Raw genomic sequence first — 57,671 nt, forward strand, 5'->3', positions numbered from 1 at the left:
TTAATTTGCTCGCGCCAAGAGCAACCCCTTGCGCATGATTTCCAGCAGATGAGGCGATTACACCTTTGGCTTTCTGCTCATCGCTCATTGAGCTCATTTTTTGATAAGCGCCACGAAGTTTAAATGAGTGAATAATCTGGTCATCTTCGCGCTTTAAGTAAACTTGGTTAGCAAATTTTTTACTCAATTGCGTTGCAATTGATAGAGGCGACACTTTGGCAACTTCATATACAGAACTGTTGTCAGCCAACTTAACGATTGCACTCATAGAGCTCCTTTATATAATCTACGCTTACCAATGTATGAGTGGTTGGCGTTCCATTTACTATCTAAAAGGTTGATCGTCTTCACCTAAATGGTCAAGAACAACTAAAGCACCCTTAAAGTTTTTCGTATTAGTATACTCGCTAAGAGTAATTACTGTCTTTAGACCTGCAGAAGTTGCTGACTGAAAACCAATTTCTGAGTCCTCAATAACAACACATTCACTGCATTCTAAATTCATTTTATCAAGAACATAATCATAAATATCAGAAGCTGGCTTTTTTTTATCAACAATATCGCCAGCTGCTTCAACTTCAAAATTTTCTAACGCACCCTTTCCAAGAGTTGACTCAAGAATCGCCTTAACATTATTAAATGAGGTTGTAGTTGCTATTGCTAACTTCAAGTTATGGTTAAGAGCATCGTTAATAAGCCTTTCAACGCCAATACGCAGTGAAATAAAACCTGCAGATATTTTGTTAATAAAAATCTCAGTTTTTTTATTATGGATATTAACGATATCACTCTCGCTTAATGGCCATTTTAGTTTTGGATTATAGTTATTAATATAGAAAGATAATCTTTCTTTACCTCCACTTACTGATAACAGTATCCCGTATAAAGCGCTACCCCAATACCAATCTAGCTCATGCAAAATCAAAAGCCTCATTAAACGCTTTAAGGTGACCATCATGCTCTGTATTAGCAATCGTTCCATCCAAATCAAATATTATTGCTTTAAGTGTCATAATAAATATAATTAAATAGGCCAATTTGAAAAAAATCATTGCTATTTTAAGCAATTTTTGGTAAAAACTACCTTTTTTTACACAACTAACTCAAATGACTTCTGAACCAAACTTTGATGAAATCCCATCTTACATTCCAAAAAAGAGTGAAGACTTTATGTCAACCGGTCAGCTTAAGCATTTTATCCATAAGCTTAATGTCTGGAGAGAGCAATTAGTTTTCGAGGCCGAAACGACTATTAATCACATCCAAGAAGACTCCACTCCAGTTGCTGATATTAATGACAGAGCTACTATTGAAGAAGAGTTTGCGCTTGAGTTAAGAACTAGGATCGTGAAAGAAAACTTATCAATAAAATTGATAAGACACTTCATTTGATAGATACTGGTGACTATGGATATTGCAAAACTTGTGGTATCGAAATTGCCCTCAATCGCTTAGAGGCTCGCCCAACTGCTGATCAATGTATTGACTGTAAGACGGTAGAAGAAAGAAAAGAAATTTAGTAAATCTTTAGAAGTGCTGATATGATTTGCCCTGGCCATCATAGCCTTTAATTTTTAGTTTCTTTGAGTCATTAATAACCCCTATGTTTGTAACTCTTATTTTACAAATTTCAGCTATTTTCATTATTTCTGAATTTAAACTTTCTGGCGCTGTAAAGCATAATTCATAGTCATCACCTCCACAAACTGCTAATGACCAATCATCATTATCTGCGATATAATTAGCCATTGATTGGCTTAAGGGGAGTTTTTGAACATCAATCATTGCCCCAACTCTTGAAGCTTTTATGATATGAGATAAATCTTGCTCAAGCCCATCAGATATATCGACACATGAGCTTGCTATTCCCTTTATAGCGATACCAAGTTCAAGTCTTGGCATTGGTTTATTAAGCCTTATCATTTCTGCTTTATGGGGCTTTTCACCCTCATTAATTTTTTTTAGACAGAGCGCAGCATCACCAATCTCACCTGAGAGATATATGTTGTCACCACTCATAGCACCTGATCTCTTAATCGCTTTTGATTTTTCAACAACCCCCATCATAGTAATAGTTATATTAAGAGCACCTCTAGTAGTATCACCTCCAATTAAGCTCACATTATATTTTTTAGATGCCTCTTTGAGAGACTTAGAAAAATGCTCCAACCAAGTCTCATCTAATTTAGGAAGAGTTATTGCAAGTGTGAAGTATTTTGCTGTCGCGCCCATTGCTGCAATATCACTTAAATTAACTGCTAACGATTTATAAGCTATATCTTCAGGAGAGGTATCTTTAAAAAAGTGAACGCCTTCTGAAAGTGTATCTGTTGTGATAACTAATTGATAGCCTGAATCAAGATCAAAAATAGCAGCATCATCACCAACGCCTAATTCAATACTAGAGTCAGATAATGGCCAATTAAAGTAATTTTGTATTAATTCAAACTCATTCATATCTTTAATTACTTAGAGCCTCTAAGTGGGCTTCAATGGATTCTGAAAGCGCCTGAAGATCATAACCACCTTCAAGAAAAGAAATGACTCTTCCATCACTATGTCGTTTGGCAATTTCTACAATATTTTGCGTCAAAGTGTAATAATCTTCAGACTCTAGATTGATGCTCGCTAAAGGATCTCTTGTGTGGGCATCAAAGCCAGCAGAAATGAGTATTACTTCTGGCTCAAATAAGTCAACATTTTTTAAAATTTTCATTTCAAATATTTCCATAAACTTATCTCTAGTAGTATCTGAAGATATTGGCGCATTAAATATATTACCTACTCCAGTCTCAGCCTCTACCCCTGTTCCAGGAAATAAAGGATGCTGATGAATTGAGCCATAAAAAACACTTTTATCATTATAAAAAATTTCCTGTGTGCCGTTTCCATGGTGCACATCAAAATCAATAATCGCTATTTTATTGATATTAAATTTACTCTGTAAATACCTAGCAGTAACAGCGGCGTTGTTTATAAAGCAGAATCCGTTTGCTCTTGATGTTTCTGCGTGATGACCAGGCGGACGAACTGCACAAAAGAGTCTTTTTGTTAATCCACTCATCAATTCATTAGCTGACTCAATGCCTGCTCCACAAGCTCTTAATATTGCCTCTTTACTTTGAGGACAAAGAATAGTATCAGCATAAGGCTCTTTTTCTACACCAACAAGCCCAGAGATTGGAATCATTGAAAGCAAGTCGTCAATATAAGATTGGGGGTGAACAAGATTTATAGTTTTAAAGTCTGCCAATGGCGAGTCTTTAAAAGATATATTAAGCTGACTAATACCTTTAATTGAATCAAGTATTACTTCTAAGCGTTCTTTTCTCTCAGGATGGTTTTCACCATTATTTTTTTCTATACAGTCTAAATGCGAGAAAACAGTTATATCTTCCATTCAAGAGTTACATATATGCATTTTCTTTATGAGAGTGATCCGTTGCATCAAGAACAGCAGATATTTCTGGATATAAGCCCTTAAGTTGTTTTTCAACCCCATCTTTAAGTGTCATGTTTACTGAACTACATCCTTGACAACCACCTCCAAAATTTAAAATCACTTCTTTTTTCTCAGTGACTTCAACAAGGTCAACAAAACCTCCATGTGATGCTAAGCTTGGATTTACTTCAGTCACGATAGTAAACAGAACCTTTTCCTCAAGAGGAGCATCATCTTTAGGCGCTTCACCTTTGGCATTAGGAGCAGTGATAGTAAGTTTTTTATTCGTACCATCTAACTTCAATGCAACATGGGAGTCACTTAAAAATTGGTTATTAGATTCATCAATAAAAGCACTAAAACCCACAAAAGGAAATTCATTATAAGTATCAGGGAGATCGCTCTTGATACAGAAGTTAAATGTTACCGTTGCAACCGGAGTACCAGCTTTTTCAACGTCAACTTTTAAGCCAAGATCTTTTTCATCTTGTTGCTCAAAAAGGTCTGCAACATAAATTTCTGCTTCTTCAGTAATACTAAACATTTGGCCTCCTAAAGACAATATTATCGATTAGTCGAGTTTCACCCAACCTTATAGCGGATATTATAATAATTTCTGAAGTGTTAGTCGCGATTTGTGTAAGGTTATTCGCATTTAGAATTTCAAGATATTCTACTTCAAAGTTAACTCTTAACTCAGATAGAGTTTTTTCCATAACAAATTCAGTAGAATCTCCCTGCTCTATAGCCGTTTTTGCATTACTAAGTTGCTGATAAAAAAAGGGCGCCTTCTGTCGGTCCTTGTTACCTAGATATTTATTTCTTGTGCTCATTGCCAGGCCATCAATCTCTCTTTGAGTAGAAACTGACTCTATCAAGACATTTAAATTATTATTTTCAACAAGAGATTTAATAATTAAGAGCTGTTGATAATCTTTTTCGCCAAAAACCGAATAATTAGGATTTACAATATCAAATAATCGATTTACGACTTGTGCCACTCCATTGAAATGCGTTGGTCTAGAAGCGCCACAGAGCAATCCTCCCATTTCACCCACATCATAATTTGACAAGGTTCCATTTGGATATATTTCATTTTTTGAGGGAATAAATAAGGCGTCTACACTCTGACCCTCTAAAAGAATCTTGTCATCAGAAAAAGTCTTGGGATATGAGTCAAAATCTTCATCTTTAGCAAACTGAGTGGGATTGACAAAAACACTTACAACAACAACATCTGCCAAAGATTGGGCTTTTTCTACTAGCCTCAAGTGCCCATCATGAAGACCTCCCATAGTTGGGACTAGGGCAATTTTTTTATTACTACTTCTGTGGGTATCTAAAAAAACCTGAAGATCACCTGACCTTTCAAACATTTTCATTAATAACTCTCACTTTTATTAGGAAAACTTCCTTCTTTTACCTCCGAAATAAAGGCTTTAATCGCTGAAGAGATACTGCTTTCTGAGCTTAAAAAATTACGAACAAATCTTGGCTGCCTACCAAGTGTTATGCCTAACATATCATAACTAACCAAAACCTGGCCATCGCAATCCTTTCCAGCTCCAATTCCAATTGTAGGTATTTTTAGCTTTTTAGTTATTAACTTTGCTAAATTACTTGGAATGCACTCAAGCACTAAAATACTTATGCCTATAGATTCGAGCAACTTTGCATTATCTAGAATTGATTTAGCATCAGCCTCATCTCGACCTTGAACTTTATACCCACTTGAATCGACAACTAATTGTGGCTGAAGGCCAAGATGGCCACAGACTCTAATATTATTGGAAACTAAGGCATTAATGACATTTGTATTTTCAACTCCGCCCTCTAATTTGACCATATGTGCACCATTATCAATCAATTCTTTTGCGTTGACTAAGGCAGTTTTCGGATTGTCATAACTATGAAAAGGCATATCTGCGATGACTAAAGATTGATTACAAGCTTTTGCAACAATTGCAGAATGGTACAGCATGTCATTCATAGAAACTGAGCGCGTATTTTCAGAGCCCTGAATAACCATTCCAAGTGAGTCGCCAATTAAAATAATATCAACGCCTGCACTATCAATAAGCTTAGCCATAGAAGCATCATATGCTGTTAGGCATGTAATTTTTTGACCATTGTCTTTGAATATACTTAACTCAGAATGTTTCATAGTTTTTTCACATCTAACTTATTAATTCTATCGAGTAGACTTATTATTGGCCCTAATAAAGGAATTTTAATTTTAGGCTCTATTTCAAATAAAGGCATTAAAACAAAGGCCCTATGTATTGCTTCTGGATGGGGTATAGACAACCTTTTGTTTGAAATAACCTGCTCTCCATAAAGAAGTATATCTAAATCAATCGTTCTTGATCCCCATTTTAACTCTCTTACTCTTTGCTGATTATCTTCAATTTCTTGGCAAAGATTTAATAAATTAATAGCACTCAGTTTTGTTTCAATCTTACATACTGCATTGATATAGTTTGGGCCAGGAATATCTAAAAGAGGCTTGGATTCATAAAAACTTGATGCATTAATAAGTTCAGTCTTATTATCATCATTCAGAGAATCAAGGGCTCTTTTTATTTGAACTTTTGGATCCTTTAAATTTGAACCTAAGCCGATATAAGCTAACAATGAATTAGAGTCCCTATATTTTCTCCTTGGTATATTCTTGTTAAAACGCTCTCTTCTCTTCCCCAAGCTATATTAGAAAATGTTTTAGATTTTGCGGCTTGCTTTGCAGCCATAACTTTTGAATACATTCCTCCAGAACCTAAAATACCCCCAGTTTTTCCAGCAACTCGCTCTAATTTTTCATCATCAAAATGAATCTCTTTTATTAAGCTGGCATTCTTATTTACTCGAGGATCGTCATCGAAAACACCATGCTGATCTGTCAATATAATTAATCTTTCGGCATTTAAAAAATTTGCTACAAGGGCAGCCAACGTATCATTATCACCAAATTTTATTTCTTCGGTTGCAACTGTATCGTTTTCATTGATTACTGGTACTGCGCCAAACTCAAGCAAATTCTCTAGAGTTGCTGAGATATTTTCGAAATGTTTGGTATTAGTTAGGTTATCTTGAGTCAAGAGTACCTGAGCTGTCTGGACTTTATGTTTTGCAAATAGATATTCATAAGCCTGGACTAACCCCATTTGACCAACAGCGGCAGCTGCCTGAAGTTTATGAATATCAGTTGGTTTGTCTTTCCAGCCAAGTCGTTTCATACCTTCAACAATTGAGCCACTAGAAACCAAAACAACATCAATGTTATGAGATTGCAGTTCAACAATTTGCTCAACCCATTCAGAGATTAGGTCTTTATCAATCCCTTTTCCATTATTAGTTAAGAGGGCAGATCCAATCTTTACGATCCAGCATTTATTCTTCTTCATCTTTCTCTTCAATAAGGTCATACAAACCAAAAACTAAGGACTTGCAGCCCATACCATTTAAAGCAGATATGTTAAACACATTACCTTTATATTTGACTGTATTAAGAAAATCTTTAATTATCTTATCTCTTTTATCTTCTTGAATAAGGTCAATTTTATTAATAGCTAATAACCTTGGTTTTTCAAAAAGCTCGTCATCAAATTTTTTTAACTCAGCCTCAATAGTTAAATAGTTACTAGCAGGATCCGAGCCATCTGCTGGCAAGATATCAATCACGTGAAGAAGCGCTTTTGCTCTTGAAAGATGTTTAAGAAATTCAAACCCAAGACCAACACCTTCGCTTGCTTTTTCAAGTAAGCCAGGTATATCGGCCATAACAAAGTGATTATTGCCAGCCTTTACAACACCAAGATTTGGGTGGAGGGTTGTAAAAGGATAATCAGCTACCTTTGGTCGAGCCCCAGAAATTTGCCTGATTAAGCTCGATTTTCCAGCATTTGGCATACCCAAAAGCCCAACATCTGCCATTACATTAAGTTCTAATCCAATCTCTCTCACCTCTCCAGGCGTTCCTGGTGAAGTTTGTCTTGGTGCACGATTAATTGAAGATTTAAAACGAGCATTACCTAGTCCATGAAAGCCTCCTTTTGCAACCAAAAGATCTTGCTTATGAAGTGTAATTTCGCCGATTACTTCATCCGTTGAAAGGTCAATTATTTTAGTTCCAAGTGGGACTTCGACATACATATCAATAGCTGACTTCCCTCTTCGATCACTTCCTTCTCCAGGTAGGCCATTTTTAGCTCTATATAAACGGTTATAACGAAACTCGCTTAATGTATTAAGTCCCTCTTGACCACGGAAAAAAATACTACCGCCATCACCGCCATCACCGCCATCTGGACCACCATCTGGAATATATTTTTCACGGCGAAAGCTGAGGCAACCTCTACCACCTTTACCAGCTTCAACCATCACACTTGCAGAGTCAACAAATCTCATAATTTATACGATTAATAATTTAATTAATAGCTTGCATCGAAATATGAATCAATCTAAAACAAAATAGATGCAATAGAAGTTAAGTGATAAAGCTATAATATCAGTCAATTATTATACCTTTTTTCTTATCTAAAGCCCTCTTCAAGATAAGCAAAAGTATTCCATTTGAATTATTTAATCATAGACTTTGGCTTAGTGTTATTTATGAAAATAAAAGCTCAATTAAAAAAATATAATGAAATAGTGAAATGAATAGATTTATATATACAGTTTTAATTATTCTAAGTTTGCCATTTGCTCTTTTAAGGATCCTATTAAGAGATGCTAAAAACTCTAATTGGATCCGTAAACTAAAAAATCAATTAGGTTTTGTGCCTACAATTTCAGGCAAGGTTATATGGTTACATTGCGTATCTGTTGGAGAGTTTAATGCAGCCAAACCTCTAATCGACAAGATATTTATTAAATTTCCTCTTCATAAAATTGTTATCTCAACCACAACTATTACAGGATCGGAAGCTGTTGAAAAGCACTATAAAAGCCAAGTCATTCATTGTTTTTTTCCTTTTGATATCCCTTTTATAGTTAGTTCATTCCTAAAAAAAATCAAGCCTGTTGCTTGTATTCTTTTAGAAACAGAAATATGGCCAAATTTAATTACTAAACTTAAACATAAAAATATTCCAGTAATGCTTGTTAATGCAAGATTATCAAAAAAGTCTTTTAAAAAATATAACAAATTCTCCCCTAAGTTAGTTAGTTCGACTCTAAATAGCTTGAGCATAATATGTTCTCAGAATGAAAGCTCATCAAAACGCTTCATCTCACTTGGTGCTAATAATAATATTATTACTACCGGAAGCTTAAAGTTTGATTCCAATGAACCTAGTAATTCAAAAACTATTCAAACATTAAAAAATATAACTGGAGATCGAAGAATTGTTGTTTTTGCCAGTACAAGGAAAGGTGAAGAGTTACAAATAATCAAAAGCTATCTCGCCCTTAAAAGCAAATTCAATGCACTTCTTTTAATGGTACCAAGGCACCCAGAAAGATTTAATGAAGTTTTTAATATGGTTAACGAAACTGTTCTTAATGTTAAAAGAAGATCATTAGCTGGTCATTGTGAGCAAGATACAGACATACTAATTGGAGATAGTATGGGTGAAATGATGTCTTATTTAAACATAAGTGACATAGCATTTATTGGTGGAAGCCTGACAAATAATGGTGGTCAAAATATGCTTGAAGCTGCATCACTTTCAAAACCTATTATTTTTGGTCCAAGCGTATTTAACTTTGAAGAAATCTCGAAGAGGCTTTTAGATGATGGATCTGCTATACAAGTAAGTAACGCTGAAGAGTTAATGAAAACTATTTCTGAACTGCTTTTAGATGATGAAAAGAGAAAACTAATTGGAGAAAGTGCTAAAACTACTTTTGAAAATAATCGCGGCGCAACGACTAAGATATTTAAAGCAATCGCACCACTCATTAAAGATATTTAAAGAAGACTCTTAAGCACCCTCTTTCATATAGATTTCACTATCATTATCTAAGAATTCTTCAGACTTTTTATCCATTTCGATTTGAATTTCCTGAATTTTTTTAACTTCTTTGGCATCTAAACCTTTAATGTCTTGAGAAATCTTCATAGAACAAAACTTAGGTCCACACATCGAACAAAAGTGCGCAGTTTTTGCAGCTTGTTTTGGAAGGGTTTCATCATGAAAACTTCGAGCAGTATCAGGATCTAAACCAAGATTAAACTGATCTTCCCACCTAAATTCAAAACGAGCTTTTGAAAGAGCATTATCTCTGATTTGAGCCCCAGGATGCCCTTTGGCTAAATCAGCAGCATGCGCTGCAATTTTATAAGTAATAATTCCTGTTTTAACATCATCCTGATTTGGTAGCCCTAAGTGCTCTTTAGGAGTTACATAACAAAGCATTGCACAGCCATACCAGCCAATTTGAGCCGCTCCAATCGCTGAAGTAATATGATCGTAGCCAGGAGCTATATCAGTGGTGAGTGGGCCAAGTGTGTAGAAAGGCGCTTCTCCACACTCTTCCAACTGCTTTTCCATATTGTCTTTAATCATATGCATTGGCACATGACCAGGACCCTCAATAAAAGTTTGAACATCATGCTTCCAAGCTATTTTTGTTAATTCACCTAAGGTCTCAAGCTCACCAAACTGGGCATCATCATTAGCATCTGCAATCGAGCCAGGCCTTAGGCCATCGCCTAAAGAAAAGGTCACGTCATATGCCTTCATGATTTCACAGATATCTTCAAAATGCGTATAAAGAAAACTCTCAGTATGATGCGCAAGACACCACTTAGCCATAATTGATCCACCTCTTGATACAATCCCCGTAACTCTATTCATAGTTAGAGGGACATACTTAAGACGAACGCCAGCATGGATAGTAAAGTAGTCAACCCCTTGCTCTGCTTGCTCAATTAAGGTATCTCTAAACACTTCCCAAGTTAAGTCTTCAGCAACTCCTTTAACTTTTTCAAGAGCCTGATAGATAGGAACAGTTCCAACAGGAACAGGGGAATTGCGAATAATCCACTCGCGAGTTTCATGAATATTTTTTCCAGTAGAAAGATCCATAATAGTGTCAGAGCCCCATCGAACTCCCCAAACCATCTTTCCTACCTCTTCATCAATTGAAGAGCCTAGAGCTGAATTACCAATGTTTCCATTAATCTTAACTAGAAAGTTTCTACCAACAATCATGGGCTCCGTTTCTGGATGATTAATATTATTAGGAATAATTGCACGGCCCCTAGCAACCTCATCTCTTACAAATTCAGGGGTAATTATTTTAGGAGTTGCAGCTCCAAAGCTTTCGCCTTTGTGTTGTCCAACTTGATCTTTATACTCCTGCCAAAGACAATTTTCTCGAATAGCAATATATTCCATTTCTGGGGTAATAATGCCTTTCCTAGCATAGTGCATCTGAGTAACATTTTTACCTTTCTTTGCCTTTCTTGGGGCTTTTAAATGTTCAAATCGAAGCTCATCAAGTTTTTTATTACCAAGTCTCTCGTTTGCAAATTTCGAGCTAACACCATCAAGAATCTCGGTGTCATCACGCTCTTCTATCCATTTCGAACGGAGTGACTCAAGCCCCTCTCGATAACTGATCGTTTTACTAGGGTCTGTATAAGGTCCAGAAGTATCATAAACGTGAACTGGATCATTTTTTTCTGCAAGATCACCAATGGTGTCGGTGAGTTTGATTTGCCTCATTGGGACTCTAATATCGTCACGTGAACCCTTGACGTAAACCTTGGTTGAGTTAGGAAAAGGCTTAATAAAGGCCTCGTTAATACTTGATAGACTAGTAAGTGTTTCGGATGATTGCTTCATTATTGTATAATTTGGTTAATGTAACTTGAGAAAAGAAAATGTCCATTTTAACTCATCGACCAAGAAGAATGAGGAAACACGAATTTAATCGTTCATTAATTCGCGAGAACTCACTAAGTGTAAGCGATCTCATATATCCTTTATTCATTATTGAGGGTGAAAATAAAAAAGAAAAAATTGATTCAATGCCTGGAATTGAACGACTTAGTATTGATCAATTATTGATTGAGGTCAAGGAAATTGTTGATTTAAAAATTCAAGCGATTGCTTTATTTCCAGTAATTTCTCCTGATAAAAAGACGCTCGAAGCTGAAGAATCTTATAACCCTGATGGACTTATTCAAAAGGCGGTTAGGGCACTTAAAAGAAACTTTCCAGATCTTGCAGTTATTACAGATGTGGCACTAGATCCTTTTACGAGTCATGGCCTAGATGGGGTTATTGATAGTAATGGATACGTTCTTAATGATGAAACTGTGAACATTTTAGTTAAACAAGCGCTGTCCCATGCTAAAGCTGGAGCAGATATTGTTGCCCCTTCTGACATGATGGATGGGAGAATTGGAGCGATTCGTTATGCGCTAGAAGAGCAAGGTTATATTCACACAAATATACTTGCGTACTCTGCCAAATATGCCTCTTCTTTTTATGGTCCATTTAGGGATGCTGTAGGCTCATCAAAAAGTCTAGGTAAGTCTGATAAAAAAACTTTCCAGATGGATCCTGGAAATTCTGACGAAGCAATTCGTGAGGTAGAGCTTGATATTTTAGAAGGTGCTGACATGGTTATGATTAAGCCAGGTTTGCCTTATCTTGATATAGTAGCTAAAGTAAAACAGACCTTTGGTGTACCAACTTTCGCTTATCATGTTAGTGGCGAGTATGCAATGCTTAAAGCGGCTAGTCAAAATAAATGGATTGACGAAAAATCAACAGTACTTGAAACCCTTCTTTGCTTTAAAAGAGCTGGAGCAGATGCTGTTCTAACCTACTATGCCAAAGATGCAGCTAAATGGATGCAAGATTAGTAATCAATGTTTAATATAGAAACTTTATAGATTCTCAAGCTTAATGAAATAGAAGATACAAATGAACCAAAAAATAGCCTTTTACTTGCTTTCAATTATCGCAATATTTTTTATTGGTTATAACTACTCACAGTTCAATATAGTGCCAGTAAAGCCTGAAATTATTACTATCAATAATAATGATGAGATTGAAGAATATAAATTAGATAATTTAAACCTTCAGCAACAACTAGAAGAACTTAATAATCAACTTATACTTGCACTTGACGAACTCCAATCCACCTCTCAAAAACTCAATCTTTCTGCCAGTAAAATTCAAGTTCTTGAAAAAGAGTTGAGCTCAATTCAAAATGCATTCAACCTAAGTGACTCATCACTTAAAAAGAGTAACGCAAAGCTTTTAGAAAATGAAAAAACTTTAAAAGACTTAGAAAAAGCATTATCAGATGCCGAGCTGGATATTGAACTAATTAAATTTGATCTTGAAATTGCGGAAGCCAATCTTCGAGCTAACTAAGAAACTAATTTATATTTTTAAAAGTAATATTTAGCTATTTGAGATAGATCTTCACGAGGAGTTCTATAGCTATTTATTACCTGGGCTTTATCTTCATAGCCAATCGCCATTCCGCAAAGAACAATTTTATCTTTATAGTGTGGAAATTCCTCTCTAACAATCTCAGGATACTCGCCAAGAGCTGCTTGTGGACAAGTAGCTAATCCATGCTCGACCGCTGAAAGCATAATAGACTGGATAAACATACCATAATCCATATAAGAGCCCTTCTCCATCGACTTATCAATAAAAAAGAGTAGGATAACAGGCGCGTTGAATGCTTGATAATTTAACGCCCATTGATCGAGCTGTTTTTGCTTATCCTCTCTCTTAATACCTAATGTTGAATACATTAATAAACCGCACTCTTTTCTTCTTTGCTTGAACTCACCCAACCATTCAACAGGATAGTACTTATAATCCATAGTCCCTTTATTACCATCTCGAAAGGCTTTTTCAAGCTTACTACATAAGCCATCCTTACTTTCTCCAGTTACAACAGCGACCTGCCATGGCTGGGTATTTACTCCAGAAGGAGCTGTTTTTGCTTGATTAATAATTTCATTAATAACACTAATAGAGACATCTTTGTCTAAAAATGCTCTTGTTGATTTTCTTTCAGCTAAAGCGGTTTTTACATCCATCATTCATTCCATTATGTGAGATATAAGTATCAAATCCAAAAATTTAAATAAATTTACCCTAAATACTTCTAGGCTTGGCATAAAGAACTATTATATTTCCAAATATTATTAATATAACGCCAATTAATCCCGTCCAGCTCCAAACATAATCTTCAAATAAAGTTGATAGAAGCAAAGCAATCGTTGGGGTAAAAATATTGACGTATGAAGCTTTATCAGCACCAATATTCCCTACAAGTTTAAGATAGACACCAAACCCAATTGCTGAGGCCACTACAGATAAATAAATTAGGGATGTTACATAGCTATAGCCTGTACTAAAACTGAAACTTATATCACTAAAAGATATATAAGTAACAAGGATAAGTGATCCATATAGCATACTGAAAGCATTACTTTGGATTAGGGGAATTTTTCTGGCTTGCATTTGACCAGAGAGCAGCATCCCAATTGACGCAAAGAAAGTTGCAAGTAGCATCCAAAGAAAACCCTTTACAATTCCTGAATCTAATGACCACTCAGTGCTACTTATCTCATTTGAAAATATAATTGATAACCCTGCAATACCAACTATTGCTCCAAATAATATGGGTAATCTTATGGGCTTTTTAAAAAAAATAAAACCATTAAAAACAGTAAATAAAGTAAGTGTTGAAAAAATAAGGCAAACCACTCCAGTTGTTAAATAGGAGGTGCCAAAGTAGGCACAAATATAATTAATACAAAATAGAAAAAATCCTAATAAAAGCCAGTTTACGTGTTCTCGCCAAGGATAAGAAAGCTTTAGACCTCGAGCGAAGCACCAAATAAATAGCAAAAGGGATGCAAGCAAAAAACGCCATACTATTGAAACCTGTGGAGCCACATCACCCAACTGAAAACTTATAGCAAACCAGGATGAGCCCCATGCAAGGAGAACTATAATGTATAGGAATGCATTCATGTTTTATCGATTTATAGCTAGGTATGAAAAGACTATTGGACTCTATTTTTAATCAAATCATCGACAACACTGGGTTCAGATAATGTTGATGTATCTCCGAGCTCTGCATAGTCATCTTCTGCAATTTTCCTCAGGATACGTCTCATAATTTTTCCAGACCTTGTCTTTGGAAGGCCCTGTGCAAATTGAATTTTATCTACCGTTGCGATTGGGCCTATTTCTTTTCTAACTAAAGCTACTAGATCTTTTTTAAGCTCCTCAGTACCAATAACGCCAGTCATTAAAGAGACATAAGCATAAATGCCTTGGCCTTTTATATCATGGGGCATACCAACAACTGCGGACTCACTTACATCGCTATGAAGAACTAAGGCAGATTCAATTTCAGCCGTACCTAGTCGGTGTCCAGATATATTTAAAACATCATCAACTCTTCCAGTAATCCAATAATAGCCATCAGCGTCTCGCTTTACTCCATCTCCTGCAAAATATTTACCTGGGTATGTCGTAAAGTAAGCCTCCATAAATCGCTCATGATTGTTATATAAAGTCCTCATTTGACCTGGCCAAGATCTTGCTATAACAAGAACACCTGATGCCTCACCCTCTAAAAGCTCTCCACTTTCACTAAGAACTTGTGGCTCTACGCCAAAGAACGGCATAGTTGCAGAGCCAGGTTTTAGGGCTGTTGCAAAAGGCATAGGTGTAATCATGTGGCCACCTGTTTCTGTCTGCCACCAGGTATCCACAACTGGACATCTCTCCTCGCCAACAATATTGTAATACCACTCCCAAGCTTCAGGATTAATTGGTTCTCCAACAGTTCCTAAAATTTTTAAACTAGCCCTAGATGTTTTTTGCACATGCTCATTTCCAGCACCCATCAAAGCCCTAATAGCAGTAGGCGCTGTGTAAAAAATATTCACTTTATGTTTATCAATTACCTGCCAAAATCTTGAGGCATCTGGGTAATTAGGAACGCCCTCAAACATCAAAGTAGTTGCTCCATTAGCCAGTGGCCCATAGACTATATATGAGTGGCCAGTAACCCATCCAACATCAGCAGTACACCAGTAAATATCGCCTTCTTGATAATCAAAAGTATATTTATGAGTCATTGCAGCATATAACAAATATCCTCCTGAGGTATGAAGAACACCCTTTGGTTTTCCAGTTGAACCAGAAGTATAAAGAATAAATAAAGGGGTTTCAGCATCAAACATCTCGCAAGGAAAGTCTGGTGAAGCATTTTTAACTAACTCGTGATACCATACATCTCTATCACCCCAATTAACTTCTCCACCTGTCCTCTTTACAACAACAATATGTTCAACACAGTCACATTCTTTAGTTGCAATATCCACATTGGCTTTTAAAGGAATTGATTTGCCGCCACGAACCCCTTCATCAGAAGTAATTACTAGCTTGCACTCACTATCAAGAATTCGATCTCTCAAAGCATCTGGTGAAAATCCTCCAAAAACTACTGAATGAATCGCGCCAAGCCTTGCACATGCAAGCATGGCAACTGTGGCTTCAACGATCATAGGCATATACAAACAAATACGATCGCCTTTTACAACACCTAAATCCTTCATTCCATTGGCAAATTTACAAACTTTTTCGTGTAGATCTTTATAGGTTATTGATTCACTTAAATTAGGATCATCTCCCTCCCAAATAATTGCAACCTGTTCAGCACGTTCGGGCAGATGACGATCTAAACAGTTATATGACACATTTAAAGTTGCACCCTCAAACCAAGCAATTTTTCCTTTAGAAAAATCAACATCTGAGACTCTTTCCCATTTCTTTTCCCAGTCAATAAATTTATCAGCCTGTTCAGCCCAAAACTCATCTGGATTTAAAATAGAATAATCATACATAGACTGATAACTTTCAGCATTGATTAATGGCTTTCTATTGCTTTGCATAATAGGATATTGCATTGAATTTCCTCAATATTGAATTTGTTAAAAAAACCATGTTACCAAAGTCAATGATTATAAAAATAGTTAAATATATTGAATTGGGCAAAAAAAAATGACGCAGTGCGTCATTTTTTATTAACTCTTAGAAGTCTTATTTATTCATCAACCTCTTTAACTGCTAGATCATCAGATTCAGCTTCTGAATCTAACTTTACATCTGAAAGCTCTGCTGCGACTTCGTTTGCTTTGGCTTCTTGAGCAAGTCTATCATGAGCATTAAGCTCTTCTTCCATTGCATATTCTTCAGTCAAAATTGAGGCATCAATCAAACCAGCTTCAATTTCTCTAAGAGCTACTACTGTAGGCTTATCTTTACCAACATCTAAAGTTGATCTAAACCCACCAGAGTTTAACTGGTGCGCTCGCTTTGCAGCAACTAAAACTAATTCAAATCTATTCTCTACCTTATCTAAACATTCCTCTACTGTTACTCTTGCCATAATCTTAGTTAACCTATTTTGATCAGATGATAAAATAAAGCAATTTTACTTTAATATGCCTAACATGGAAAGACTTATTGTACTTGATACTGAGACAACTGGAATTCGACCAGAAGAGGGGCATCGCATCATTGAAGTCGGAGCAGTACAAATATTAAATAGAGAAATAACAAACACTGAATTTCATAAATATGTTCAACCTAATAAGCCAGTTGGAGAATCAGTTAATATCCATGGCATTACAGATAAATTCTTAATAAATAAACCGCAATTTAATAAAATTTCTAATGACTTACTATCTTTTATTAAAGGGGCAACTTTAATCATTCATAACGCGCCATTTGATCTAGGATTTTTGAATAATGAATTAAAAATAAATGGTATTGACAAAAAAATAGAAGATATTTGTCAAATCATAGATACCCTAGAACTATCTAAAGAGCAGCGTCCAGGCACTATGCACAATCTAGATGCATTATGTAGACGTTTCGGAGTTGATACAAGTGCTAGAACAAGACATGGAGCTTTACTAGATGCACAGATTCTCGCTCAAGTCTATCTTGCAATGACTGGAGGGCAATCAATATTGTTTCAAGAAAGCTCAAACATTGAATCCCAGATAAGTGATCCAGCAATTATCAAAAATAATATTGCTAATAAAGACAATATCAAAGTTATCTACGCAAATAAAAAGGAAACTGACCTTCATGATAACTACTTTAAATAGCAAGTAAATAGTGCAAATAAAATAGATTAAATATGTCTCAAAATAGGCGTTGACTAACAATCCTATCACAGTATAATTACTCACCTTCGGAGTGTGGCGCAGTCTGGTAGCGTATCTGGTTTGGGACCAGGTGGTCAGAGGTTCGAATCCTCTCACTCCGACCAAATTTATAATTAAAGTGCAAGCCTAGACTTTATTAAAGTAAAGTTATTGCGCCCATAGCTCAGCTGGATAGAGCAACGGCCTTCTAAGCCGTAGGTCATACGTTCGAATCGTATTGGGCGCACCACTTTTTAAATATTATGGCGGGAATAGCTCAGTTGGTAGAGCCCCGGATTGTGATTCCGGTTGTCGCGGGTTCGAGCCCCGTTTCTCGCCCCACTTCCTATTAGGGATTCAGCCTCATACTCAACTAAAAAAGTTTAAAAAATAAATTTATAATAGCTCTTTTTGGGTCTTTTTAAATTCTTATACAAAGTGTAGACTCAATTTTTTTTTGAAACTACTGAAAGGTATTTCTTCTTATACTAAATTGAAATCTAAATGTTTAAAGCAATAAACATAAAACTATTTAAGACAAACATTAACTCAATATTATTAATATTAATTATTTGCTCATTAATTTTATCTTTTATTTCAGCAACCAAACTTTCAAAAATAAATATAACGACTTTGGATATAATAAATTTTGATCCAAAATCTGTTCACAGTCTGAGTTTAGATATACAGAGCTTTAATCCAAAATCTTTGCATATGCAGGGCTTAGATATAAAGAATCTGGATATAGAGAGCCAAAATATAAAGGTTTCTGATATAGAGAGCCAAAATACAAAGGTTTCTGATATAGAGAGCCTGAATACAGAAACTTTGGATATAGAAGATGCTGATCTAAAAAGAAGTTATTTGCGAAGTATTGACTTATACAAATCTGACATAAACGCTGATTCAAATATTCCTGATTTAAATATAGATAATTACAATATTAATTTATATAATCTTTTAAGTGAGCTAATAGGTAGTCGCTCAATAAGTTCTGATGATTTAAAGAAAATTGCTTTAGCAGGGTTCTTTGAAACAACTCTTGGTAAGACTCATCTTGAAAGGTTTAAAACTGCCGATAATGGCTCTCTCTTTGAACAATATAAAATAATTATTGGGAAAAAACCGATTTATACAACTACAGAGGGTTTTGATGTTTTAGTAAATCCAATTGGATGCATCAATAATAGTTGCGACAAATCTATAAAATTTATTAAGTTTTATTAATATTAGATTAGACTAAAAGCACTATAATTAAACTTGGATTGAGTAACCCTGGTGTAACTCAAATTGAAAAGATTACTAGTTTCGTCCCCCTTCCAGCTTTAGCTGGATGCAAGCAACGTAGTTGCGGAGGGATTGTGATTCCGGTTGTCGCGGGTTCGAGCCCCGTTTCTCGCCCCACTTCCTATTAGGGATTCAGCCTAATACTCAACTAAAAAGAAGTCAAAAGTCCTTTTCTGTGACCTTTTGCGTACGTCCTATTAAGGTATAGTAGTTTTATGAAGAAACTATTCCTACTTTTAATACTACCCTTCTTCTCAGCCCAAAGTTTAGCGGGCTCGTGTCCTGATGGCAGTGAGCCAGTACAGAGTGTTTCTGAGGATGGTTCTTATTACATCTACAACTGTAGCAATGCCATTAATGAGCAATCATCTTTTTCTAGTTCAAACACAAAAGCAGTAGCGGGTATTGATATTGTGAATGACCCCAATATTGACTTTTTCAAGCCACCACAAAAGCCATATCCAACAGGTAAATTATATTGGTTTGGACGGATGTGGCAAATGGCAGATTTTAATAAGGATGGATATAGTGATGTTCTTTACATAGGCACTATGAATCCAAATAATGTTGAATGGACTGGGGAGGATACTGGTGGGCTTTGTGGTGGTGGAGCTTGTAAAGGAAATAAACCATTACCATCATTGTTTTTGGGTGATGCTAAAGGCAAACTTACTTACGCACCTCAGCTACTAATTGATAAACGTGAAGATAGTGGAATGTCACTAGGAAGGCAGATCCTTGTTGCTGATTATAATAATGACAGTATTCTTGATTTTTATATCGCTGATACTGCAGTTGGAACCCATAACGGTTTTAGGGATAGCTATTTTTTAAGCCAATCCAATGGCACTTGGCTGGAATCATCAAAAACACACCTAAGCCACTCTAATTTTGAAGTATTTGACCACGGCGCTGCAACGGGTGATATTGATAGTGATGGCGATATGGACATTGTTATTACTGAGACTAACTGGAAAACAGGAACAGCTTTATGGTGTTTAATAAATGATGGAAAAGGTTATCTAAATAAACGTAAGTGCGGAGGTATTTTTTCTTTTGCCTTAGAGCTTGCTGATATCGATGGTGATGGTGATTTAGACGTATTACTGGGAGCACACGAATTTGAGAAGAGTATAGACTTCACTGGTATTGTTTGGAATGATGGTAGGGGTAATTTTAACAAGCATAACAATATCCGCTTACCTCAACATAAAAAGAAATGGGGCTCAGTGCCTGAAGTTTCAGCGGCGGATTTGGATAATGATGGTGACCTAGATATTGTATATAGCAGAGCCGGTGTTTTATATGTAGGCACAGCAATACAAGTCATAGAAAACTTAGGTAATAAGAAGTTTAAAGACCACGGAATATTTCCTTTAGTTAAGGCACCAGATGACTTCATACCAATCCATGAAGGAAATGAATGGAATGATTTTATTGAGGATATTCGATTTAGAGACCTAGATAAAGATGGAGATATCGATTTATATTTATCGAGCTCTATGTCACTTAAGACTGACGGTATGGTTTTACTAAATCAGGGTGATTTTGCTTTTGAGTTATTACTCCCTAACGTTGCTAAAAAGTATGTAACAATTGACTACAAAGCTCCCACACCTGTCAGCGAAGAAGAAAAGGCAGAAGAGCAGGCAGTGTTAGAAGAAATTGCGGCATTTGAAGCAGAACTGTCAGCTGAGCTTGATGAGTAATTACCCTCCCTCACACACCAATCAAAATTGAACTTTGGTTAGATTGAGTAACCTCACTCCATGTTTTAAGAGACTTTCAAGATATAAATCTTTCCATCAATCCAATTATTTCCTTCTTTCCTTAATTTCACGTTTTGAGAATCAACTAGTTCAAAACCATTAGAAGCAACTTCTAAAATATAACTATCTGAGTGAGCATAACGTGAACTTTTTAAAAGGGAATAACCTTCACCTAGATGTGTTTCAATTGAAAAGATAAAAAAAGAATTTTTATTAGCGCACTTTTTTACTGCATTAAACATTGATGTTATCTCACCAATATATATAAATACATCAAGAGCAATAAATAAGTCATATTTTTCTTTTGATAAGTTAAGTTTTTCAACAATGTCTCCAGCAATTAAACTATCATAAATATTCAGTTCATTTGCTTTGGATATCATATTTTCTGAGATATCAATTCCAGTAAGATTATTGCTAATGCTTTGCAAATCTTCTCCTGATAAACCCGTTCCACATCCCAAATCAATTACTTTATCAAATTTAGCTTTTGCAGGATCAATCTTTAGGATTATTTCTTTAATAAGAAATGGCAGCTTATATTGAAGTTGGTTTAATAAAGACTCATCAAATCTTTCTGCATAATCATCAAATAGGTTTTTAACATATTCCTTTGGAGGTCCCTTACTTGTATTTCCTTGTAATGAATTAAGCATATGTTGAGGAATAGCATAGTCTGGTTTAAAAATAAGCGCCTTTTCATAGAACTTAATTGCTAGATTAGTTTTTCCCTGGCTAGCATAACAACCTCCAGCCATATTAAACAGTAATGCATCATTAGTGCTACCTTTTATTAGCTCTTCAAGGACATTAATTGCATCTGGAATGAGCCCCTTAGAAAAAAAATATATGACAGAAAGAATTTTATTATTATGGGTTACAGCATAGTCAGGACTTATAGCCACAACTTTTTTATAACTTTTTACTGCTGCATCTAACCGACCAAGCTTATGATTTGCAGAACCAACATTGTAATGCGCATCAACATACTCTGGCTTAATAGAGATCGCTTTCTCATAGAAACTAATTGCAGTCTCTAATTCTCCTAACTTAGCGCACCCCTTACCTTTGATATTGTATAGTTTATGCTGCATTTGATTTGATTTTAATTAAGCCTAAAATATCATGTAATAAATCTATTTTTGATCACTATTGTAAACTGTAAAGAATAATAATGAACTTAATATATAAACGCTATAATAAGTTTTTAATTACATCAGCCTAGATTAAAACTAAGGATATTATTCCTCTTTTATTAGGTTTTTAGTCTAATATTTAATAAATAAGGAACCTCATTAAATTGATAAAAAAACTACTTAATAACCTTTGGATAATTCAATTTTTTGAATCCCAAAGCTCTCAAACTAAAGCAATAATTTTAAACATCTTGTCTATAGTTTTTTTTTCAATAATGGTTATTTTTATTAGAAAAGCTTCTGAAAACCTGCATATCCTTGAAGTTGTTTTTTTTCGAAACCTATTAGCTTTTATTGTAATGCTGCCATTATTAACATCTACTGGCCTAGCTGCAATAAAAATGAATAATACCAAGTTATTTTTTATGAGAGGTTTTTTTGGTGCTATTGGAATGCTCGCTGGATTCACCTGTCTAACACTTATACCACTTGCTCAAGCGACAGCAATTAGCTTCTCAAAACCAATATTTATAACAATCGGCGCCACTATTTTTTTAGGAGAAATAATTAAGGCTCGAAGAATTGCTGCAATTATTATTGGTATTATTGGAATGCTTATAATTGTTCAGCCTGGCGTCAATAGCCTTTCATTTGGAATAATGCTTGCAATTATTGCGGCATTAGCTCACTCAATTAATGCATTAATTGTAAAAAAACTTACTCTTACTGACAGCCCTCAGGCAATTGTTATGTGGATGGTAATAATTCTTATTCCAATTACTTTTATTCCAGCTGTTACGGTTTGGCAGTGGCCAAGTTTTGAAACCTGGCTTTACCTATGGGGAATTGCAATTGTAGGCACGCTCGCGCATTTTTCATGGACTAAATCCTACACAATGGCCGAAATTACCAGCTTGGAGTCAATTGAATTTATAAAACTGCCCATTATGGCTCTTTTTGGGTGGATGATTTTTTCAGAAATTCCTGGCACCTGGACTTGGATTGGTGGCTCTATAATATTTTTGTCAACAATATACATAAGCCGTCGAGAGGCAAAAGCTACAAACTCACTTAAGCTAAATCATGAAGCTCAGGAGCCAAAATTTTAATGACTGAAGACTGAGTATATTTACTAGATAGATTTTAACATCCGACATTAATCCAACTTTTCAAATGGGTATACTAAGTTATAAATGAGAAAAATTAATATTTAGCTATGAGTTCTTACAAAGTATTTAAGCATCCTGAAAAAGGCTTTGAAGCTGTTAAATCTGGCTTTGCTTGGCTAGCCCCTTTTAATCCTATTTGGCCTTTATTTAGAGGGTTATGGGCACTATTCATTACTTATATTTTTTTCATTCTTATTTTAGCTAGTATTGATGCTCAGGTATATGGACTTGTTGATTTTATTGATATTACAAATGCTAATAACTTGCAATGGATCTTATTAATTATTCAAATTGTTATATTTGCCTCTCCTGGCTTTAAAGGCAATGAGTGGACTGCAACAAATTTACAGAAAAAAGGCTACATATTTGATTGTTCTATAGAGGCTAAAAACAAAAATGAAGCACTTTTATTGGCTGCTAACTCAGTAACCTAGAATAAAGATTGAATAAAGTAAACAGCTTGATGTTAAAAACTAGAGTTTAATTTAATTTAGAAAGATTAAGCTTTAATCAAAAAAAATCCCACTAAATAAGCGCATACTCATTTGTGGGAAATTTTAGTATAGTACAGGTTATTTAAAAAATACTTGTTACAGCACTCCATATTCCACCTACTACCGTACCTACACCACTAACTGCTGCTGCAGGAACGGCCATCATAGTGTCCATACAACCACTAACTAACAATGCCATAATAGCAACAAATAAGAATCTTAACTTCATTTTCAGAACTCCCAAATTAATTGAAATTTCATTATAAAGTACTTTAATTTGGTTGTTTAATCAAATTCTAAACTTTTTTGAAATTTAAAATAAACTCTATTAATTCAAGACAGGGTATATTGTAAACTTAAATATCAAATAATAATCTTATGTGGATACATATGTATAAAGTCATAATAACTGCTTTTCTATTAGTATCAATTAACTCTTACGCCTTAAGCCTAACTAATGATGCAATTGAGCGTGGTATTAACCAAACTTGCTCGAAATACTTAGGTGAAATTGAAAAATCTTATAACTTAAATGGTTTAAATATTACATTTGTGCACCCTGAGAGTTCTGCTTTACTTCCATCACTTCATATATCTTCACAAAAATATAATAATGGATCTTCAACCTTTTCAGCAACCCTGACTCCTGATGAAGAATATTGCTATATTTCAACAGTTTTAGTTACATCTGTAAATAATCAAAGTTGTAGTGAAATATCTCAGCTTAAAGTTGAGGTAAATCCAGACCTACAGACTTCTAGCTATGCTGATGGTGACTTCACTATTATTACTCCTAAAGATAATACCTATCAAATAATTCTAACTAGTCAAGGTGTAACTGGTTGCTCTATGACAGAAACTCGCATGCTTTGGCCAGGCAGATAATTCTCTCATTATCAAATTTAGTTTAAAATTCTTGGCGTTAAAATAAACCTTACGAATATCTCATTAATCTTAAGCTTTTCTTTCTATAATATAACCCTTAAAACTTAATAATCTAAGGATTAAACAATGCAAAGAATATTTCTCTTTCTGTTAACGAATATTGCCATCATGGTAATATTAAGTGTCACTCTTAGAGTTCTTGGTGTTGAAAGCCTGCTAGCTCAAAATGGAAGTGATCTTAATTTAAATGCTTTAGTTATTTTTTCTGGAATTTTTGGATTTGGGGGTGCCTTTATTTCATTGGCAATTTCCAAATGGATGGCCAAAAGAATGACTGGAGCAATAGTCATTGATAGCCCTTCTAACAATGTAGAAAAGTGGCTTCTAGATACAGTAAAAAAACAGTCAAAAATTGTTGGTATTAAGATGCCTGAAGTTGCCATCTTCCCTTCTCCTCAAATGAATGCGTTTGCAACGGGAGCAAGTAAAAATAAAGCTCTAGTTGCAGTATCTCAAGGACTACTAGACAGCATGAGTCAAGGCGAAATTGAGGCTGTTGTTGGTCATGAAATAAGTCATGTTGCTAACGGTGACATGGTTACACTTACGCTTATCCAAGGGGTAGTTAATACGTTTGTTATTTTCTTTTCAAGGGTTATTGGTCATGTTGTAGACAGAGTTATTCTAAAAAATCAGCGAGGCCATGGTATTGGTTACTTTGTTACTACAATTTTTGCGCAAATAGTGCTCTCTATTTTAGCGAGTGTAATTGTTATGTATTTTTCTAGAAAAAGAGAGTATGTTGCTGACACGGGAGGTGCTGATCTTGCGGGCCATCAAAATATGATAAACGCCTTGAAGCGTCTTGGTCAAAAAGAACCTGAAGCACTTCCAGAGCAGCTGGCTGCTTTTGGTATTGGTGAAAAACCTAAAACTGGATGGCGCGAGCTTTGGTCTTCTCACCCCCCTTTAGAAGATAGAATAAAAGCGTTAGAAAAAAGAGCTAAAACATCTTAATAAGGTTTAAATGTCAATATCTATAAAAAGCCCTCAGCAAATTAATAAAATGCGCGTTGCTGGGAAGCTTGCGTCCAGTGTATTAGAGATGATTGGTGAGTATGTAAAGGCTGGCGTAACTACTGAAGAGCTTGATCAAATTTGTCATAACTTCATAGTCAATGACCTAGATTGTATCCCAGCCCCACTTAACTATAACGGCTTTCCTAAATCTATTTGTACTTCTGTCAACAGTGTTGTTTGCCACGGGATACCGGGCAATAAGAAACTAAAAAAAGGCGACATAATCAATATTGATGTGACAGTCATTAGAGATGGATTTCATGGTGACACATCTAAAATGTTTATTGTTGGCAAGCCTAGCGTAAAAGCAACAAAGATTTGCCAAGTAGCTCAAGATTGCATGATGCTTGGAATTGAACAAGTTAAACCTGGAATTCATTTAGGTGAAATTGGAAGAGTTATTGGGGCCTATGCACTCAGTAAGAACTGCTCTGTTGTTAAGGATTACTGCGGCCATGGCATTGGTGAGGTATTTCATGAGCTTCCTCAGGTTATTCACTACAATGATGGGAAAATTGATCGAAGTCCTATATTGGAGCCTGGGATGACTTTTACTATTGAGCCTATGATTAATCTGGGTGGCTATGAAGTTATTACCTCAAGACTTGATGGATGGACAGTGACAACCAAAGACCGCTCTCTCTCCGCTCAATGGGAGCATACAATATTAGTGACTGAAAATGGGCATGAGATTTTAACGCTGCGAGAAGAAGAAGAAAATTCATAACTTAACTAGATTAAGACTTCTAGGCTCAAACTGCTAATTAAGCTTGTGTTAAAATATCCTTTTTTTTAGACATACTTATTGGGCCTGTGAAGCGCTTAACAAACTATCTAATATCCGGACTTTTATTTTGGATACCCCTGGCATTAACTGTTTTAGTTATCAAATTCTTTTTAGAAGTTGTTAATAACCTCGTCCCTGCAAGATTTTTACCAGAGGCTCTTCTTAACTTAAACACCTCTATTCCTGGCTCAGGCTTTGTTTTCGTTATCCTAATTCTTCTCATAACTGGGGCATTACTAACAAATATTTTAGGGCGAAAACTTTTAGACTTATGGGAAAGGGCTCTTAACAAAATTCCGGGCTTTAGAAATATTTATAATGCGCTTAAAAAAATATCTTCAACAGTACTAAACACATCAAGTGAAAGCTTTAGAAAGGCATTTCTAATCCAATATCCCAGTAAGGGCATATGGGTAGTTGCATTTCAATCTGGAGATTACAAAGGAGAGATTGAGGAAATTATTGGAGAGAATGTTATTAATCTATTTGTGCCGACAACCCCTAATCCTACTTCAGGATTTTTTGTAATAATCCCAAAAAAAGATGCAATAGAATTAAAAATGTCTGTTGAAGAGGCTTTTAAACTTGTTATATCTGCTGGGGTAGTAACGCCAGACACTATAAAAATTAAGGAAAATAAATGAGATCAAATTTCTGCGGTGAACTGAATAAAACCAATCTCAATGAAGAGGTTATTCTCTGCGGCTGGGTCAATAGAAGGCGTGATCATGGTGGCGTTATTTTTTTAGACTTAAGGGATAAGAAGGGCCTTGCACAAATAGTAATCAACCCTGAAACTGCAGATACATTTAAGCTGGCTGAAACAATTCGTAATGAATTTGTAATTAAAGTTGCTGGGAAGGTTCTAGCAAGAGATAGCGAAATGATCAATAAAAAGATTTCAACTGGTGAAATTGAGGTGCTTGCAGATAAAATTGAAATTTTAAATGCATCTAAACCCATTCCATTTCAGCTCGACTCGATGGAAACCTCTGAAGAAGTCAGACTTAAATATCGCTACCTGGATCTTCGAAGAGATGAAATGCAGCAAAGGTTACGATTAAGATCCAAGGTCACACATTTCATGCGCGATTTTATGGATAAGAATGATTTCTTAGACATTGAAACCCCTTTCTTAACAAAAGCAACTCCAGAAGGAGCTAGGGATTACCTTGTACCATCAAGAACTCATGAAGGTAGTTTTTTTGCATTACCTCAATCCCCACAGCTCTTTAAACAGCTTCTAATGATGTCAGGCTTTGAAAGGTACTATCAAATAGTTAAATGCTTCAGAGACGAAGACTTAAGAGCCGACCGTCAGCCAGAATTTACGCAGCTGGATGTTGAGACTTCTTTTATGAACGAAGAGGAAATAACATCGCTCATGGAAGAAATGGTAAGAGGCCTATTTAAAGAAGTAGGGAGTATTGATTTACCTAAAAAATTTCCAACTATTACTTATGGCGATGCTATTAGTCTTTATGGTGTTGATAGACCTGACTTAAGGATCCCTCTAAAATTAGTTGATGTTAATGAAATCATGAAAGATGTTGAATTTAAAGTCTTTTCTGGTCCAGCTAACAGTGAAAAAGGCAGAGTAGCAGCCCTCAAAGTTCCAGGAGGAGCAACAATTAGTCGCAAACAAATTGACGACTATACAAAATTTGTCAGCATTTATGGCGCAAAAGGATTAGCTTACATAAAGATAAATGATGATGGACCTTCCTCGCCAATTATTAAATTTCTTGGTGATGATGTAACGCAACAAGTTATCGATTTAACAAAGGCTAAGAAAGGTGACATTATCTTCTTTGGTGCAGATAAATCCAAAATTGTTAATGAAGCCCTTGGAAGCCTTAGAGAAAAGCTAGCAAAGGATTTAAATCTTTTCGATAAAGAGTGGGCTCCAATCTGGGTGATTGACTTTCCAATGTTTGATGTATCAGATGATGGATCACTCAATGCAATTCATCATCCATTTACAGCTCCTAGCGTTGATACCAAAACACTTTTAGAGAACCCTGAGAAGTCACTTTCACGTGCATATGATTTAGTAATTAATGGCTCTGAAGTTGGCGGCGGCTCAATTCGCATTCATAAAAGTGAGATGCAAAAAACTGTCTTAAAACTTCTTGGAATAGAAGATGAAGAAGCAAGAGAAAAGTTCGGATTCTTACTCGATGCACTAGATTATGGCTGCCCTCCTCATGGCGGAATTGCTTTTGGTCTTGACAGATTAGTTATGACTCTTAGTAAGACAGACTCTATAAGAGACGTGATAGCTTTTCCTAAAACTCAAACTGCAGCATGTCTTTTAACTGATGCCCCTTCAAGTGTTTCTAAATCTCAACTTAAAGAATTAAATATTAAAGTTAGCCTTCCAGCTAAGTCTTAAAAATGCAAGATATAGTAATTGATCGACCGATAGAAAATTTAATTAAGGAAGCCTTAAAGCAAAATAATGCAACTCTTGTTGCTCATTATTATGTCAGCTCAGACTTACAAATATTAGCTGAAGAATCGGGCGGCATAGTTTCAGACTCTCTAGAAATGGCTAGATTTGGACAAAATAGTGATGCCGAGACAATTATCGTAGCTGGTGTTAAATTTATGGGTGAAACTGCCAAAATATTATCTCCCGAAAAAAGAGTGCTTGTTCTAGATGACCAAGCCACATGCTCTCTTGACTTATCGTGCCCAATTAATGAATTTTCAGAATTTTGTGACCAGAACCCTGATCATGTTGTTGTTGTTTATGCAAACACTTCAGCTGAGGTTAAAGCTCGAGCTGACTGGGTTGTCACTTCGGGAAGTGCACTTAAAGTTGTTGAGAAACTTCATAGCGAAGGAAAAAAAGTTCTTTGGGCTCCAGATAAACATCTAGGACATTATGTGCAATCCAAAACTGGAATTGAAATGCTCATGTGGAATGGGGCATGCATTGTTCATGAAGAATTTAAAGCTGAAGGCCTTAAAAGGTTAATGCAGCTCCATCCAGAGGCTGGAGTTCTGGTTCATCCTGAATCGCCAAAGGATGTTATCGCACTTGCAGATGTTGTTGGCTCTACAACTCAACTAATTAATGCAGCGGCCTCAAGACCTGAAAATATGTTTATTGTTGCCACTGATAATGGTATTTTTCATAAAATGAAGGAAATAGCGCCAAATAAAAAATTTATTGAAGCCCCAACCATGGGTGAAGGTGCAGACTGCGAATCATGTGCCCATTGCAATTGGATGGCTATGAATACACTTGAAAAATGCCTTGATACTTTAAGTACAGGTAAAAATGAAATTAGAATCAGTGCTCAAATTATAGAAAAAGCACAACACTCAATTAACCGCTTATTAGAATTTACTAAGTAATTTTTTGGAGAAATTAAACAGATATGGCAGGACATAGTAAATGGCACAACATTCAGCACAGGAAAGGAGCGCAGGATGCTAAGCGTGGAAAAGTGTTCACCAAGCTCATTAAAGAGATCGTTATTGCGGCAAAAAAAGGTGGTGGTGTTCTAGAAAATAATCCTTCTCTGCGCGCTATTATTGATAAGTCTCTAGCAGCAAATATGAAGCGTGATACGATAGAAAATGCGGTAAAGAGAGGCTCTGGTGATTTAGAGGGTGATAATTATGAAGAAATACGTTATGAGGGCTATGGATTAGGAGGAACTGCCATCATGGTCGATTGCCTCACAGATAATAAAAATCGCACTGTCTCAGATGTTAGGCATGCTTTTTCAAAGCATGGAGGTAATTTAGGAACAGATGGGTCAGTTGCATACATGTTCACAAAACAAGGTTTTATAAGCTTTGCCTCAGGAGATGAGGATGAAATTATGGAGGTTGCTTTAGAATCTGGAGCTGAAGATATTATTGTCAATGATGATGGCTCTATTGACGTAGTAACAAGTCCAGATAGTTTTTTTCCTGTTAAAGATGCACTCATTGCAGGCAACTTAACGCCTGATCACTCTCAAATTACTATGGAGCCAGCAAGCCGTATTGAGCTTAATATGGAGGATGCTGAGAAATTTATTAAACTCATAGACTGGCTTGAAGATCTTGATGACACCCAGGAGGTCTATCATAATGCTGAAATTTCAGACGAATTAATGTCTGAACTATGATTTCATTTCATTCGGGAATTCAAGCACTTCGAAATTTTAAAGTCAGGGATCTCAATGAAAAAATAAATTCCGCTTTTCCTCATATAAAACTATTATCTTCGGAATATATTCATTTTATTGAAACAGGCTCTAAGCTTAGCAATAAAAGCCAATTAACTCTTGAGAAACTATTAAATTATTCTCCTCAATTAGACGCTTCGAACTCACTTCAAAAAATAATAATAATTCCTAGGATTGGAACAATATCACCATGGTCCTCAAAGGCAACTGATATTTGTCAGCTTTGTAGTCTTGATGAAATCAAAAGAATTGAACGAGGAATTATTTATCATTTTAGCCAAAAAATTAAATCTGAAGAATTAGAGGATATTCTTAACTTTGTAATGGATAGGATGACTGAATCTCATCTTAAAAATATTGATGATTCAAGCTTATTATTTGACGAATTAAAGCCAAATTCATACAAAAGTATAGACATCCTTAAAGATGGAAAATCTGCAATCATTAGTGCAAATATTGACTTAGGTCTTGCCCTTAGTGATGGTGAAATGAATTACTTGTACGATAACTTTTATAAGCTAAGAAGAAATCCCAGGGATATTGAGCTCATGATGTTTGCTCAAGCTAATTCAGAGCATTGTAGACATAAAATTTTTAACGCAGACTGGACTATCGATTCAGAAAAGCAAGCAATCTCACTATTTGACATGATTAAAAATACTTATCACAAAAATCCAAAAGGTCTTCTATCAGTCTATAGTGATAATTCAGCTGTTATGAGTGGCTATAAATCAAGTTTTTTTGAGCCCAACAATGAAGGTGTTTATACAACATCAATTGCAGAAAAAGCAATATTAATTAAAGTAGAAACTCACAACCACCCTACTGCAATTGCTCCTGAGCCTGGAGCTGCAACCGGATCGGGAGGAGAAATTAGGGATGAAGGCGCTACGGGAAGAGGATCAAAACCAAAAGTAGGTCTTAGTGGATTTTCAGTTTCAAACTTAAAAATACCAAATTCAATCAACCCATGGGAAAAAGATTATGGCAAGCCAAGTCAAATTGCATCTGCTCTTGAAATTATGATTAATGGGCCTCTTGGCGCCGCTTCATTTAACAATGAATTTGGCAGGCCAAATACTTGTGGATATTTTAGGACATATGAACAAAAAACTGAAAATAATGAAATTAGAGGCTATCACAAACCAATTATGCTCGCTGGTGGTCTTGGAAATATAAGAGAAGATCATGTTGAAAAAGGCTCAATTTCTGATGGAGATGTTCTCATAGTTCTTGGTGGTCCTGCTATGTTAATTGGATTAGGTGGTGGTGCTGCATCAAGTGTGGGTAGTGGAGATCAGAGCCAAGAACTTGACTTTGCTTCAGTTCAAAGAGCAAACCCTGAGATGCAAAGACGCGCCCAAGAAGTTATTAATTCTTGCATTCATTTAGGTAACAAAAATCCAATTGTTTCAATCCATGATATTGGTGCAGGTGGGCTTTCAAATGGAATCCCTGAGCTAGTCAATGACTCTCAAAAAGGTGCTAATCTTCAACTAAGATCAATACCAAATGACGAAACAAAAATGTCTCCACTTGAGATATGGTGCAATGAGTCTCAAGAAAGATATGTTCTTGCGATTAAAGAAGAGAGCGTTGATTTATTTCGTCAAATATGTATCAAAGAAAGAGCACCTTTTGCTGTTTTAGGAAATGCAACTGATAATCAGCATTTAACTCTTGAAGATTCTCATTTTAAGAATAAACCAATTGACCTTGAAATGTCATTACTCTTTGGATCAACACCAAAAACTCTCAAAGATGTCTCATCACTTCCAAATATTGAGAAGGAATTTAATAACAGCACAATAAAGCTTAATGAAGCTATTAATCGCCTTTTAAAACTTCCTACAGTTGCAAGCAAAAATTTCCTAATAACTATTGCTGATCGCTCAGTTACTGGGCTGATTGCCAGAGATCAAATGATTGGACCATGGCAAGTGCCTGTCGCAGATTGTGCTATTTCATTAGCAGACTATTCTGGATACCAAGGTGAAGCCATGTCAATTGGTGAAAAAACGCCTTTGTCCCTTATTAATGCAGCGGCAGCAGCAAGAATGAGTATTGGAGAGGCATTGACTAACCTACTCAGCGCCTATATTAAAGACATAAGTCACATCAATCTCTCAGCTAACTGGATGTGTGCAAGTGGATTTCCAGGAGAAGATGCAAAGCTTTATGAGGCCGTTAAAGCAATTGGTATCGAGCTTTGTCCCAAATTAGGACTAACAATACCGGTTGGCAAAGATTCAATGTCAATGAAAAGTACATGGAATCAAAATGGAAGTGAAAAATCTGTTACAGCGCCCCTATCCTTAATAATTAGTGCATTCTCAAAAATACCTGATGCAAGACTACAAATCACACCCTTGCTTGATACCAAAATTGAGTCAGAGCTTTTTTTAATTGACCTAGGACTAGGAAAAAATAGAATGGGTGGATCTTGTTTAGCGCAAGTTTACAACCAAGTTGGAAAAACTTCTCCAGACCTTGATGATCCAATTTTATTTGCCAAGTTTTTTTCATTAATAAATAAGTTCAATAAAGAAAATTTAATTAGCGCTTATCATGATCGCTCTGATGGAGGCGTTATTACAACTTTATTCGAAATGGCATTTGCATCTCATTGTGGTATGGAAATCATTGGCACTAATAGTATAAATGAACTCTTTAATGAAGAGTTAGGCTGTATTATTCAAATCCCAATTATAAATAAATCTATAGTTCTCAAAGAGCTTGAAAAGATTGGGCTTAAAAAATTCACAAGGCCCATTGCTAAAGTAAATAATACTGATGAAATTTTAATCTATCAAGAAAAGAAACTGGTATTTCGCGAACAGAGAAAGAATCTTCACAAAGAATGGTCATCAACCTCTTTTGAAATTTCTAAGCTTCGAGATAATCCAATATGCTCAGAGTCAGAAAATAAGGAGCTACTAGAAACTTCTGATGGTTTAAAAGTTAAAACGACTTATGATATTGATGAATCGATAAGTGCGCCTTATATAAATACCGGAATAAAGCCAAAAATCGCTATTTTAAGGGAGCAAGGTATCAATGGCCATGTTGAAATGGCTGCTGCTTTTTCACAAGCTGGCTTTGATGCTTATGATGTCCATATGAGTGAAATTCTTTCTGGAAACAAATCATTGAAACAATTCCAAGGTTTAGCAGCATGTGGCGGTTTTTCATATGGCGATGTTTTAGGTGCAGGTAGAGGCTGGGCAAACTCTATCCTTCTAAATAGTAAGGCAAAAGATGAATTTTCAGAATATTTTTCCAGAACTGATAGCTTTACTCTTGGTGTTTGTAATGGTTGCCAAATGGTTTCTAATTTAAAAGAAATTATTCCTGGCTCACAGAATTGGCCTTCATTTGAAAAAAATACCTCGGAGCAATTTGAAGCTCGCCTTACAAGCGTTAAAATTGAACAAACAAACTCCATACTTTTTAATGGAATGGAGGGCTCTGTTATGCCAATAGCAATTGCCCATGGAGAAGGAAGGGCAAAATTTACCTCTCAGCAAAGTAAGGCTAATATTGCTATGCAATACGTCGATTACTCAGGCAAAAAAACCCAAACCTATCCACATAACCCAAATGGATCAGAAGATGCTATCGCAAGTATGTGTGATGACTCAGGAAGAATAACAATTATGATGCCCCACCCTGAAAGAGTTTTTAGAGCGATTCAAAACTCATGGCACCCTGATGATTGGCAAGAAAGGTCACCATGGATGAGGATGTTTGAAAATGCCAGAAAGTGGGTTGATTGATAGACATGAATAATAATTACCTCTATGCTGCCTGACCAAGTTATTAGAAGCAACAGAAAAACTTTAAGCATTTCTATTAATGAAAGTGCTGAATTAATAGTGCGCGCACCAAATCGAATATCAGATCAAAAAATTCAAAATTTTATTAATGAAAAAGAGAATTGGATTACAAGAAATCAGTCATTAGTAAAAGCCCGCGTTGAAAAAACAGGAAAAGATAAAAATATGCTTCTATATCTTGGGTCACTTTTTCCATTAAAAAATGATAATTACGCTAAAAAAATTTCTTTTAATGGCAAGGAATTTGTAGCAGGTCTTCAAAATAAGGAAAAAACCAATAAATCTTTAAAAACTTGGTACAAGAATAAGTTTAAAGAAATTGCAGTTCCTCGACTATTTTATTTTGCCGAAAAACATAATTTACAGGTCAATCAAGTGAGGATTAAAGAGCAGAGAACGCTCTGGGGATCTTGCTCTTCCAGAAACAATATCAACCTAAATTTTCTTCTCATTATGGCGCCATTAAAAGTAATTGACTATGTCATCATTCATGAATTAGTGCACACCATTCATAAAAACCATTCAGCAAATTTTTGGAGCGCAGTTGAAGAAATTATGCCTAACTATAAAGAAGCTAAGCATTGGCTTAAAGAAAATGGTTACCGGTTAAGAGCCTTATAGCTAATTATTTTTTTTAGCCGTTATACTTTTCTACTGCCTCTTCCATAGCCTCTTTCAATGTATCTTGCTCTGCCATTTCAAGAATAATATCACCACCACCAACTAATTCAGAATTGAAATAGATTTGGGGGAATGTTGGCCAGTCAGCAAAGTCAGGCAGGCTTTGAAAAACCTCTTGGTCTTCAAAGATGTTAACAAATGCAAACTCAACACCCGTTGAAGCTAATGTTTGAGATGCGCGAGCTGAGAAACCACACTGAGGAAATTGAGGCGTTCCTTTCATGTAGATAACTATCGCTGCACTGTCAACTTGTTTTTGAATTTTTTCTAATACGTCCAATTTAATACTCCCAATGTTTTTTACTATTTTAGTATAGTATTTACAAGACTACAAAGATTTGTAAAAACAATTATTGCTTAATTGCCTGTGAGATTACATACTTTTGTCCTTGTTTAATTTTTTTATAATTACCAAAAACCGATTTAAAGTTATTTTTTATAAAATCCTTAAGCCCATTGATTGTAACGACAGTAATTACGCCGCCAGGTTTTAGAGCATCCAGAGCATCATAAAGAATTATTGATAGCTGCTCACGTCCAACTTTAGCAGGAATATTTGAAACAATTTGATTAAATTTGATATCACTAGGGATTTGCAAAAAAGCATCTGAAAGGTACGCTTTTGCATTAACAATGTTATTAAGTTTTGCATTGTAGTTTGCAAGATCCACTGCAACAAAGTCTTTATCAACCATATGGACTTCACCCTTAGTACAGTGTTTTGCCAGCGCTAGGCCAATAGGGCCATAACCACAACCTAAATCTAAACAAACATCATCAATATCAGCACTAAAGTGCTTCATCAAAAGCTTAGTACCATCATCTAGGGCTCGAGGGCTAAAAGTACCCCATCGAGTGTGCAGTTTTAGATTTGAATCAAATAGCTCTACATCAAGAACTATATCTTTTTTTAATTTAGCAATGTCTTTGCGCTCAAACATTTGTCAACCCTACTTAGAAGTGATAATTATATAAAACTATAAAAAATCGATGTAATGCTAATATCAGTACTAATTTAATTGTATTTATTATTTTTTGCTATTACTTTGCTAGCATCATCACCTATGTGTGACTCTCCACGACTCTTTGCAAGCTGCACCTGTTTTTCTCTTTCACGGTAGCGACTTACTTGTGACGAGTTTTTTGTTCCATAACACCTTGGACAGGAGGCTCCTTTTTCATAATGAGGATGCTCTTTATCTTCATCAGTAATTGGAAATCTACAGGCATGGCACTGATCATATTTTCCAAGCTCAAGATTATGTTTAACAGCAACCCTATCATCAAAAACAAAGCATTCACCTTCCCATAAACTTTCATCTTCTTTAATTTCTTCAAGATATTTTAAAATTCCACCCTGAAGATGAAAAACATTTTCAAAGCCTTTTGATTTTAAATAAGCTGTAGATTTTTCACAGCGTATACCACCAGTACAAAACATGGCAATTTTTTTATCTCGATATTTTTCTAAATTATTTTTAGTATAGGCTGGGAACTCTCGAAAAGTCTCAGTATTCGGATTAATAGAGCCCTTGAAACTTCCTATTTCAAATTCATAATTATTTCGAGTATCAATTAAAACAACGTCAGGATCATTAATAAGCTCATTCCAATCAGCTGGCTTAACATAAGTGCCAGAAGAAAATATAGGATCAATATTTGATACACCTAAGGTCACTATTTCTTTTTTTAACTTAACCTTAAGTCTTTTAAATGGAGGTTTCTCGCTATAAGAAAATTTATACTCAAGGCCAACTAGTCTCTCATCTTTTTGAAGGTAATCAAGGGATTTCATAATGCTGTCATTATCACCAGAAATCGTTCCATTGACTCCCTCTTTAGCTAATAATAAAGTACCTCTAATATTGAGTGATTCTAAAAATATTTTAAGAGGGCCTTGAATTTCTTCAAAATCATCTAGACGAGTAAACTTATATAAAGCGCAAATAGTGAGCATATTTCACAAATGAAAAAGTAGTGTGTTAATTTTACTAGCCAGTTGTATTATTTTTTTACTATTTAACCTTTTAAATAAAGATTAAAACTACATTAGGGCTCCACTATTCTTAATACTGACAAGTGTATAATATTTTTCTTTTGCTCGATGCGCATCGATAAATCAGTTTAACTCAATAATGCTAAATAATATTCATAAGCCAAGTGACATAAAAAAACTAAACATTGAAGAATTAAATGATCTTGCTTTGGAGATTAAATTATTCTTAATAGAGAGTATTGAACAAACTGGCGGGCATCTAAGCTCAAATCTTGGAACTATTGAATTAACCCTTGCAATGCATTATGTGTTTGACACTCCAAACGATACCTTTGTTTGGGATGTTGGTCATCAAGCATATACTCACAAGATCCTAACTGGTAGAAGAGATTTGATGTCAACTCTGCGTCAAAAAGATGGCTTATCTGGCTTTACGAAAAGAAGTGAAAGTGAACATGATGCTTTTGGTGCTGGTCATTCATCGACCTCAATAAGTGCAGCCCTTGGTATTGCAATTGCTAACAAATTACAACAAAAATCTGACACTTCAATCGCAGTTATTGGTGACGGAGCATTAAGTGGAGGCATGTCATTTGAGGCCATGAATCATGCAGGTGATACTGATGCCAATCTGCTAATCATTCTTAATGACAATGACATGTCGATTTCTCAGAACGTTGGAGCTTTGAGTAAATATCTAACTAGACTTATTTCTGGAAAAATATACTCAACTATGAAGTCAAAGTCTCTTGAGTTCTTAGAAAGATTACCACGTGTCCAAAAATTTGCTAAACGCTCTGAGGAGCATCTAAAAGGAATGTTTCTTCCAGGAACGCTATTTGAAGAGCTTGGAATAGAGTATTTTGGACCAATTGATGGTCATGATATTCCCATATTAATTAAAGCTTTACAAAATTTAAAAAATATCGAAAATCCTCGAATTCTCCATATTATTACTAAAAAAGGTCATGGGCTAGAGGCTGCTGAGCAAAATCCATTAAAGTTTCATGGAATTTCTCCACCATCAAGTTCATCTAACAACTTTCCAAGCTACAGCAAAGTTTTTGGAGAATGGTTATGTAATAGCTCCCAGAATGATGAAAGAATAATTGGAATAACTCCAGCAATGTCTGAAGGATCAGGCATGGTTAATTTTGAAAAAAACTTTCCTGAACGCTTTATTGATGTCGCAATTGCAGAGCAACATGCTGTCACGCTTGCTGGAGGAATGGCAACCAAAGGATTAAAGCCAGTTGTAGCAATCTATTCAACATTCTTACAGCGTGGTTATGACCAATTTATTCATGATATCGCATTACAAAATTTAAATGTTATTTTTGCTATTGATCGTGCTGGACTTGTTGGGGCCGATGGCGCAACGCATGCCGGTATTTTTGACTTAAGCTTTTTGAGGTGTATTCCAAATATTGTTATTATGGCGCCAAGCTCCTCAATTGAAATGTACAAGGCCCTTAATTTTTCTCTTGAGTTTGATGGGCCAGTATGTGTAAGGTTTCCAAGAGGTAAATCAGCTATTGAAGAGTTTGTAACAGATCAATCACTAGAAATTGGAAAAGGAAAAATCGTCAGGACTGGTAAAGATATTGCTATTTTTGCATTTGGTAATATGCTTGAACCTGCGCTTAGCGCATCTGAAAAGATTAATGCAACAGTTATTGACATGCGTTTTGTTAAGCCGCTAGATGAAAATTTAATTATTGATACTGCTAACACTTATAAAAAACTAATCTCAATTGAAGACAATACTGCAAGCGGTGGCGCTGGAAGTGCCATTAATGAATTACTTCAGTCAAGAAATATTAAAACGCCGCTCCATATCCTTGGTGTACCTGACTTAGTAACCGAACATGGATCTCAAGACGAGCTTTATTTGCTTTATGGATTGCATGAAGAAAACATCATTAATGTGGCAAAAAATTAATGAAAGCAACACTAAAAAAATATAGTCCAAAACGTGAAAATATTAATTTAGGATGGCTTAATAAACACCTAACTGATCCGGAGCTATGGAAATGGAATAAGAGGTCTATCGCTAAAGGATTTGCTGTTGGTCTTTTTTGTGCTTTTCTTCCAGTACCAGTTCATATGCTACTAGCTGGAATCCTTGCGGTTTCTTTTTCTGCGAATATTTTGCTTTCATTACTAGTTGTTTGGGTAAATAACCCAATTACTATTTTGCCAATTTTCTACTTTACTTATAAATTAGGCGCATCTATTATTGGAGTTGAAATTGATCCTGGGTTTGAATTTTCATTTGGCTATTTGATGGATAACTTTTGGTCGGCAACACTAGCATTATGGGTTGGAGGGATAATCACCTCAATTGTGGCATCAATACTAGGGTATTTTTCAATTATTTCAATCTATAGGTACAAAGCACTAAAAAGAGTTAAACGTTTGAAATAGGTATGCGCCTTCTAATGCTGGCCTCTAAAGTGTCAACTAGTGATTCATTCTCAACCTTGCTGTGAGTTTTTCCGTCTATATATAGTAGATTCGGAGAGCCACCAGTAAGGCCAACACTGACCTCCTTCGCCTCACCTGGTCCATTAACAACGCAACCAATTACAGCAACATCAATTGGCTCAGTGATATCTTCTAATCGAGCTTCAAGTTCATTAACAACCGAGATTACGTCAAATTTTTGTCTTGAGCATGATGGGCATGCAATCAAATTAACGCCCTTCTTTCTTAAATGAAGTGACTTTAAAATATCAAAGCCAACTTTTATCTCATCCACAGGATCTGATGCAAGAGAGACTCTAATAGTATCACCAATACCTTCACTTAAAAGTAAGCCCATTCCAATTGAAGATTTAACAGTTCCAGAGCGAAAAGATCCAGCTTCTGTAATACCTAGGTGCAGCGGATTATCAATTTGAGAAGCTAATTGACGATAAGCAAATATAGTCATAAAAACCTCAGAAGCTTTAAGTGAAACCTTAAAGTTATCAAAGTTCAGTCTATCTAAAATATCAATATGTCTAAATGCAGATTCAACCATCGCCTCTGGAGTCGGCTCAGTATATTTTTTTTGTAAATCTTTTTCAAGGGACCCAGCATTAACACCAATACGAATTGGAATCCCATTATCTTTTGCAGCAGCAACAACCTCCCTTATTCGATCCTCTTTACCAATATTCCCAGGATTAATTCGTAAACAGTCCGCGCCATATCCTGCAACTTTTAAAGCAATTTTATAATCAAAATGAATATCAGTAATTAGAGGGATATTAACACGTGTCTTTATTTTTTTAAACGCTTCAGCTGCGTCCATAGTCGGAATTGAAACTCTAACAAGATCAGCTCCAGCTTTTTCAAGAGATAAGATTTGTGAAACTGTTGAGTCGACATCACATGTATCAGTATTAGTCATACTCTGAACAGTAATTGGGGCATCTCCGCCAATGGCAACATTGCCGACAAAAATTTTCTTAGAAACCCTTCTTTTAATTTTGTGTGCTTGCTTCATAAGTGCTTATTACTTCATCAAGATTTTCAGTTACTTCCTTAATTTCTTTTGGAGAACTTAAATTATCACTATTTTCAACAACTATATCCTCACTAACATCATCAAGACTTGGCTGACTAATTATGATTGAATTTGATTTACTTTCAGTTTTATCTTCTCCCTGAAAATAATACCATATAGCACCAAAAATTAAAAAAAACAAAGAAAGCCAAAGTAGCATCCTCTTTAAAGGTTTTTTCTTTTTAGGATAATAATTAATCCCGTCCAGCACTTCTTCTACTCTTATCTACAACTTTTCCAGCTAGTTGGCCACATGCTGCATCAACATCATCACCTCGCGTTCTTCTCGTAGTAGTTCGAATTCCTGATCGATACAAAATATCTTGAAACTTATCAATAGCAACGTCATTTGAAGTTGTATATTTCGTTTCAGGGAATGGGTTGAAAGGTATTAGGTTGACCTTAGCTGATTCACCCTGAAACCAAAAATTTATTAGTTTTGAGAGCTCCTGAGCTTGCTCAATAGAATCATTAACACCCTTAAGCATAACGTACTCGAACATTACATGTCGCTCTTGAGTTCCTGCATTCAAATAGTAATGACAAGCCTTCATTAGCTCTTTAATAGGATATTTTTTATTAATTGGGACAAGTATATCTCTTAATTCATCATTAGGAGCATGCAAGGAGATGGCCAAACTTACTGGAACTGAGTCTGACATTCTCTTTAGTGCCGGAACAATCCCTGATGAAGAAACAGTAACCCGCCTCCTAGAAAGTCCAAATGCCCAGTCATCCAAAAGGATGTCACATGCATCATAAACAGGGGATTCATTAAGTAATGGCTCGCCCATTCCCATAAAAACTACATTAGAAATTCTCTTATTTTTGTCCTTTAAATGGTTTTGAGCAATTAATACCTGTGCAATAATTTCATGGTTTTGAAGGTTACGATTAAATCCTTGATAGCCTGTCGAGCAAAAAGTACAAGCCAATGAACATCCAACTTGAGAAGATATACAAAGCGTTCCTCTATCTTTTTGAGGTATGTAAACTGTTTCAATATGATTTTCTTCACCCAACTTGATTACCCACTTAATAACCCCATCTTTTGAGTTATTGATTGAGGTTACTTCAGGCAACTCAATAGAAGCAATTGCCTGAAGTTTTTGTCTTAGGTCTTTTGAGAAGTTATGCATATCACCAAAGTCTGAAGCACCTTGGTGGTAGATCCACTGCATAATTTGTTTTGTACGAAATGGTTTTTCGTTTAAATCAGAAAAAAACTTCTTAAGCTTAACTTGAGTAAGTCCTAACAAGTTTTGTTTTTCTAACATTACTAAGTCTCTTTTTAAGTTATTTATCTAGTTCTTGGACAAACGCCATCATCGCCAAAAAAATATGCAATTTCAATTGCGGCGTTTTCTTGAGAGTCTGAACCGTGGACAGCGTTTTCGTCTAAAGACTCTGCAAAATCTGCTCTAATAGTCCCAGCATCTGCTTCTTTTGGATTAGTCGCACCCATAATTTCACGATGCTTTGCAACTGCATTCTCGCCTTCAAGAACCTGAACCATAACTGGCCCAGATGTCATAAAGCTTACAAGATCTTTATAAAAAGGTCTCTCTTGATGAACAGCATAAAATCCACCTGCCATTGCTTCATCTAAGTGAATCATTTTTGATGCAACAATTTTAAAACCAGCACCTTCAAAACGAGAGTAAATTTGCCCAATTACGTTTTTAGCCACAGCATCTGGCTTAATTATTGATAAAGTTTGTTCCATGAACAATTCCCAGTTAATTAAAAAGCCGGTATTTTACCATGCAGTTGTATATTTCTTATGCTCAGAGATAAAAAAAGAAGATATGCTTATCAATTAAAAAAACTTCTTTATTAGGTTAAATTTTCTTAATTAATTTTGTTCGACGATAGTAATCTAATAAATCAAAAGCCCTAAAATAAGCGCTCACAACTGGAAGAAACCACGGCTTTCCATAATAGTAAGGTCTGGTTTGCAGAGATGTTTTTTCAAAAACAGTTACTTTTTGCTCAGGATTTAACATTTTCAATGCAGCCATATGACCCAAGTATGGCGCCATTGCAACTCCATTTCCACAGTAACCTAGCGCAGAATAAACCCCTTTATTAACACTAAGATTTGGTAATTGACTGAAAGTAAAGCCTGTAAATCCAGTCCAACAATGACTAATTTCAACACCTTCTAAGGAAGGAAAAATTTCTATAAGCATTTTACGCAGAGTTGGTAATGCCTCTTCAGCAGAAATCGAATGCATAGCTGCACGCGTTCCTAGCATTATTCTTGTTCCGCAAGGAGTTGGCCTATAGTAGCAATAGCGCTTACGCGTTTCAACCATACAATGGCCGCCAGGTAAAAGAGTCTTAACTTTATCTTTACCAATATCCACTGTTGTTATTACAAAACTTGGTACAGGTAATACGCGCCTTGCTAAATACTTAGAAAGACTTGGCCTTGTGTATCCATTAGTGGCCATAAGAACTTGCTTACAGTGAATTTTTGAATTTGAAGTTAAAACATCAAATCCATTTTTTTTTAATTCATTAACTTTAACTACATGCCTATTGCCAAAGACCTTTGCCCCTGCTTCTAATGCAAGCTTTAATAAGCCATAATGAAATTTACGCGGCTGGACTGAGCCATGATCTTGATAAAACTGACCTCCAAAATATAACTCTGTTTTTATTGATTTAGACATCATATCAGGACCAATCATTTTAGAATTAAAGTCATCGATAGCTTTTAATTTTTGTAAGTTATCTGACATACTGACTTGATCTTTAGGAAGCCATGAAGTTCTTAATCTTCCACAAACATTAAACTCGCAATCAATATTATTTTCTTCAATCAAGTTAGATGTAAATGCTAGTGAAGCATTAGCTTCTTTATGAATTTCCGCTGCAATAACTTCGCCATATTTTTTCTTTGCCTGGTCTGTTGAAACCTTATGACCAGAACCTAGCATTCCACCATTCCTAGTGCTTGCTCCAAATCCAATCATCTCTGAATCTAGAACAATAACATTTTTGCCAAATTTTGACAATGTTAAAGCTGCGCTTAATCCTGTATAACCAGCGCCAATAATGACAATATCTGCATTCAATGGAAGTGCTTCAGTATTTTCGAATTGTGGCTGTCCATCCCACCAGAAGGGAGTAAATTTAGTCATTTCAGGGTATTAATTAAAAGTCTTTAAAATAGTATATCAACCAATTGGATTCAAAAATACATATTACTAATCTAAGTTATTGGATTTATAATATTAAAAATTACTCTTTATTATCTTTGAGTATGCCCTCAAGATTACTTTCAAAAAATTCTACTACTCTATTAGAAAAGTCTTCCAAGTACATAAATTTAACTCCAGAATGTATAGCATTTTTAGCCAACCAAATTGTTAAGTTTGCTCCATATTTTGTAGCAAGACTTTCCATATCAGACGTGTTATGAGGCAAAACTCTTCTATCAGAAGTGCCATGTATTGCAAATATTGGACGGTCGTCATGATTTTTAAAAGCAAGCTTTGGCGAAGGTTCAAGTAATGTTTCATTACCAAATATAAATGCTGACCAAATTGCCCCCTTAGCAAGCCATGGTGGATACCCTTCTCTTTGAAGCTCCTCTTCAACTATAGTGTAAAGATCGGAGAATCCAGAATCTAAAATAGCAGCTTGAATTCTATTATCTAATCCAAAAGCAATTGCAGCAGTTCCTGCACCCATCGATAACCCATAAATTCCAATACTTTTAGGGTTAATAGATTGGGTATTTACTAGCCAATCTACACTTGCAATAACATCACGGTATTCTTTAGTTCCAATGCTAATTTTTCCATCCTCAATAGTAGACATGCCATGATCTCGCTGATCAAACAAAAGTGTATTGAAGCCAGCTTGATTTAATATAGCTGCAACTAATAATATATCAGAGTCATACTTACTTGACCTTAAGCCATGTACTAGGATAACAACAGGAGCTTGACCTGGCCCATTCCTGTCTATAGGAATCCACCATGCGTCGATTTGGATATCTTCATCACCAGCAGAATATTGATGAGACTCCCAATAATCAACGATATATTTTTCAAAAGGAAAATCACTTACTTTTGAATTGTCTTGATAGCTACTAGGCGTATTTTCACAATCCAAAGAACAACCAGGATCAGCTTTGGCAAGTGTTGAATATATAAAGTATCCAATACCCATATAAACTAGAGCGCCAAATAAAATCAGCCCAGTAAGGGTATATCCAACTTTAAAATACAATTTCTTCATAATGTTTTTTCAAATAAAAAAAAGGCGCCCAAGGGCGCCTTTTTCGATAACTAATTTAATTACTAGTTACATGCGTCTTTCAATGCCTTACCAGCTTTAAATGCAGCTACATTTGAAGCTTTAATTTGAATCGTAGCGCCTGTCTGTGGATTACGACCACTGCGAGCAGCACGGGCTCTAACTACAAAGCTACCAAAGCCAGTAAGTTGGACTCCATCGCCACTTGCCATTGCTGAAGTAATAGCACCAGTTGTTGCGTTTAGCGCTCTTGCAGCATCAGCTTTAGATAAATTAGCACCTGAAGCAATTGCATCAATTAATTCTGATTTATTCATTTTAATTCTCTCCAATAAAAGTTTGTTATAAAAAAAGACAAAGCGAAAGAGGTAACTTTAAACCTATTTCAGGAGGAAAGAATCAAAAGAAACCATCTGCCTCCAACGCTGTATCTAGAAGTTATTGTACTATCAAAATAAAGTTATTTGAAAAATAATGTAAAAAAAATATTTTATTCTAGCGATTCCCTTCTTTAAGCGCTCTTGCTTTATCCATTTTCCAGTCTCTTTCTTTAATATCCTGACGCTTATCATGGCCTTTTTTTCCTTTAGCTACACCAATTTCTAACTTGACCCTACCTCTTGCCCAATAGAGTTTTAATGGAACAACTGTAGCTCCTTTTTGAGTAATTTTTTCTCGAAGTCTATTAATTTCAAGTCTGTTTAATAGTAATTTTCTAGTTCTTGTTGGATCACATTCAACATGACTGGAGGCTGAATTTAGTGGAGATATATGAGCACCAAAAAGGAACAGCTCATTATTTTTGTAAATCACATAGCTTTCAGTAATTTGAACTTTGCTATCTCTAAGGCTTTTAACTTCCCAGCCAAGCAAACTTAAACCTGCTTCAAGGCTTTGTTCGATAAAATAGTCGTGCCTTGCTTTTTTATTTAAAGCAATAGTATTTGAATTATCTTTTTTATTTTTTGCCATGCATCGTATTTCAAAAAGCGCAATTGTTCCATATACACCCCAACAAATGTTTGAGTTAGTTAACAATATTGATGACTACTCTCAATTTTTAAACTGGTGTGATTCCTCCTCTATTTTAAATCAATCTGACGACCAAATCACTGCGTCAGTCGAGATTAATAAAGGCGGCATTAAACAAACGTTTTCGACACTGAACACTTTGACACCCTATCAATCAATTGCGATGGAGCTAGTTGATGGTCCATTTGATGAGCTTTCAGGTGAATGGCGCTTTGAGCCACTTGGTGAAAATGCCGCAAAAATTCATTTAGATCTTCAATTTAAATTTAAATCAATGCTAATTGATATGGCTTTGTCGCCTGTTTTTAAAAATATAGCCAATTCTCAATTAGATTCATTTGTTGCAAGAGCAAAATATATTTATGGCTAAACTTATTGCTTTGAATAAACCGTTTGGAGTTATCTGCCAGTTCAGTGGTGATAATAATACATTATCAGACTTCGTCGACATACCGAATGTCTATCCAGCTGGTAGGCTTGATAAAGACTCAGAGGGACTGGTGATTCTTACAGATGATGGCAAGTTACAAAACTTAATATCCAACCCAAAATATAATAAAACCAAAACCTATGTCGTGCAAGTAGAAGGAGAGCTAAGTTCTACTGCAGCTTCTGCCCTAGAAAAAGGCATTAAACTTAAGGATGGAAACACTAAGCCTGCAGCCGTCAAAATAATTGAAGAACCTAACTGGCTTTGGGCAAGAACACCTCCAATAAGAGTAAGGAAAAATATTCCAACTTCTTGGATTGAAATTTCAATTAGCGAAGGAAGAAATCGTCAAGTACGCAGAATGACTGCAAGCGTAGGATTTCCAACGCTCAGGCTAATTAGAACAAGAATTGATAAGTGGGACTTAAAGGATATACCCTCAGGATCTTATGTCACTCTTTAAACTTGCTTATGAAGCCCTAATTTGCAACGATGTAGAGAGAAAAATTTTACTAATTAATGATTTAAAAAAATACCATATTCCACTTGATATCAATGAATTAAAAGTCAAGGTCATTAAAATTCCTTCCCCAGGGAGGCCTTTGAAACCAAGCTTAGTTGACTTCAAAGGAACCCCAAAAAGAGATCGCTCAGATTTAGGCATGATAAAAAATATCCATGCGATTTGTCATATTGAATTTAATTCAATAAATTTAGCCTTAGATGCAATCTATAGATTTCAAGAAATGCCCCATCAGTATTATGCAGACTGGATTCAAGTGGCCAGCGAGGAGACAACGCACTTCTCACTTCTCAAAAATTACCTTGGGTCTATTGGATATAGTTATGGTGATTTTGATGCTCACAATGGTTTGTGGCAAATGACAGTTGACACAGATTATGATGTTTTATCGAGGATGGCTTTGGTTCCTAGAGTTTTAGAGGCTAGAGGTTTAGATGTAACCCCAAGAATTAGAAAAAAATTTAAAGATGCAAACCTTCATAAGATGGTTGAAATTTTAGATATTATTTTTAAAGATGAAATTGGGCATGTAAAGATTGGAAACTATTGGTATCAATACCTGTGCCATAAAAGAGATCTTGACCCAATTAAGACTTTTGATTTGTTAATAAAAAAACACATTGGGTCTAACTTGCGTGGGCCATTTAATATTGAAGCAAGGCTTTTATCAAATTTTAGTCGAAATGAATTACATTATCTCGAGCACCCTGAATTACTAGAAACTAACTAATTTCATCCATGGCTTGATTTGCCAACAGATCCGCCATGTCATTACCTGGGTCGTCACTATGGCCTTTAACCCAGTGCCAATTTACAGAAAATTCCTTATTTAGGACGTCTAATTGCTTCCAGAGCTCTACATTTTTAACCGGCTTCTTATTAGCAGTCTTCCATCCTTTTGCCTTCCAGCCTTCAATCCAATCATTTATGCCCTGTATAACGTACTTGGAATCTGTATATAAATCAACAGTAATATCACTTGATTTAAGAGCTTGTAGTGCTTTAATTGATGCTGTTAGCTCCATCTTATTGTTTGTAGTATTTAACTCTGAGCCTTTTAATTTCTTGTCATGATCTTTGTATCTCAACCATGCCCCCCATCCACCAATTCCAGGATTTCCTCGGCAACCACCATCTGTATAAATTACAATTTTTTCCATGGACTAGTTATCTACATTAAGTTGAAGCCAATACTCAAGCAAAGCTAAGTGCCACAGTCTTGATCCATTTAAAGCTGTCATATAGTCTTTAGGAGAATTAATCACTTTATCAATATATTGTTGATTAAAAATACCTCTATTACGACAAGCACTGGACAAAAGTATATCAGACATAAATTCCAAAAAATCACCCTGAATATACTTTAGAGCTGGCATTGGAAAATAACCTTTTTTCCGATCTATTACAGAATTTGGCAGGAGTCCTCTTGAAATCTCTTTAAGAGGGTACTTTCCCTCATCCCTCATTTTTAATGAAGGTGGTATGCTTAGCGCCCATTCAACTAGGTCAGTATCCATAAATGGCACTCTAGCCTCAAGGCCCCATGCCATAGTCATATTGTCGACTCGTTTAACTGGGTCATCAACAATTAATCTTGTCATATCAGTGCGAAATACTTTATCAATAAAAGAATCAGCGCCTGGCTTTAAAAACTCCTTGTTTAACCAATTATGAGTATGATTCTCACCTTGATATATCGATGATACTGTTTGTAAAAACTCATCATGCGGCCTATCAACATAATGCTTTGAGAAACGTTCTACTTCATTACCTTGTTCATTCGCCATTCTTGGATACCAAAAATACCCAGCGAACGCTTCATCAGCCCCTTGTCCAGATAAGACAACTTTAGTATGCTTTGAAACTTGCTCAGAGAGCAAATAAAAAGCTACGGCATCTTGGCCAACCATTGGCTCAGACATATTCATAACTGCTTCTGATAATCGTGGAAGTACTTCTTTATTACTCACTTGATATTTTTTATGCTGAGTTTCAAATTTTGAGACAATTTGATCTGAATACTCAAACTCACTTCCAACTTCATCATCGATGTCTTCAAATCCTATTGAAAAAGTGCGAATATCTTCATGGCCTGCTTCCTTTAAAAGAGCAACAATAAGCGATGAGTCTAATCCTCCCGAAAGTAAAACTCCTATTGGCACGTCAGATGCAGACATCCTCTTCATAACTGCTGCAGTTAATAGCTCATGCGTTCTTTCAATATAGTCCTGATCTGAAATATTTTCCTCAAGCCTTTTTGCGCTTGGATGCCAATATGTTTTTTCGCGTAATTTACCATTAGGACTTAACGTAAAAAAAGTACCCGGCTTTAATTTCTGAATTCCATTAATAATTGTATTTGGAGCTGGCACAACGCCATGAAGAGATAACTGTTGATGTAAAGCAACAGGATTAATACTTTTATCAAGTTCTTGAGTAAGTAAAGCCTGTGAATTTGATGCAAAAGTAAATGCTTTAGGAGTGATATTAAAGTATAGAGGTTTAATGCCCATCCTATCTCTTGCAACAAAAAGTTGCTGAGAAGATTGATCCCAAATAGCAAAAGCAAACATTCCATCAAGATGTTTCACGCAATCTTCGCCCCAAAAATGATATGCCTTTATTATTACTTCTGTATCAGAGTTTGAGAAAAAATCATACCCTTTGCCTATTAATAGAGCTCGAAGTGCCTTATAGTTGTATATCGTTCCGTTAAATACTAATGTTAATTTAAGAAGATCATCTACCATTGGTTGAGACCCTAAATTCGACAAGTCAATAATACTTAAGCGCTGATGCCCAAACCCAACCTTTCCTTCAAACCACTTTCCTTTTGAATCAGGCCCTCTTTTGGCAAGTTTACTCATCATATCATCTAGAGATTTTGTAGAAACAATCTCCCCATCAAATCGTAATTGGCCACAAATACCGCACATAAATTTAACCTTTAAACTTTAAAATTAACACCTCAGAGTCACCTAGAAATATAATCACTTGTTATATATTTCTATAATTGAGGCTAACTTAGAAATGTAAAATAGTCATTTTATCAAGTATTACTAACTAATAATGTCTCAAACTCTTTACGATAAATTAATGAGCACTCATATGGTCCATGACCAGGATGGAGCGTCGCTTATTTATATAGATCGTCAGCTTATTCATGAAGTCACTTCTCCACAAGCATTTGAAGGACTTACTTTAGCTGGTAGAAAGATTTGGCGCAACAAATCTAACCTTGCGGTTCCTGATCATAACGTTCCAACTACAGAAAGATCAAGTGGGGTTAGTAGCATAACCGATCCAATCTCAAGGCTTCAGGTTGAAACGCTAGACAAGAACTGTGAAACATTTGAAATAAATGAAATTCAAATGAATGATATCCGACAAGGGATTGTTCACGTTATTGGGCCTGAACAGGGAGCAACACTTCCTGGAATGAGTATCGTTTGTGGCGATTCACATACAACAACTCATGGCGCTCTTGGAGCACTGGCCTTTGGAATTGGAACTTCTGAAGTTGAGCATGTACTTGCAACTGGCTGCTTATGGCAGAACAAAGCTAAAAACATGAAGATTGAAGTTAAAGGCCAATTAGCAAATGATGTAAGTGCTAAAGATGTCGCATTGTATGTGATTGGAAAAATTGGTACGGCAGGTGGAACTGGATTTGCAATTGAATTTTGTGGCTCAACAATTCGAGATATGAGCATAGAAGGTCGAATGACGCTTTGTAATATGTCGATAGAGGCGGGGGCAAAGGTTGGTATTGTAGCAGTTGATGATAAAACTATTAACTATGTTAAAGGTAGGCCTTTTTCACCGGTAGGTGAGAATTGGGACGCAGCCGTAAAATATTGGAAGACCCTTCATAGTGATGCTGATTCGAACTTTGATGAATCAATCTTAATTGATGCAAGTCTTATTAAGCCTCAAGTCACTTGGGGGACATCTCCAGAGATGGTCGTTGATATTAATGGCTCAACACCTGATCCAAAATTAGAGAAAGATGAAGTTAAAGCTGAAAGTATTCGCAATGCTTTAAAGTACATTCATTTAAAACCTAATACCTCAATGAGTTCGGTAGCAATAGATAAAGTATTTATTGGCTCTTGCACTAACTCAAGAATTGAAGATTTAAGAATAGCAGCTTCTGTTGCAAAGGGTAAAAAAATTGCTCATAACATAAAGCTTGCTCTTGTAGTTCCAGGCTCTGGACTTGTGAAAAAGCAAGCTGAAGATGAAGGACTTGATAAAATTTTTAAAGATGCAGGTTTTGAGTGGAGAGAGCCAGGATGCTCAATGTGCCTTGCAATGAATGCAGATAAATTAGAAGTTGGAGAGAGGTGTGCGAGCACATCAAATAGAAACTTTGAAGGCAGACAAGGGCAGGGATCTTTTACTCATCTTGTAAGCCCAGCAATTGCTGCAGCGAGTGCTATTGCAGGACATTTTTCAGGGGTAGAGACATGAAAAAATTCACCTCTTTAAGCTCTATTGCTACGCCTTTAGATCGGGCAAATATTGATACTGACGCAATCATTCCAAAACAGTTCTTAAAGTCTATTAAAAAAAGTGGATTTGGCCCTAACTTATTTGATGAATGGCGTTATTTAGATCATGGTGAGCCTGGGATGGATAATTCAAAACGACCAATCAATCCTGACTTTGTATTAAATAATCCTAAATATTCAAAAGCTCAAATTCTACTGACCAGAAGAAACTTTGGTTGTGGCTCCTCTCGAGAGCATGCTCCATGGGCATTAGAAGACTTTGGATTTAGAGCAATTATTGCACCTAGCTTTGCTGATATTTTCTATAACAACTGCTTTAAAAATGGCATTCTTCCAGTTGTTTTAAGTAGCGAAATTGTGGATGGTCTGTTTGAATATACCGGAAACATAGTCATCGATCTTCATGACCAAAGTGTAACGACAGATACTCATTCTTTTGAATTTAATGTTGACCCCGAAAGAAAACGCAGACTCATCAATGGGCTTGATGATATTGGTTTAACATTGCAATATGAAGATCAAATACGTTTATTTGAAACAGAACACTTTAAAAAGCACCCCTGGTTATGATTGGTCATCTAAAAGGTAAAATTATTAGCAAGAATCCACCCGAAGTACTTCTAGAAGTTGGTGGTATTGGCTATGAAATACTGTGCCCTATGTCCACGTTTTATCAGCTTGATAAAACCTCAGAAGATACATTATTATTCACTCATTTAAGCATTAAAGAAGATGCGCACACGTTATTTGGATTTATTACTAAGGATGAAAAAAGTATTTTTAGAGAGTTAATAAGGGTTAATGGTGTTGGCCCTAAAGTTGCTCTTGCAATTTTGTCACACCTTTCTGTAAATGCTCTTATTGAATGTATTTCAAATGAGGACGCAGAGCTTTTAGCAAAAACTCCAGGGATTGGAAAGAAAACTGCCCTTAAACTAATTGTAGAACTTCAAGATAGGCTGAGTAAGCTTGAACTAGTTGGAAGTCCTGGTGGCAGCGCCCATGAATTTAAACAGAGTGGAAATCCGAATAGTATTCAGGCCATTGAGGCGCTTCAATCTCTAGGTTTTAAAACGAAGGAAGCCAATAAAATGGTTTCAAAAATTTCTGACCAAAACCTTTCTACTGAGCAGCTTATTCGCTTAGCACTTCAAAACAAGTAATTAGACAGCTACTTTCTTTCTAGAAAACTTTGTTTTAACTCTACCAAGCATATTAATAAAATCGTAGTTCATCAGATACATGCAAGGTAGAAGAACTAAAGTTAGAAGTGTTCCAAACATTAGTCCATAGCCGAGTGCGAGAACCATTGGTTGTAAAAACTCGTCTTTGCCGCCAACCCCATACGCAAGTGGCAATACTCCTGCCATTGTTGTTAGAGTAGTCAAAACTACCGCTCTTAAACGATCCCTTGAGCCTTTTGCAATCCAAACAATTTTGTCTTCTAGTTTGGCACTTTTATGCTTAATATAATTTAAGTGGCTAACCATAACTAAGGAATCGTTAACAATAACTCCCATCAAACCTAGAGCGCCTGTTAGAGCGAAGAAACTTAGGGAATAACCATGGAAATGAAATGCCCAAACAACCCCAATTAGCGCAAATGGAAAGCTTGCTAGAACAAGAAGGGGTTGAGAGTATGAGTTAAATAGTATAGCAAGGATAAGAAAAATACCAACAATTGCTACAACAAAAGCGTAAAGAAAATCTCGTAATGAGTCAATTTGCTCTTGCGCTCCACCACCCGTAATGATCGATACTTGAGGAAAATCAATCGCAAGATTTAATTCTTCTAATGAGGTTTTCAAAGTTTTGGTTTTATTTGTTACCCGCTCATCAATACTTGCTGAAAGCTTAATGGACCTATCACCATCAAAATGATTGTAATCAGGCTCTCCCTCAATCTCACGAAGCGAAGAGAATTGACTCATTGGTATTAGCTTGCCTTGACGATTTTTGACAGAAGTATTCTTAATGAAATTCTCAGTGTAATCATTTTCTCCTATATAGACTCTTACATCCTCCTCGTTTCCAGCAATAGTAATATCAGTCACATAAGAGCCTGAAAATGCTGTTCTAAGGTGCCTATAAACTGACTGATAATCAACACCTAGACGAGCCATCTCATCAAAATCAAGTACTGTTTCGATTCTAGGTTTACCAATCTCATCATTACGATCTATATCATCAACGCCTTCAATAGAGCTGAGAATTTCTTCGAATCTATTGGCAGCTAAACTTCTCTGAGCATCATTTTCAGAAACAAGCGTAACCTCAATATCAGAGCCTCTTGGAGGTCCAGGGGCTATTAAGGTTATATCAATTTTGTCAGCACCCTCAATATCTGCCACTAGTGCTTCAAGCTTATCTGCCATGTCTTCTGCAGTTCTTTCTCTATCACTTGTTGGAGTAAGAGTAATTTTAATGTTTGCGATATTTGTAAAATAACTTCCAATCTTGCTTGTGAAAGAGTCAAGGTCGTCTCCTATCTCATTAGCAATTATATTTTCAACCTGTATAACAATATTTTCAGTATAGGCAGCAGAGCTTCCATTAGGAGTTTCAATGTTTGAAAAGATTACCGTTGCACCTCTTGAAGGAAATAAATTAAATGGAATATTTTTGACAGCAAAAATTGCCGAATATATTAGTAAAGCAATAAATAGTGGAACAATTAAATAACGCCATCTTAAGGCATGGTGCATCATCCTGTTGTAGAGGTTCTCAAATGGGATAAACCAAGTCTTTTGTTTTTCCACTTTTTGAGTTGCAAGGTGAGCTGGAAGCGCAAAGGTAATCTCTAAAAAAGAAATTCCTAAGGCAAATATTACAACTACTGGAAGCACATAAATAAACTTTCCTAAAGTTCCAGACATTAAAAAGAATGATGACATCACAAGCATGGTCGATATTATGGTCGTTATAACAGGCAGAATAACCCGCTTTAGACCAGTAACAACATTTTTATAGAGATCTCCACCCTTTGCCTTATAGTGATGAATACTTTCAGCAATAACAATACTATCATCCACCACAATTCCCAGCACAATGATGAAACCAGAAAGAGATATTAAGTTTATTGTATTACCTGTTAGTCCCATAAAGGCGACAGTTCCTAACAAAGTTACTGGAATACTAACAGCAACCCAAAAGGCAGTTTTTATGGAAAGGAAGACGCCTAACACAATAAGAACTAGTGCTAGACCAATATAGCCATTTTTAAGAATTATATCAATTCTGTTTGCAACTGCCAATGAAGAGTCATCAGTAAAAAAAATGTTAATCTCATCTGGATAATATTCTTGCAGCTCTGATACTCGCTCTTTAACTCTTTTTGCAGTTCTAATAATATCTGCTTGACTAGTTTTTTTAATCTCAAGAATAAAGCCCTTAGTTCCATTTACTCGAGTTATAGATTTTTCTTCTTCTTCACCTCTAAATACTTCAGCAATATCAATAAGCCTTATAACAGGTCCATCAAAGCTAGATTTAATAACAACGTTTTTAATGTCATCAACACTTTCAAATTCAGACAATATGACAATATTTTTTTCTAAGTCTTGTTGATTATTATCTCCAACCGTAAAACGAGCATTTCTAGAAGAAATTGCAGAGATAACTTCATTAATTGACATGTTATATTTATCAAGCTTGTCTGGGTTAACTTTAATTTGGATTTCACTATCTAGATAGCCACTTTTGTCGATCGCAGAGACACCTTTGACTTTAAGAAGAGCTGTTTCTAAATCATCTGTAATTTGTCTTGATTGGTCATAACCTATCAAGGAGCCGTCAATGTTGATAGTAATAATTGGGAATTCAGAAACATTAAAATCAACCACCTGAGGCAGATCTGTTACCTCTTCAGGAAAACTTTTGACTTGATTTACAGCATTTCGAACATCATTTTTTACTGTCTGAACATCCTTTAAGTCTGCCTCTAAGGTAACAATAATAGATGAGAGCCCTTCACGAGAGGTTGAGGATATTTCTTTAATACCACCAACGCTTGATAATTCTTTTTCGATTACATTTGTAACTGCTTTTTCAACGTCTTCAGGAGACGCTCCAGGATAAGCGGTCGTAACACTAAGAATTTCAAAATCAACTGCAGGAAACTGATCTCTTTGCATTCCAACAACAGCTAGCGTACCAATCGCTATAAAGGCAAGGGAAAAAACTAAGGCAAACTTTTTTTGCCTAACTAAAAAATTTAAAAAAGAATCCATAATTTACTTTTAATATAGCTCAAATCGAATGATTATATAGGCGAACAATGAAGAAACAGTGAAGAGTTTATGAACTCTTTGACCTTTTTCTCAGGTTTTCAGTAAGCAGTCTTTTACGAATTCTGATGTTATGAGGAGTAACTTCCACTAACTCGTCGTCATCGATAAACTCCAGTGCTTGCTCTAAATCTAAAGTAATTTTTGGCGTTAATGCAACTGCCTCATCAGTACCTGATGCTCTTACGTTAGTTAACTGCTTCCCTTTCATAACATTAATTACAAGATCTTTATCCCTTGTATTAATTCCTACGACCATTCCTTCATAAATATCCTCTCCATGGCCCACAAAAAACTTACCACTTTTCTGCAAATTAAATATCGCATAAGCAACAGATTTACCTTGATTCATTGAAATTAAAGATCCATTCGTTCTTTGGCCAATCTTTCCATCCTTTTGAGGCTTATAAGAGTCAAATGTTGAGTACATAAGCCCAGTTCCAGTTGTTGCCGTTAAAAACTCAGTTCGAAATCCAATTAAACCTCTAGCTGGAATTATAAAATCAAGCTTTACTCGCCCTTTTCCATCTGGAGTCATATTTGATAGCTCCGCCTTTCTTTCGCCTAATTTTTCCATCACCGAACCCTGATGAACAGATTCAACATCCACCGTTAAATCTTCAAAAGGTTCACAGGTAACGCCGTCAATTTCTCTAAGAATAACTTGAGGCCTTCCTACCGATAGTTCAAAGCCCTCTCTTCGCATCGTTTCAATCAAAATTGAAAGGTGTAACTCACCCCTACCTGAAACCACAAACTCAGAAGAATCTGTAGTATTTTCAACTCTTAAAGCTACATTATAAATAAGCTCTTTATCAAGCCTTTCTCTTATATTTCTGGATGTAATATATTTTCCATCTAGTCCTGCAAATGGAGAATCGTTAACTCTGAATGCCATACTAACTGTAGGCTCATCAACACTTAAAGGAGGTAATGCCTCAACTTTAGTTACATCACAAATCGTATCTGAAATTGATATATTTTCAATACCAACTACCCCAACTATATCGCCAGCATTAGCTGAGCTAACATCATGCCTCTCTAGACCATTAAAACCTAAGAGCTGAACAATTTTAACTTTACGCTCAGTTCCATCAGGTGAAATTAAGACGTTCTGCGAATTTTTCTTAGCAACACCTCTTTCAATTCTTCCAATTCCAATTGCCCCTACAAATGAAGAGTAGTCTAATGATGTTATCTGCATTTGAAATGGACCATCAATATCCACCTTAGGAGCGGGTGCTTTTTCAACAATTAATTCAAACATTGGGGTCATATTACCCTCTCTAGCAGTATCATCTTCAGATGCATAGCCACCGAGTGCTGAGGCATATATAACTGGAAAATCTAACTGCTCTTCAGTAGCGCCTAACTGATCAAATAGCTCAAAAACCTGATCAATTACCCAGTCAGGTCTAGAGCTATCACGATCAATCTTGTTAATCACTACAATTGGATTAAGGCCCTGCTCAAAAGCTTTCTTTGTAACAAAACGAGTTTGAGGCATTGGGCCATCACTAGCATCAACTAAAAGCAATACACTATCGACCATAGAAAGCACTCTTTCAACCTCACCACCAAAGTCAGCGTGGCCTGGGGTATCAACAATATTAATTCTATAATCACCCCATTTAATAGCTGTATTTTTTGAGCTAATCGTGATTCCTCTTTCTTTTTCAAGATCGTTAGAATCCATCATCCTGTCAGTCGCCTTAAAACGATCATCAAATGTTTGCGATTGAGAAAGTAATTTATCTACTAACGTAGTCTTTCCGTGGTCAACGTGAGCGATAATTGCTATATTTCTTAAATTGTTTGCCATTTAATAATGTACTCATAAAAAATCGATGTCGTATTATCCCGTAAAAACCTAACAATGCCCAAGCTAAATCAAAAATCAATTTAATATTGCTGGATACTCTTCTCTTATAAAATGCATCTAATATTCTATTTATTTTTGAAGCTGTGGCAAAAAAAGGAAGCTCTCGTCGCTGGATGCAGGAACATTTAAGCGATGAATACGTAAAAAAAGCACAAAAAGAAGGCTATCGATGCAGAGCAGTCTATAAGCTACTTGAAATTATTGAAAAGGGTCAACTTATTAAAAGTGGCGATAAAGTTTTAGATTTAGGCGCTGCACCTGGAGGGTGG

Annotated in this window: 58 protein-coding genes, 3 tRNA genes and 1 pseudogene (2 of these 62 running past the window's edge); 30 read left to right on the plus strand and 32 right to left on the minus strand. The window is 35.7% G+C overall.

Annotation, left to right across the window (positions count from 1 at the left end):
• Both ilvA and ABXT44_RS05820 read right to left on the minus strand, forming a co-directional pair.
• On the minus strand, positions 1-268 hold the 5' portion of the coding sequence (gene ilvA / locus ABXT44_RS05815) for a threonine ammonia-lyase, biosynthetic (RefSeq protein WP_416686307.1). It extends 1,226 nt beyond the left edge of the window; only the first 268 of its 1,494 coding nucleotides appear in the window; its start codon is at positions 266-268; the stop codon falls past the left edge of the window.
• A 57-nt stretch (positions 269-325) separates the two neighbouring features.
• Positions 326-934 (minus strand): HAD-IA family hydrolase, encoded by a 609-nt coding sequence (locus ABXT44_RS05820; protein WP_416686308.1) that lies wholly within the window; start codon positions 932-934, stop codon positions 326-328.
• A 173-nt stretch (positions 935-1,107) separates the two neighbouring features.
• Here ABXT44_RS05820 and dksA point away from each other — a divergent pair.
• Positions 1,108-1,520: pseudogene (gene dksA, locus ABXT44_RS05825) on the plus strand (RNA polymerase-binding protein DksA).
• A gap of 7 nt (positions 1,521-1,527) precedes the next feature.
• Here dksA and thiL read toward each other — a convergent pair.
• The 8 genes from thiL to cgtA are packed head-to-tail and all read right to left on the minus strand — an operon-like array spanning position 1,528 to position 7,846.
• A complete protein-coding gene (gene thiL, locus ABXT44_RS05830) occupies positions 1,528-2,457 on the minus strand; it encodes a thiamine-phosphate kinase (protein ID WP_416686309.1) in 930 nt (309 codons plus the stop codon).
• A 4-nt stretch (positions 2,458-2,461) separates the two neighbouring features.
• Positions 2,462-3,400 (minus strand): histone deacetylase family protein, encoded by a 939-nt coding sequence (locus tag ABXT44_RS05835; protein WP_416686310.1) that lies wholly within the window; start codon positions 3,398-3,400, stop codon positions 2,462-2,464.
• Between the two features lie 7 nt (positions 3,401-3,407).
• Positions 3,408-3,986 (minus strand): NfuA family Fe-S biogenesis protein, encoded by a 579-nt coding sequence (locus tag ABXT44_RS05840; protein WP_416686311.1) that lies wholly within the window; start codon positions 3,984-3,986, stop codon positions 3,408-3,410.
• Positions 3,979-4,824, minus strand: a complete 846-nt coding sequence (gene panC, locus ABXT44_RS05845; RefSeq protein ID WP_416686312.1) for a pantoate--beta-alanine ligase — start codon at positions 4,822-4,824, stop codon at positions 3,979-3,981. Before panC ends, ABXT44_RS05840 begins: the two co-directional genes overlap by 8 nt.
• Entirely contained in the window at positions 4,824-5,606 is a 783-nt protein-coding gene (gene panB, locus ABXT44_RS05850; RefSeq protein ID WP_416686313.1) for a 3-methyl-2-oxobutanoate hydroxymethyltransferase, read from the minus strand. The genes panC and panB overlap by 1 nt, the downstream gene beginning before the upstream one ends.
• Positions 5,603-6,076, minus strand: coding sequence for a 2-amino-4-hydroxy-6-hydroxymethyldihydropteridine diphosphokinase (gene folK, locus ABXT44_RS05855; protein WP_416686314.1), 474 nt, complete (start codon positions 6,074-6,076; stop codon positions 5,603-5,605). The genes panB and folK overlap by 4 nt, the downstream gene beginning before the upstream one ends.
• Positions 6,070-6,843 (minus strand): glutamate 5-kinase, encoded by a 774-nt coding sequence (proB, locus tag ABXT44_RS05860; RefSeq protein WP_416686315.1) that lies wholly within the window; start codon positions 6,841-6,843, stop codon positions 6,070-6,072. The genes folK and proB overlap by 7 nt, the downstream gene beginning before the upstream one ends.
• On the minus strand, positions 6,830-7,846 hold the full coding sequence (gene cgtA / locus ABXT44_RS05865) for an Obg family GTPase CgtA (protein WP_416686316.1): 1,017 nt from the start codon (positions 7,844-7,846) through the stop codon (positions 6,830-6,832). The genes proB and cgtA overlap by 14 nt, the downstream gene beginning before the upstream one ends.
• Positions 7,847-8,094: 248 nt before the next feature.
• On the opposite strand from cgtA, the gene ABXT44_RS05870 reads away from it, so the two are divergent.
• Positions 8,095-9,354: a 3-deoxy-D-manno-octulosonic acid transferase gene (locus ABXT44_RS05870; RefSeq protein WP_416686317.1), complete on the plus strand. Its 1,260-nt coding sequence runs from the start codon at positions 8,095-8,097 to the stop codon at positions 9,352-9,354.
• Positions 9,355-9,363: 9 nt separating this feature from the next.
• Here ABXT44_RS05870 and thiC read toward each other — a convergent pair whose 3' ends face one another.
• Entirely contained in the window at positions 9,364-11,232 is a 1,869-nt protein-coding gene (gene thiC, locus ABXT44_RS05875; RefSeq protein WP_416686318.1) for a phosphomethylpyrimidine synthase ThiC, read from the minus strand.
• Between the two features lie 38 nt (positions 11,233-11,270).
• Between thiC and hemB the strand changes: the two genes are divergently transcribed.
• Both hemB and ABXT44_RS05885 read left to right on the plus strand, forming a co-directional pair.
• Positions 11,271-12,260 carry a porphobilinogen synthase gene (hemB, locus tag ABXT44_RS05880; protein ID WP_416686319.1) on the plus strand — a complete coding sequence of 330 codons (990 nt, stop codon included), beginning with the start codon at positions 11,271-11,273 and terminating at the stop codon, positions 12,258-12,260.
• 61 nt (positions 12,261-12,321) lie between these two features.
• Positions 12,322-12,777, plus strand: a complete 456-nt coding sequence (locus tag ABXT44_RS05885) for a hypothetical protein (protein ID WP_416686320.1) — start codon at positions 12,322-12,324, stop codon at positions 12,775-12,777.
• 17 nt (positions 12,778-12,794) lie between these two features.
• On the opposite strand, the gene ABXT44_RS05890 is transcribed toward ABXT44_RS05885, so the two are convergent.
• The 4 genes from ABXT44_RS05890 to rpoZ form a co-directional block, all read right to left on the minus strand.
• Positions 12,795-13,460, minus strand: coding sequence for a nitroreductase (locus ABXT44_RS05890; RefSeq protein ID WP_416686321.1), 666 nt, complete (start codon positions 13,458-13,460; stop codon positions 12,795-12,797).
• Between the two features lie 58 nt (positions 13,461-13,518).
• On the minus strand, positions 13,519-14,403 hold the full coding sequence (locus ABXT44_RS05895; RefSeq protein ID WP_416686322.1) for a DMT family transporter: 885 nt from the start codon (positions 14,401-14,403) through the stop codon (positions 13,519-13,521).
• Positions 14,404-14,435: 32 nt separating this feature from the next.
• Entirely contained in the window at positions 14,436-16,352 is a 1,917-nt protein-coding gene (gene acs, locus ABXT44_RS05900) for an acetate--CoA ligase (protein WP_416686323.1), read from the minus strand.
• 137 nt (positions 16,353-16,489) lie between these two features.
• Positions 16,490-16,834 carry a DNA-directed RNA polymerase subunit omega gene (gene rpoZ / locus ABXT44_RS05905; protein WP_416686324.1) on the minus strand — a complete coding sequence of 115 codons (345 nt, stop codon included), beginning with the start codon at positions 16,832-16,834 and terminating at the stop codon, positions 16,490-16,492.
• Between the two features lie 55 nt (positions 16,835-16,889).
• Between rpoZ and dnaQ the strand changes: the two genes are divergently transcribed.
• The 6 genes from dnaQ (at position 16,890) to ABXT44_RS05935 (ending at position 20,596) form a co-directional block, all read left to right on the plus strand.
• Positions 16,890-17,561: a DNA polymerase III subunit epsilon gene (dnaQ, locus tag ABXT44_RS05910; RefSeq protein WP_416686325.1), complete on the plus strand. Its 672-nt coding sequence runs from the start codon at positions 16,890-16,892 to the stop codon at positions 17,559-17,561.
• A gap of 87 nt (positions 17,562-17,648) precedes the next feature.
• Positions 17,649-17,725: transfer RNA gene (locus tag ABXT44_RS05915), tRNA-Pro, on the plus strand.
• Positions 17,726-17,773: 48 nt separating this feature from the next.
• Positions 17,774-17,850, plus strand: a tRNA-Arg gene (locus tag ABXT44_RS05920).
• A 16-nt stretch (positions 17,851-17,866) separates the two neighbouring features.
• Positions 17,867-17,942: transfer RNA gene (locus tag ABXT44_RS05925), tRNA-His, on the plus strand.
• Between the two features lie 162 nt (positions 17,943-18,104).
• Entirely contained in the window at positions 18,105-18,827 is a 723-nt protein-coding gene (locus ABXT44_RS05930) for a hypothetical protein (RefSeq protein WP_416686326.1), read from the plus strand.
• 275 nt (positions 18,828-19,102) lie between these two features.
• The gene (locus ABXT44_RS05935; RefSeq protein ID WP_416686327.1) at positions 19,103-20,596 is read left to right on the plus strand and encodes an FG-GAP repeat domain-containing protein; all 1,494 of its coding nucleotides are present in this window, start codon (positions 19,103-19,105) and stop codon (positions 20,594-20,596) included.
• Between the two features lie 65 nt (positions 20,597-20,661).
• On the opposite strand, the gene ABXT44_RS05940 is transcribed toward ABXT44_RS05935, so the two are convergent.
• On the minus strand, positions 20,662-21,750 hold the full coding sequence (locus ABXT44_RS05940; RefSeq protein WP_416686328.1) for a tetratricopeptide repeat protein: 1,089 nt from the start codon (positions 21,748-21,750) through the stop codon (positions 20,662-20,664).
• A 206-nt stretch (positions 21,751-21,956) separates the two neighbouring features.
• On the opposite strand from ABXT44_RS05940, the gene ABXT44_RS05945 reads away from it, so the two are divergent.
• Together ABXT44_RS05945 and ABXT44_RS05950 are read left to right on the plus strand one after the other, a co-directional pair.
• Positions 21,957-22,901, plus strand: a complete 945-nt coding sequence (locus ABXT44_RS05945; protein ID WP_416686329.1) for a DMT family transporter — start codon at positions 21,957-21,959, stop codon at positions 22,899-22,901.
• A gap of 107 nt (positions 22,902-23,008) precedes the next feature.
• Positions 23,009-23,395, plus strand: coding sequence for a hypothetical protein (locus tag ABXT44_RS05950; RefSeq protein ID WP_416686330.1), 387 nt, complete (start codon positions 23,009-23,011; stop codon positions 23,393-23,395).
• A 142-nt stretch (positions 23,396-23,537) separates the two neighbouring features.
• Here ABXT44_RS05950 and ABXT44_RS05955 read toward each other — a convergent pair whose 3' ends face one another.
• Entirely contained in the window at positions 23,538-23,684 is a 147-nt protein-coding gene (locus ABXT44_RS05955) for a hypothetical protein (RefSeq protein ID WP_416686331.1), read from the minus strand.
• A gap of 161 nt (positions 23,685-23,845) precedes the next feature.
• Between ABXT44_RS05955 and ABXT44_RS05960 the strand changes: the two genes are divergently transcribed.
• The 9 genes from ABXT44_RS05960 to ABXT44_RS06000 all read left to right on the plus strand — a co-directional run bounded on the left by ABXT44_RS05960 (position 23,846) and on the right by ABXT44_RS06000 (position 34,854).
• Positions 23,846-24,340, plus strand: a complete 495-nt coding sequence (locus tag ABXT44_RS05960) for a hypothetical protein (RefSeq protein WP_416686332.1) — start codon at positions 23,846-23,848, stop codon at positions 24,338-24,340.
• A 126-nt stretch (positions 24,341-24,466) separates the two neighbouring features.
• The gene (htpX, locus tag ABXT44_RS05965; protein WP_416686333.1) at positions 24,467-25,357 is read left to right on the plus strand and encodes a protease HtpX; all 891 of its coding nucleotides are present in this window, start codon (positions 24,467-24,469) and stop codon (positions 25,355-25,357) included.
• A gap of 10 nt (positions 25,358-25,367) precedes the next feature.
• Entirely contained in the window at positions 25,368-26,147 is a 780-nt protein-coding gene (map, locus tag ABXT44_RS05970; RefSeq protein WP_416686334.1) for a type I methionyl aminopeptidase, read from the plus strand.
• Positions 26,148-26,233: 86 nt separating this feature from the next.
• Positions 26,234-26,851, plus strand: a complete 618-nt coding sequence (locus tag ABXT44_RS05975) for a DUF502 domain-containing protein (protein WP_416686335.1) — start codon at positions 26,234-26,236, stop codon at positions 26,849-26,851.
• Positions 26,848-28,602 (plus strand): aspartate--tRNA ligase, encoded by a 1,755-nt coding sequence (aspS, locus tag ABXT44_RS05980; RefSeq protein ID WP_416686336.1) that lies wholly within the window; start codon positions 26,848-26,850, stop codon positions 28,600-28,602. Before ABXT44_RS05975 ends, aspS begins: the two co-directional genes overlap by 4 nt.
• A 2-nt stretch (positions 28,603-28,604) precedes the next feature.
• On the plus strand, positions 28,605-29,573 hold the full coding sequence (nadA, locus tag ABXT44_RS05985) for a quinolinate synthase NadA (RefSeq protein ID WP_416686337.1): 969 nt from the start codon (positions 28,605-28,607) through the stop codon (positions 29,571-29,573).
• Positions 29,574-29,596: 23 nt separating this feature from the next.
• Positions 29,597-30,337: a YebC/PmpR family DNA-binding transcriptional regulator gene (locus ABXT44_RS05990; protein WP_416686338.1), complete on the plus strand. Its 741-nt coding sequence runs from the start codon at positions 29,597-29,599 to the stop codon at positions 30,335-30,337.
• Complete coding sequence (gene purL, locus ABXT44_RS05995) at positions 30,334-34,173, plus strand: phosphoribosylformylglycinamidine synthase (RefSeq protein ID WP_416686339.1); 3,840 nt, start codon at positions 30,334-30,336, stop codon at positions 34,171-34,173. Before ABXT44_RS05990 ends, purL begins: the two co-directional genes overlap by 4 nt.
• Before the next feature lie 24 nt (positions 34,174-34,197).
• Entirely contained in the window at positions 34,198-34,854 is a 657-nt protein-coding gene (locus ABXT44_RS06000) for a M48 family metallopeptidase (protein WP_416686340.1), read from the plus strand.
• A gap of 13 nt (positions 34,855-34,867) precedes the next feature.
• On the opposite strand, the gene grxD is transcribed toward ABXT44_RS06000, so the two are convergent.
• The 3 genes from grxD to ABXT44_RS06015 all read right to left on the minus strand — a co-directional run bounded on the left by grxD (position 34,868) and on the right by ABXT44_RS06015 (position 36,871).
• Positions 34,868-35,194, minus strand: coding sequence for a Grx4 family monothiol glutaredoxin (gene grxD / locus ABXT44_RS06005; protein ID WP_271540954.1), 327 nt, complete (start codon positions 35,192-35,194; stop codon positions 34,868-34,870).
• A gap of 70 nt (positions 35,195-35,264) precedes the next feature.
• Positions 35,265-35,855, minus strand: coding sequence for a class I SAM-dependent methyltransferase (locus ABXT44_RS06010; RefSeq protein ID WP_416686341.1), 591 nt, complete (start codon positions 35,853-35,855; stop codon positions 35,265-35,267).
• A gap of 74 nt (positions 35,856-35,929) precedes the next feature.
• Positions 35,930-36,871, minus strand: a complete 942-nt coding sequence (locus ABXT44_RS06015) for a rhodanese-related sulfurtransferase (RefSeq protein ID WP_416686342.1) — start codon at positions 36,869-36,871, stop codon at positions 35,930-35,932.
• 178 nt (positions 36,872-37,049) lie between these two features.
• Between ABXT44_RS06015 and dxs the strand changes: the two genes are divergently transcribed.
• Both dxs and ABXT44_RS06025 read left to right on the plus strand, forming a co-directional pair.
• On the plus strand, positions 37,050-38,852 hold the full coding sequence (dxs, locus tag ABXT44_RS06020) for a 1-deoxy-D-xylulose-5-phosphate synthase (RefSeq protein ID WP_416686343.1): 1,803 nt from the start codon (positions 37,050-37,052) through the stop codon (positions 38,850-38,852).
• Positions 38,852-39,337, plus strand: a complete 486-nt coding sequence (locus ABXT44_RS06025) for a DUF2062 domain-containing protein (RefSeq protein WP_416686344.1) — start codon at positions 38,852-38,854, stop codon at positions 39,335-39,337. The genes dxs and ABXT44_RS06025 overlap by 1 nt, the downstream gene beginning before the upstream one ends.
• On the opposite strand, the gene ispG is transcribed toward ABXT44_RS06025, so the two are convergent.
• The 8 genes from ispG to smpB all read right to left on the minus strand — a co-directional run bounded on the left by ispG (position 39,321) and on the right by smpB (position 45,707).
• Complete coding sequence (ispG, locus tag ABXT44_RS06030) at positions 39,321-40,403, minus strand: flavodoxin-dependent (E)-4-hydroxy-3-methylbut-2-enyl-diphosphate synthase (RefSeq protein WP_416686345.1); 1,083 nt, start codon at positions 40,401-40,403, stop codon at positions 39,321-39,323. The two genes, ABXT44_RS06025 and ispG, sit on opposite strands and share 17 nt — an antisense overlap.
• Positions 40,381-40,623, minus strand: a complete 243-nt coding sequence (locus tag ABXT44_RS06035; protein WP_416686346.1) for a hypothetical protein — start codon at positions 40,621-40,623, stop codon at positions 40,381-40,383. Before ABXT44_RS06035 ends, ispG begins: the two co-directional genes overlap by 23 nt.
• 34 nt (positions 40,624-40,657) lie before the next feature.
• Positions 40,658-41,740 carry a 23S rRNA (adenine(2503)-C(2))-methyltransferase RlmN gene (gene rlmN, locus ABXT44_RS06040; RefSeq protein ID WP_416686347.1) on the minus strand — a complete coding sequence of 361 codons (1,083 nt, stop codon included), beginning with the start codon at positions 41,738-41,740 and terminating at the stop codon, positions 40,658-40,660.
• 23 nt (positions 41,741-41,763) lie between these two features.
• Entirely contained in the window at positions 41,764-42,189 is a 426-nt protein-coding gene (gene ndk / locus ABXT44_RS06045) for a nucleoside-diphosphate kinase (RefSeq protein ID WP_416686348.1), read from the minus strand.
• 115 nt (positions 42,190-42,304) lie between these two features.
• The gene (locus ABXT44_RS06050; protein ID WP_416686349.1) at positions 42,305-43,612 is read right to left on the minus strand and encodes an NAD(P)/FAD-dependent oxidoreductase; all 1,308 of its coding nucleotides are present in this window, start codon (positions 43,610-43,612) and stop codon (positions 42,305-42,307) included.
• A gap of 100 nt (positions 43,613-43,712) precedes the next feature.
• Positions 43,713-44,717, minus strand: a complete 1,005-nt coding sequence (locus tag ABXT44_RS06055) for an alpha/beta hydrolase (RefSeq protein ID WP_416686350.1) — start codon at positions 44,715-44,717, stop codon at positions 43,713-43,715.
• A 62-nt stretch (positions 44,718-44,779) separates the two neighbouring features.
• Positions 44,780-45,052, minus strand: a complete 273-nt coding sequence (locus ABXT44_RS06060) for an HU family DNA-binding protein (protein WP_271540941.1) — start codon at positions 45,050-45,052, stop codon at positions 44,780-44,782.
• A 178-nt stretch (positions 45,053-45,230) separates the two neighbouring features.
• The gene (gene smpB, locus ABXT44_RS06065; protein ID WP_271540940.1) at positions 45,231-45,707 is read right to left on the minus strand and encodes an SsrA-binding protein SmpB; all 477 of its coding nucleotides are present in this window, start codon (positions 45,705-45,707) and stop codon (positions 45,231-45,233) included.
• On the opposite strand from smpB, the gene ABXT44_RS06070 reads away from it, so the two are divergent.
• The 3 genes from ABXT44_RS06070 to ABXT44_RS06080 are packed head-to-tail and all read left to right on the plus strand — an operon-like array spanning position 45,706 to position 47,450.
• On the plus strand, positions 45,706-46,137 hold the full coding sequence (locus ABXT44_RS06070; RefSeq protein WP_416651188.1) for a type II toxin-antitoxin system RatA family toxin: 432 nt from the start codon (positions 45,706-45,708) through the stop codon (positions 46,135-46,137). The genes smpB and ABXT44_RS06070 overlap by 2 nt on opposite strands.
• On the plus strand, positions 46,130-46,660 hold the full coding sequence (locus ABXT44_RS06075) for a pseudouridine synthase (RefSeq protein WP_416677366.1): 531 nt from the start codon (positions 46,130-46,132) through the stop codon (positions 46,658-46,660). The genes ABXT44_RS06070 and ABXT44_RS06075 overlap by 8 nt, the downstream gene beginning before the upstream one ends.
• Complete coding sequence (locus ABXT44_RS06080; RefSeq protein ID WP_416686351.1) at positions 46,647-47,450, plus strand: ferritin-like domain-containing protein; 804 nt, start codon at positions 46,647-46,649, stop codon at positions 47,448-47,450. Before ABXT44_RS06075 ends, ABXT44_RS06080 begins: the two co-directional genes overlap by 14 nt.
• Here ABXT44_RS06080 and rnhA read toward each other — a convergent pair.
• A complete protein-coding gene (rnhA, locus tag ABXT44_RS06085; protein ID WP_416677369.1) occupies positions 47,443-47,880 on the minus strand; it encodes a ribonuclease HI in 438 nt (145 codons plus the stop codon). The genes ABXT44_RS06080 and rnhA overlap by 8 nt on opposite strands.
• Before the next feature lie 3 nt (positions 47,881-47,883).
• Positions 47,884-49,656: an N-acetylglutaminylglutamine amidotransferase gene (locus ABXT44_RS06090; RefSeq protein WP_416677370.1), complete on the minus strand. Its 1,773-nt coding sequence runs from the start codon at positions 49,654-49,656 to the stop codon at positions 47,884-47,886.
• A 133-nt stretch (positions 49,657-49,789) separates the two neighbouring features.
• Here ABXT44_RS06090 and leuC point away from each other — a divergent pair, with 133 nt between their 5' ends.
• From leuC to ruvA, 3 genes are read left to right on the plus strand one after another with little or no spacing between them, the layout of a single operon-like run.
• Complete coding sequence (leuC, locus tag ABXT44_RS06095) at positions 49,790-51,193, plus strand: 3-isopropylmalate dehydratase large subunit (RefSeq protein WP_416686352.1); 1,404 nt, start codon at positions 49,790-49,792, stop codon at positions 51,191-51,193.
• Complete coding sequence (gene leuD / locus ABXT44_RS06100; protein ID WP_416677372.1) at positions 51,190-51,804, plus strand: 3-isopropylmalate dehydratase small subunit; 615 nt, start codon at positions 51,190-51,192, stop codon at positions 51,802-51,804. The genes leuC and leuD overlap by 4 nt, the downstream gene beginning before the upstream one ends.
• Positions 51,801-52,397, plus strand: coding sequence for a Holliday junction branch migration protein RuvA (gene ruvA / locus ABXT44_RS06105; protein ID WP_416686353.1), 597 nt, complete (start codon positions 51,801-51,803; stop codon positions 52,395-52,397). The genes leuD and ruvA overlap by 4 nt, the downstream gene beginning before the upstream one ends.
• Here the strand turns inward: ruvA and ABXT44_RS06110 are convergent, their stop codons facing one another.
• Positions 52,398-55,463, minus strand: a complete 3,066-nt coding sequence (locus ABXT44_RS06110) for an efflux RND transporter permease subunit (protein WP_416686354.1) — start codon at positions 55,461-55,463, stop codon at positions 52,398-52,400.
• 67 nt (positions 55,464-55,530) lie between these two features.
• Positions 55,531-57,342: a translational GTPase TypA gene (gene typA, locus ABXT44_RS06115; RefSeq protein WP_416686355.1), complete on the minus strand. Its 1,812-nt coding sequence runs from the start codon at positions 57,340-57,342 to the stop codon at positions 55,531-55,533.
• Positions 57,343-57,485: 143 nt separating this feature from the next.
• Between typA and rlmE the strand changes: the two genes are divergently transcribed.
• A protein-coding gene (gene rlmE, locus ABXT44_RS06120) for a 23S rRNA (uridine(2552)-2'-O)-methyltransferase RlmE (protein ID WP_416686356.1) crosses the window boundary here: on the plus strand, positions 57,486-57,671 show its 5' portion. 432 nt of this gene lie beyond the right edge of the window; only the first 186 of its 618 coding nucleotides appear in the window; it begins with the start codon at positions 57,486-57,488; its stop codon lies off the right edge, out of view.

Source organism: Candidatus Pseudothioglobus sp. Uisw_041 (genome assembly GCF_048087625.1).
In the GTDB taxonomy this organism is placed as follows: domain Bacteria; phylum Pseudomonadota; class Gammaproteobacteria; order PS1; family Pseudothioglobaceae; genus Pseudothioglobus.

Coding starts and splice junctions, on each gene's coding strand:
- ABXT44_RS05820 (WP_416686308.1), bottom strand. CDS start 934: ATGAGGCTTTTGATTTTGCATGAGCTAGATTGGTATTGGGGTAGCGCT.
- thiL (WP_416686309.1), bottom strand. CDS start 2,457: ATGAATGAGTTTGAATTAATACAAAATTACTTTAATTGGCCATTATCT.
- ABXT44_RS05835 (WP_416686310.1), bottom strand. CDS start 3,400: ATGGAAGATATAACTGTTTTCTCGCATTTAGACTGTATAGAAAAAAAT.
- ABXT44_RS05840 (WP_416686311.1), bottom strand. CDS start 3,986: ATGTTTAGTATTACTGAAGAAGCAGAAATTTATGTTGCAGACCTTTTT.
- panC (WP_416686312.1), bottom strand. CDS start 4,824: ATGAAAATGTTTGAAAGGTCAGGTGATCTTCAGGTTTTTTTAGATACC.
- panB (WP_416686313.1), bottom strand. CDS start 5,606: ATGAAACATTCTGAGTTAAGTATATTCAAAGACAATGGTCAAAAAATT.
- proB (WP_416686315.1), bottom strand. CDS start 6,843: ATGAAGAAGAATAAATGCTGGATCGTAAAGATTGGATCTGCCCTCTTA.
- cgtA (WP_416686316.1), bottom strand. CDS start 7,846: ATGAGATTTGTTGACTCTGCAAGTGTGATGGTTGAAGCTGGTAAAGGT.
- ABXT44_RS05870 (WP_416686317.1), top strand. CDS start 8,095: ATGAATAGATTTATATATACAGTTTTAATTATTCTAAGTTTGCCATTT.
- thiC (WP_416686318.1), bottom strand. CDS start 11,232: ATGAAGCAATCATCCGAAACACTTACTAGTCTATCAAGTATTAACGAG.
- hemB (WP_416686319.1), top strand. CDS start 11,271: ATGTCCATTTTAACTCATCGACCAAGAAGAATGAGGAAACACGAATTT.
- ABXT44_RS05885 (WP_416686320.1), top strand. CDS start 12,322: ATGAACCAAAAAATAGCCTTTTACTTGCTTTCAATTATCGCAATATTT.
- ABXT44_RS05890 (WP_416686321.1), bottom strand. CDS start 13,460: ATGGATGTAAAAACCGCTTTAGCTGAAAGAAAATCAACAAGAGCATTT.
- ABXT44_RS05895 (WP_416686322.1), bottom strand. CDS start 14,403: ATGAATGCATTCCTATACATTATAGTTCTCCTTGCATGGGGCTCATCC.
- acs (WP_416686323.1), bottom strand. CDS start 16,352: ATGCAATATCCTATTATGCAAAGCAATAGAAAGCCATTAATCAATGCT.
- rpoZ (WP_416686324.1), bottom strand. CDS start 16,834: ATGGCAAGAGTAACAGTAGAGGAATGTTTAGATAAGGTAGAGAATAGA.
- dnaQ (WP_416686325.1), top strand. CDS start 16,890: ATGCCTAACATGGAAAGACTTATTGTACTTGATACTGAGACAACTGGA.
- ABXT44_RS05930 (WP_416686326.1), top strand. CDS start 18,105: ATGTTTAAAGCAATAAACATAAAACTATTTAAGACAAACATTAACTCA.
- ABXT44_RS05935 (WP_416686327.1), top strand. CDS start 19,103: ATGAAGAAACTATTCCTACTTTTAATACTACCCTTCTTCTCAGCCCAA.
- ABXT44_RS05940 (WP_416686328.1), bottom strand. CDS start 21,750: ATGCAGCATAAACTATACAATATCAAAGGTAAGGGGTGCGCTAAGTTA.
- ABXT44_RS05950 (WP_416686330.1), top strand. CDS start 23,009: ATGAGTTCTTACAAAGTATTTAAGCATCCTGAAAAAGGCTTTGAAGCT.
- ABXT44_RS05955 (WP_416686331.1), bottom strand. CDS start 23,684: ATGAAGTTAAGATTCTTATTTGTTGCTATTATGGCATTGTTAGTTAGT.
- ABXT44_RS05960 (WP_416686332.1), top strand. CDS start 23,846: ATGTATAAAGTCATAATAACTGCTTTTCTATTAGTATCAATTAACTCT.
- htpX (WP_416686333.1), top strand. CDS start 24,467: ATGCAAAGAATATTTCTCTTTCTGTTAACGAATATTGCCATCATGGTA.
- map (WP_416686334.1), top strand. CDS start 25,368: ATGTCAATATCTATAAAAAGCCCTCAGCAAATTAATAAAATGCGCGTT.
- aspS (WP_416686336.1), top strand. CDS start 26,848: ATGAGATCAAATTTCTGCGGTGAACTGAATAAAACCAATCTCAATGAA.
- nadA (WP_416686337.1), top strand. CDS start 28,605: ATGCAAGATATAGTAATTGATCGACCGATAGAAAATTTAATTAAGGAA.
- ABXT44_RS05990 (WP_416686338.1), top strand. CDS start 29,597: ATGGCAGGACATAGTAAATGGCACAACATTCAGCACAGGAAAGGAGCG.
- purL (WP_416686339.1), top strand. CDS start 30,334: ATGATTTCATTTCATTCGGGAATTCAAGCACTTCGAAATTTTAAAGTC.
- ABXT44_RS06000 (WP_416686340.1), top strand. CDS start 34,198: ATGCTGCCTGACCAAGTTATTAGAAGCAACAGAAAAACTTTAAGCATT.
- ABXT44_RS06010 (WP_416686341.1), bottom strand. CDS start 35,855: ATGTTTGAGCGCAAAGACATTGCTAAATTAAAAAAAGATATAGTTCTT.
- ABXT44_RS06015 (WP_416686342.1), bottom strand. CDS start 36,871: ATGCTCACTATTTGCGCTTTATATAAGTTTACTCGTCTAGATGATTTT.
- dxs (WP_416686343.1), top strand. CDS start 37,050: ATGCTAAATAATATTCATAAGCCAAGTGACATAAAAAAACTAAACATT.
- ABXT44_RS06025 (WP_416686344.1), top strand. CDS start 38,852: ATGAAAGCAACACTAAAAAAATATAGTCCAAAACGTGAAAATATTAAT.
- ispG (WP_416686345.1), bottom strand. CDS start 40,403: ATGAAGCAAGCACACAAAATTAAAAGAAGGGTTTCTAAGAAAATTTTT.
- ABXT44_RS06035 (WP_416686346.1), bottom strand. CDS start 40,623: ATGCTACTTTGGCTTTCTTTGTTTTTTTTAATTTTTGGTGCTATATGG.
- rlmN (WP_416686347.1), bottom strand. CDS start 41,740: ATGTTAGAAAAACAAAACTTGTTAGGACTTACTCAAGTTAAGCTTAAG.
- ndk (WP_416686348.1), bottom strand. CDS start 42,189: ATGGAACAAACTTTATCAATAATTAAGCCAGATGCTGTGGCTAAAAAC.
- ABXT44_RS06050 (WP_416686349.1), bottom strand. CDS start 43,612: ATGACTAAATTTACTCCCTTCTGGTGGGATGGACAGCCACAATTCGAA.
- ABXT44_RS06055 (WP_416686350.1), bottom strand. CDS start 44,717: ATGAAGAAATTGTATTTTAAAGTTGGATATACCCTTACTGGGCTGATT.
- ABXT44_RS06060 (WP_271540941.1), bottom strand. CDS start 45,052: ATGAATAAATCAGAATTAATTGATGCAATTGCTTCAGGTGCTAATTTA.
- ABXT44_RS06070 (WP_416651188.1), top strand. CDS start 45,706: ATGCATCGTATTTCAAAAAGCGCAATTGTTCCATATACACCCCAACAA.
- smpB (WP_271540940.1), bottom strand. CDS start 45,707: ATGGCAAAAAATAAAAAAGATAATTCAAATACTATTGCTTTAAATAAA.
- ABXT44_RS06075 (WP_416677366.1), top strand. CDS start 46,130: ATGGCTAAACTTATTGCTTTGAATAAACCGTTTGGAGTTATCTGCCAG.
- ABXT44_RS06080 (WP_416686351.1), top strand. CDS start 46,647: ATGTCACTCTTTAAACTTGCTTATGAAGCCCTAATTTGCAACGATGTA.
- rnhA (WP_416677369.1), bottom strand. CDS start 47,880: ATGGAAAAAATTGTAATTTATACAGATGGTGGTTGCCGAGGAAATCCT.
- ABXT44_RS06090 (WP_416677370.1), bottom strand. CDS start 49,656: ATGTGCGGTATTTGTGGCCAATTACGATTTGATGGGGAGATTGTTTCT.
- leuC (WP_416686352.1), top strand. CDS start 49,790: ATGTCTCAAACTCTTTACGATAAATTAATGAGCACTCATATGGTCCAT.
- leuD (WP_416677372.1), top strand. CDS start 51,190: ATGAAAAAATTCACCTCTTTAAGCTCTATTGCTACGCCTTTAGATCGG.
- ruvA (WP_416686353.1), top strand. CDS start 51,801: ATGATTGGTCATCTAAAAGGTAAAATTATTAGCAAGAATCCACCCGAA.
- ABXT44_RS06110 (WP_416686354.1), bottom strand. CDS start 55,463: ATGGATTCTTTTTTAAATTTTTTAGTTAGGCAAAAAAAGTTTGCCTTA.
- typA (WP_416686355.1), bottom strand. CDS start 57,342: ATGGCAAACAATTTAAGAAATATAGCAATTATCGCTCACGTTGACCAC.